55 protein-coding genes (2 of these 55 only partly in view) are annotated in these 56771 nt (G+C 66.1%); 30 read left to right on the top strand and 25 right to left on the bottom strand.

Features of this window, described 5'->3' with window-relative positions; translation table 11 throughout:
• From ACE37B_RS15245 to ACE37B_RS15230, 4 genes are all read left to right on the top strand, one after another.
• Positions 1-69, top strand: partial view of a nuclear transport factor 2 family protein gene (locus tag ACE37B_RS15245; RefSeq protein WP_409924180.1) — the final stretch only. The gene continues 834 nt to the left of window position 1, outside the view; 69 of the gene's 903 nt are visible here — the last part of the coding sequence; its start codon lies beyond the left edge, outside the window; the stop codon is at positions 67-69.
• 7 nt (positions 70-76) lie between these two features.
• Complete coding sequence (locus ACE37B_RS15240) at positions 77-940, top strand: SDR family oxidoreductase (RefSeq protein ID WP_409924179.1); 864 nt, start codon at positions 77-79, stop codon at positions 938-940.
• Positions 941-1030: 90 nt separating this feature from the next.
• Positions 1031-1534 carry a hypothetical protein gene (locus ACE37B_RS15235; protein ID WP_409924178.1) on the top strand — a complete coding sequence of 168 codons (504 nt, stop codon included), beginning with the start codon at positions 1031-1033 and terminating at the stop codon, positions 1532-1534.
• Positions 1535-1677: 143 nt separating this feature from the next.
• Positions 1678-2415 carry an MBL fold metallo-hydrolase gene (locus ACE37B_RS15230; protein ID WP_409924177.1) on the top strand — a complete coding sequence of 246 codons (738 nt, stop codon included), beginning with the start codon at positions 1678-1680 and terminating at the stop codon, positions 2413-2415.
• 210 nt (positions 2416-2625) lie between these two features.
• Here ACE37B_RS15230 and ACE37B_RS15225 read toward each other — a convergent pair whose 3' ends face one another.
• From ACE37B_RS15225 to ACE37B_RS15210, 4 genes are read right to left on the bottom strand one after another with little or no spacing between them, the layout of a single operon-like run.
• The gene (locus tag ACE37B_RS15225; RefSeq protein ID WP_409924176.1) at positions 2626-3822 is read right to left on the bottom strand and encodes a DUF418 domain-containing protein; all 1197 of its coding nucleotides are present in this window, start codon (positions 3820-3822) and stop codon (positions 2626-2628) included.
• Between the two features lie 34 nt (positions 3823-3856).
• Positions 3857-4663: an ABC transporter permease gene (locus tag ACE37B_RS15220; protein WP_409924175.1), complete on the bottom strand. Its 807-nt coding sequence runs from the start codon at positions 4661-4663 to the stop codon at positions 3857-3859.
• Complete coding sequence (locus ACE37B_RS15215; RefSeq protein ID WP_409924174.1) at positions 4660-5679, bottom strand: ABC transporter ATP-binding protein; 1020 nt, start codon at positions 5677-5679, stop codon at positions 4660-4662. Before ACE37B_RS15215 ends, ACE37B_RS15220 begins: the two co-directional genes overlap by 4 nt.
• Before the next feature lie 3 nt (positions 5680-5682).
• Positions 5683-5859, bottom strand: coding sequence for a hypothetical protein (locus tag ACE37B_RS15210; protein WP_409924173.1), 177 nt, complete (start codon positions 5857-5859; stop codon positions 5683-5685).
• A 99-nt stretch (positions 5860-5958) separates the two neighbouring features.
• On the opposite strand from ACE37B_RS15210, the gene ACE37B_RS15205 reads away from it, so the two are divergent.
• Together ACE37B_RS15205 and ACE37B_RS15200 are read left to right on the top strand one after the other, a co-directional pair.
• A complete protein-coding gene (locus tag ACE37B_RS15205) occupies positions 5959-7032 on the top strand; it encodes a sensor histidine kinase (protein ID WP_409924172.1) in 1074 nt (357 codons plus the stop codon).
• Entirely contained in the window at positions 7029-7661 is a 633-nt protein-coding gene (locus ACE37B_RS15200) for a response regulator transcription factor (RefSeq protein ID WP_409924171.1), read from the top strand. The genes ACE37B_RS15205 and ACE37B_RS15200 overlap by 4 nt, the downstream gene beginning before the upstream one ends.
• 168 nt (positions 7662-7829) lie before the next feature.
• Here ACE37B_RS15200 and ACE37B_RS15195 read toward each other — a convergent pair whose 3' ends face one another.
• Both ACE37B_RS15195 and ACE37B_RS15190 read right to left on the bottom strand, forming a co-directional pair.
• A complete protein-coding gene (locus tag ACE37B_RS15195) occupies positions 7830-8549 on the bottom strand; it encodes a hypothetical protein (protein WP_409924170.1) in 720 nt (239 codons plus the stop codon).
• Positions 8546-8827 carry a hypothetical protein gene (locus ACE37B_RS15190; RefSeq protein WP_409924169.1) on the bottom strand — a complete coding sequence of 94 codons (282 nt, stop codon included), beginning with the start codon at positions 8825-8827 and terminating at the stop codon, positions 8546-8548. Before ACE37B_RS15190 ends, ACE37B_RS15195 begins: the two co-directional genes overlap by 4 nt.
• Positions 8828-8943: 116 nt before the next feature.
• On the opposite strand from ACE37B_RS15190, the gene ACE37B_RS15185 reads away from it, so the two are divergent.
• Positions 8944-11112 (top strand): LuxR C-terminal-related transcriptional regulator, encoded by a 2169-nt coding sequence (locus ACE37B_RS15185; RefSeq protein ID WP_409924168.1) that lies wholly within the window; start codon positions 8944-8946, stop codon positions 11110-11112.
• A gap of 101 nt (positions 11113-11213) precedes the next feature.
• On the opposite strand, the gene ACE37B_RS15180 is transcribed toward ACE37B_RS15185, so the two are convergent.
• Both ACE37B_RS15180 and ACE37B_RS15175 read right to left on the bottom strand, forming a co-directional pair.
• Positions 11214-12293, bottom strand: a complete 1080-nt coding sequence (locus ACE37B_RS15180; RefSeq protein WP_409924167.1) for a serine hydrolase domain-containing protein — start codon at positions 12291-12293, stop codon at positions 11214-11216.
• Between the two features lie 257 nt (positions 12294-12550).
• Positions 12551-13957, bottom strand: coding sequence for a S41 family peptidase (locus tag ACE37B_RS15175; RefSeq protein ID WP_409924166.1), 1407 nt, complete (start codon positions 13955-13957; stop codon positions 12551-12553).
• 72 nt (positions 13958-14029) lie between these two features.
• Between ACE37B_RS15175 and ACE37B_RS15170 the strand changes: the two genes are divergently transcribed.
• From ACE37B_RS15170 to ACE37B_RS15150, 5 genes are all read left to right on the top strand, one after another.
• Positions 14030-14206, top strand: coding sequence for a hypothetical protein (locus ACE37B_RS15170; RefSeq protein WP_409924165.1), 177 nt, complete (start codon positions 14030-14032; stop codon positions 14204-14206).
• Positions 14207-14352: 146 nt separating this feature from the next.
• Entirely contained in the window at positions 14353-15135 is a 783-nt protein-coding gene (locus ACE37B_RS15165; protein WP_409924164.1) for an ABC transporter ATP-binding protein, read from the top strand.
• Positions 15136-15201: 66 nt separating this feature from the next.
• The gene (locus ACE37B_RS15160; protein WP_409924163.1) at positions 15202-17679 is read left to right on the top strand and encodes an ABC transporter permease; all 2478 of its coding nucleotides are present in this window, start codon (positions 15202-15204) and stop codon (positions 17677-17679) included.
• Between the two features lie 30 nt (positions 17680-17709).
• The gene (locus tag ACE37B_RS15155) at positions 17710-18657 is read left to right on the top strand and encodes an SDR family oxidoreductase (protein ID WP_409924162.1); all 948 of its coding nucleotides are present in this window, start codon (positions 17710-17712) and stop codon (positions 18655-18657) included.
• A 2-nt stretch (positions 18658-18659) separates the two neighbouring features.
• Positions 18660-19598 (top strand): alpha/beta hydrolase, encoded by a 939-nt coding sequence (locus tag ACE37B_RS15150; RefSeq protein WP_409924161.1) that lies wholly within the window; start codon positions 18660-18662, stop codon positions 19596-19598.
• 291 nt (positions 19599-19889) lie between these two features.
• Here ACE37B_RS15150 and ACE37B_RS15145 read toward each other — a convergent pair whose 3' ends face one another.
• Genes ACE37B_RS15145 through ACE37B_RS15125 form a run of 5 tightly spaced genes read right to left on the bottom strand, consistent with a single transcriptional unit; the run spans position 19890 to position 22557 of the window.
• A complete protein-coding gene (locus tag ACE37B_RS15145; protein WP_409924160.1) occupies positions 19890-20225 on the bottom strand; it encodes a 2TM domain-containing protein in 336 nt (111 codons plus the stop codon).
• On the bottom strand, positions 20222-21019 hold the full coding sequence (locus ACE37B_RS15140; RefSeq protein WP_409924159.1) for a DUF4386 domain-containing protein: 798 nt from the start codon (positions 21017-21019) through the stop codon (positions 20222-20224). Before ACE37B_RS15140 ends, ACE37B_RS15145 begins: the two co-directional genes overlap by 4 nt.
• Entirely contained in the window at positions 21016-21264 is a 249-nt protein-coding gene (locus ACE37B_RS15135) for a hypothetical protein (protein WP_409924158.1), read from the bottom strand. Before ACE37B_RS15135 ends, ACE37B_RS15140 begins: the two co-directional genes overlap by 4 nt.
• Positions 21254-22312, bottom strand: a complete 1059-nt coding sequence (locus tag ACE37B_RS15130; protein WP_409924157.1) for an NAD(P)-dependent alcohol dehydrogenase — start codon at positions 22310-22312, stop codon at positions 21254-21256. Before ACE37B_RS15130 ends, ACE37B_RS15135 begins: the two co-directional genes overlap by 11 nt.
• Positions 22309-22557, bottom strand: a complete 249-nt coding sequence (locus tag ACE37B_RS15125; protein WP_409924156.1) for a hypothetical protein — start codon at positions 22555-22557, stop codon at positions 22309-22311. The genes ACE37B_RS15130 and ACE37B_RS15125 overlap by 4 nt, the downstream gene beginning before the upstream one ends.
• Positions 22558-22617: 60 nt before the next feature.
• Between ACE37B_RS15125 and ACE37B_RS15120 the strand changes: the two genes are divergently transcribed.
• Together ACE37B_RS15120 and ACE37B_RS15115 are read left to right on the top strand one after the other, a co-directional pair.
• Positions 22618-22800: a hypothetical protein gene (locus ACE37B_RS15120; RefSeq protein WP_409924155.1), complete on the top strand. Its 183-nt coding sequence runs from the start codon at positions 22618-22620 to the stop codon at positions 22798-22800.
• 311 nt (positions 22801-23111) lie between these two features.
• Positions 23112-25331, top strand: a complete 2220-nt coding sequence (locus ACE37B_RS15115) for a LuxR C-terminal-related transcriptional regulator (RefSeq protein WP_409924154.1) — start codon at positions 23112-23114, stop codon at positions 25329-25331.
• 51 nt (positions 25332-25382) lie between these two features.
• Here ACE37B_RS15115 and ACE37B_RS15110 read toward each other — a convergent pair whose 3' ends face one another.
• Positions 25383-26363 carry a helix-turn-helix transcriptional regulator gene (locus tag ACE37B_RS15110; RefSeq protein WP_409924153.1) on the bottom strand — a complete coding sequence of 327 codons (981 nt, stop codon included), beginning with the start codon at positions 26361-26363 and terminating at the stop codon, positions 25383-25385.
• Between the two features lie 99 nt (positions 26364-26462).
• Between ACE37B_RS15110 and ACE37B_RS15105 the strand changes: the two genes are divergently transcribed.
• The 3 genes from ACE37B_RS15105 to ACE37B_RS15095 all read left to right on the top strand — a co-directional run bounded on the left by ACE37B_RS15105 (position 26463) and on the right by ACE37B_RS15095 (position 29704).
• A complete protein-coding gene (locus ACE37B_RS15105) occupies positions 26463-27404 on the top strand; it encodes an alpha/beta fold hydrolase (RefSeq protein ID WP_409924152.1) in 942 nt (313 codons plus the stop codon).
• Positions 27405-27750: 346 nt separating this feature from the next.
• On the top strand, positions 27751-28392 hold the full coding sequence (locus ACE37B_RS15100) for a TetR/AcrR family transcriptional regulator (RefSeq protein WP_409924151.1): 642 nt from the start codon (positions 27751-27753) through the stop codon (positions 28390-28392).
• A 10-nt stretch (positions 28393-28402) separates the two neighbouring features.
• Complete coding sequence (locus ACE37B_RS15095; protein WP_409924150.1) at positions 28403-29704, top strand: alpha/beta fold hydrolase; 1302 nt, start codon at positions 28403-28405, stop codon at positions 29702-29704.
• A 221-nt stretch (positions 29705-29925) separates the two neighbouring features.
• On the opposite strand, the gene ACE37B_RS15090 is transcribed toward ACE37B_RS15095, so the two are convergent.
• On the bottom strand, positions 29926-30582 hold the full coding sequence (locus ACE37B_RS15090) for a class I SAM-dependent methyltransferase (protein WP_409924149.1): 657 nt from the start codon (positions 30580-30582) through the stop codon (positions 29926-29928).
• Positions 30579-32810 carry an MMPL family transporter gene (locus tag ACE37B_RS15085; RefSeq protein WP_409924148.1) on the bottom strand — a complete coding sequence of 744 codons (2232 nt, stop codon included), beginning with the start codon at positions 32808-32810 and terminating at the stop codon, positions 30579-30581. The genes ACE37B_RS15090 and ACE37B_RS15085 overlap by 4 nt, the downstream gene beginning before the upstream one ends.
• 315 nt (positions 32811-33125) lie before the next feature.
• Here ACE37B_RS15085 and ACE37B_RS15080 point away from each other — a divergent pair, with 315 nt between their 5' ends.
• From ACE37B_RS15080 to ACE37B_RS15060, 5 genes are all read left to right on the top strand, one after another.
• Positions 33126-34115: an ATP-binding cassette domain-containing protein gene (locus ACE37B_RS15080; RefSeq protein ID WP_409924147.1), complete on the top strand. Its 990-nt coding sequence runs from the start codon at positions 33126-33128 to the stop codon at positions 34113-34115.
• Complete coding sequence (locus ACE37B_RS15075; protein ID WP_409924146.1) at positions 34112-34906, top strand: ABC transporter permease; 795 nt, start codon at positions 34112-34114, stop codon at positions 34904-34906. The genes ACE37B_RS15080 and ACE37B_RS15075 overlap by 4 nt, the downstream gene beginning before the upstream one ends.
• 467 nt (positions 34907-35373) lie before the next feature.
• Complete coding sequence (locus ACE37B_RS15070; RefSeq protein ID WP_409924145.1) at positions 35374-38775, top strand: AfsR/SARP family transcriptional regulator; 3402 nt, start codon at positions 35374-35376, stop codon at positions 38773-38775.
• A 65-nt stretch (positions 38776-38840) separates the two neighbouring features.
• Positions 38841-39881: an NAD(P)-dependent alcohol dehydrogenase gene (locus tag ACE37B_RS15065; protein ID WP_409924144.1), complete on the top strand. Its 1041-nt coding sequence runs from the start codon at positions 38841-38843 to the stop codon at positions 39879-39881.
• Positions 39882-40325: 444 nt separating this feature from the next.
• Positions 40326-40496, top strand: coding sequence for a hypothetical protein (locus ACE37B_RS15060; protein WP_409924143.1), 171 nt, complete (start codon positions 40326-40328; stop codon positions 40494-40496).
• A gap of 443 nt (positions 40497-40939) precedes the next feature.
• Here ACE37B_RS15060 and ACE37B_RS15055 read toward each other — a convergent pair whose 3' ends face one another.
• The 3 genes from ACE37B_RS15055 to ACE37B_RS15045 form a co-directional block, all read right to left on the bottom strand.
• Positions 40940-41410, bottom strand: a complete 471-nt coding sequence (locus ACE37B_RS15055) for a type II toxin-antitoxin system VapC family toxin (RefSeq protein WP_409924142.1) — start codon at positions 41408-41410, stop codon at positions 40940-40942.
• A 226-nt stretch (positions 41411-41636) separates the two neighbouring features.
• Positions 41637-41819: a hypothetical protein gene (locus ACE37B_RS15050; RefSeq protein ID WP_409924141.1), complete on the bottom strand. Its 183-nt coding sequence runs from the start codon at positions 41817-41819 to the stop codon at positions 41637-41639.
• Positions 41820-41883: 64 nt separating this feature from the next.
• Positions 41884-42042 carry a hypothetical protein gene (locus ACE37B_RS15045; protein ID WP_409924140.1) on the bottom strand — a complete coding sequence of 53 codons (159 nt, stop codon included), beginning with the start codon at positions 42040-42042 and terminating at the stop codon, positions 41884-41886.
• Positions 42043-42140: 98 nt separating this feature from the next.
• On the opposite strand from ACE37B_RS15045, the gene ACE37B_RS15040 reads away from it, so the two are divergent.
• The 3 genes from ACE37B_RS15040 (at position 42141) to ACE37B_RS15030 (ending at position 44294) form a co-directional block, all read left to right on the top strand.
• Positions 42141-42695: an RNA 2'-phosphotransferase gene (locus ACE37B_RS15040; protein WP_409924139.1), complete on the top strand. Its 555-nt coding sequence runs from the start codon at positions 42141-42143 to the stop codon at positions 42693-42695.
• 109 nt (positions 42696-42804) lie between these two features.
• Positions 42805-43308 (top strand): DUF6933 domain-containing protein, encoded by a 504-nt coding sequence (locus tag ACE37B_RS15035; protein ID WP_409924138.1) that lies wholly within the window; start codon positions 42805-42807, stop codon positions 43306-43308.
• A 44-nt stretch (positions 43309-43352) separates the two neighbouring features.
• Complete coding sequence (locus tag ACE37B_RS15030) at positions 43353-44294, top strand: nuclease-related domain-containing protein (RefSeq protein ID WP_409924137.1); 942 nt, start codon at positions 43353-43355, stop codon at positions 44292-44294.
• A gap of 8 nt (positions 44295-44302) precedes the next feature.
• Here ACE37B_RS15030 and ACE37B_RS15025 read toward each other — a convergent pair whose 3' ends face one another.
• A complete protein-coding gene (locus ACE37B_RS15025; protein WP_409924136.1) occupies positions 44303-45277 on the bottom strand; it encodes an exonuclease domain-containing protein in 975 nt (324 codons plus the stop codon).
• A gap of 95 nt (positions 45278-45372) precedes the next feature.
• Here ACE37B_RS15025 and ACE37B_RS15020 point away from each other — a divergent pair, with 95 nt between their 5' ends.
• Positions 45373-46110 carry a hypothetical protein gene (locus tag ACE37B_RS15020; protein WP_409924135.1) on the top strand — a complete coding sequence of 246 codons (738 nt, stop codon included), beginning with the start codon at positions 45373-45375 and terminating at the stop codon, positions 46108-46110.
• 41 nt (positions 46111-46151) lie between these two features.
• On the opposite strand, the gene ACE37B_RS15015 is transcribed toward ACE37B_RS15020, so the two are convergent.
• On the bottom strand, positions 46152-46664 hold the full coding sequence (locus tag ACE37B_RS15015) for a hypothetical protein (RefSeq protein WP_409924134.1): 513 nt from the start codon (positions 46662-46664) through the stop codon (positions 46152-46154).
• A 468-nt stretch (positions 46665-47132) separates the two neighbouring features.
• On the opposite strand from ACE37B_RS15015, the gene ACE37B_RS15010 reads away from it, so the two are divergent.
• Positions 47133-47327 (top strand): response regulator transcription factor, encoded by a 195-nt coding sequence (locus ACE37B_RS15010; RefSeq protein ID WP_409924133.1) that lies wholly within the window; start codon positions 47133-47135, stop codon positions 47325-47327.
• A gap of 12 nt (positions 47328-47339) precedes the next feature.
• Here the strand turns inward: ACE37B_RS15010 and ACE37B_RS15005 are convergent, their stop codons facing one another.
• Entirely contained in the window at positions 47340-47675 is a 336-nt protein-coding gene (locus ACE37B_RS15005) for a hypothetical protein (RefSeq protein ID WP_409924132.1), read from the bottom strand.
• Between the two features lie 248 nt (positions 47676-47923).
• On the opposite strand from ACE37B_RS15005, the gene ACE37B_RS15000 reads away from it, so the two are divergent.
• Positions 47924-52882: a BTAD domain-containing putative transcriptional regulator gene (locus ACE37B_RS15000; protein WP_409924131.1), complete on the top strand. Its 4959-nt coding sequence runs from the start codon at positions 47924-47926 to the stop codon at positions 52880-52882.
• 222 nt (positions 52883-53104) lie between these two features.
• On the opposite strand, the gene ACE37B_RS14995 is transcribed toward ACE37B_RS15000, so the two are convergent.
• The 3 genes from ACE37B_RS14995 to ACE37B_RS14985 all read right to left on the bottom strand — a co-directional run bounded on the left by ACE37B_RS14995 (position 53105) and on the right by ACE37B_RS14985 (position 54705).
• Positions 53105-53533 carry a helix-turn-helix domain-containing protein gene (locus tag ACE37B_RS14995; protein WP_409924130.1) on the bottom strand — a complete coding sequence of 143 codons (429 nt, stop codon included), beginning with the start codon at positions 53531-53533 and terminating at the stop codon, positions 53105-53107.
• A complete protein-coding gene (locus tag ACE37B_RS14990) occupies positions 53530-53940 on the bottom strand; it encodes a DUF6932 family protein (protein WP_409924129.1) in 411 nt (136 codons plus the stop codon). The genes ACE37B_RS14995 and ACE37B_RS14990 overlap by 4 nt, the downstream gene beginning before the upstream one ends.
• Positions 53941-54177: 237 nt before the next feature.
• Positions 54178-54705 carry a GNAT family N-acetyltransferase gene (locus ACE37B_RS14985; RefSeq protein WP_409924128.1) on the bottom strand — a complete coding sequence of 176 codons (528 nt, stop codon included), beginning with the start codon at positions 54703-54705 and terminating at the stop codon, positions 54178-54180.
• Positions 54706-55267: 562 nt separating this feature from the next.
• On the opposite strand from ACE37B_RS14985, the gene ACE37B_RS14980 reads away from it, so the two are divergent.
• Both ACE37B_RS14980 and ACE37B_RS14975 read left to right on the top strand, forming a co-directional pair.
• Entirely contained in the window at positions 55268-55627 is a 360-nt protein-coding gene (locus ACE37B_RS14980) for a hypothetical protein (protein WP_409924127.1), read from the top strand.
• Between the two features lie 696 nt (positions 55628-56323).
• Positions 56324-56771: the 5' end (the start) of a hypothetical protein gene (locus tag ACE37B_RS14975; protein ID WP_409924126.1), read on the top strand. Its footprint extends 620 nt past the window's final position; only the first 448 of its 1068 coding nucleotides appear in the window; the start codon lies at positions 56324-56326; its stop codon lies off the right edge, out of view.

The raw sequence follows: 56771 nt of genomic DNA, 5'->3' as shown, positions 1-56771 counted from the left end.
ATCGTCGAACACTGGGACGTGATCTCAGAGATCCCCGCCGAGATGGCCCACGACAACGGGAAGTTCTGAGGAACCCATGAACAACGTCATCATCACCGGAACCAGCAACGGATTCGGCCACCTGTCGGCCCTCGCATTCGCCGAAGCCGGGTACCGGGTCTGGGCCACGATGCGCAACGCCAACGGCTCGAACCGTGAACCCAAGGAGCTCCTCGAAGCGGCCCCCGGCGACATCCGCGTACTCGACATGGACGTGGCCGACGACGCGTCGGTCGAGGCTGCGGTCACCCAGGTGATCGACGTCGACAGCAAGGTCGACGTGCTGATCAACAACGCCGGAATCATGTACATCGGCCACACCGAGGCCTACAGCGTCGAGCAGGCTCACGAACAGATGAACGTCAACTACTACGGCGTCATCCGCACCACCCAGGCCGTGCTGCCCGCCATGCGGCGAGCCGGCGGCGGCCTCATCATCAACACTTCCTCGACTGCCGGTCGTGTCGCCTATCCGTACTTCGGCACGTACGGCGCAACGAAGTTCGCCGTGGAGGCCTACTCGCAGAGCCTGAGCTACGAGATGGCGCCTCACGGCATCGACATCGCGATTGTCGAGCCCGGACCGTTCCCGACGAACCTCATCAACTCGGTGCAACCGGAGGCCCGCCGGCACGTCCTCGACGACTACGGCCCACTCAAGGACGTACCCGCCGGCATGCTCGCCTACTTCACCGACTTCTTCACCACCGACGCGGCTCCCGACAACCAACTCGTCGTCGACGCCTACCTCGCACTCGTCGCCGCCGAGCCCGGCGACCGGCCGACACGAACACACGTCGGCATCGAGCACGGGGTCACCGAGATCAACCGTCTCACCCAACCGATCCAGGACAACATCGTCGACGAACTCGGCCTGACCGCCGTCCTGGCACGCCCATGATGAGCGATCCGAGCACCTTCACCCACCCCTCTCTCGACAAGGCCCCGGTTTCACATGAGTGACACGACCATTTCTACGATTGCGCTCCTGGTGTGCCTGGCCCCGGGGCTGTTGCACCTGGTCGAGGCGGCGTTCCCGATGCTGTCGCGCTGGATCGTGAACTACGTGCTCGTGCTGTTCGGGCCGGCACGGCCGACCAGAGCGGGATCGCTCACCAACGACGAACAACTCGAAATGCTCGACGCGGCGCTCGACGCCGCCCCCGAGGCGAAGAAGCGGGCAGGAGCCGACTACGTCTTCTTGCTGCTGTTCGAGCAACGCCAGGGCTCGCTCGCGTTCATCTCGGTGGTCGTCGGCGTGATCTACGGGCTGACGTTGACCCTGATCGAGCGCAACCCGCTGCACCTCGTGTTCGGCGTGATGTCGGTGCTGTTCATGCTCGTCAATGCCAACCACGCCGGCATCGGGTTCCTCGGCCACCACCCCAGGGTGTCGCGCAACGGACGCAACGTCGGGATCGTGTTCGCACCGTTCTGGGCGGTCGCTGCGGTGCTGAACCTGCTGGCGTTCTCGTCGTCGCTGCCATCGTCATGAACCGCTCGGCTCTCACCAGGAGTCGCGGCTGGCCCGTTCTCGCTCTGCCCTTCGTGTTGGCAGTCGGCCTCGCGTGTGCGAGCGACGACGATGCGGCAACGCCGCGATCCACGGAGGTCGACACCGTGGACGAGGATGCTGCGATGACGGCCGACGCGGTCGGCGACGTCACGATCCACTCTTTTCTGGGCCCGAGCCTCAACACCGGGACCTACGTGATCGAGTCGTCGGCGTCGGTCGTCGTCGTCGACACCGGGTATCGAAGCGGCGACCCGGAGACCTTCCGGGCCGCGGTCGATGCGCTCGACAAGCCGATCGCGACCGTGCTGATCACCCACGACCACCCCGACCACGTCGGCGGGCTCAACACCGCCTTCGCCGATGCGCCGGTGGCCACCACGGCGGCAGTCGCTGACCTGATCGACGCGGGGGACCGTGACATCGAGATCCTCGAAGGTCCGTTCATGATCGACGGAATCGAGTACGTCGCCGACGAATACCTCGACGTGGAGGCACGCGCCCAGATGGTCGTCACCCTGCCCGACCACGATGCGATCTTCACCGGCGATCTGGTCTTCAACGAGACCCATCTGTTCCTGACCCCACACCTCGACCGATGGATCTCCATCCTCGAAGAACTCCAACTCGACTCGCCCAGTCGTGTGTATCCCGGCCACGGACCACCGGACGACCCCAGCGTCTACGCGGCAACGATCGAGTACCTCCTGACCGCCCGAGCCGAGCTGGCCAGCGCATCGAGCGGCGAGGAATACACCGCCGCCATGATCGACGCGTACCCGGACTGGGAGGAACCGAGTCTCATCGAGTTCTACCCGAGAGCGCTGCTGTCCCAGCCGGCCCCGCCGACCACTGAGCGTTGATGGGTACTCACGTCGACGCTCTCCTTGGGCACGCCAGAGGACCTGCGGAGATTGGCCGGTCGAGACGTCCCAGATGATCGTGTCATGAGCTGAGCGTGTCTGGTCTGTTCATCGGCGGGTCGAGCGTGGGCGACCGATGAGGACCCGCCGGCAGACCGCACACAGTTCACACTCCAAGAGCACCAACGACGTGGTCGCACCCGGTCGTCCTCACTCGAGTTGACGAGGCGGCACGCGTCGGGCGGTGGCGCGTGGCCTGCGCAGCGGTTGCCAGGATCGGTAGGTGCCGCATCGCCACGCCCACTCGAAGGGGCCGTACCGGAATCGTTGCAGCCACCAGGTCGACCACCAGAGCTGCAGGGCCCAGACGGCGAGGATCCAGATGGCGATCATCGTGCGGGTGAGGCCGATGTCGTCGAGCAGCCACCCGAGCGTGGTCAGCCCGATGATGGTCTGGGTGACGTAGTTGGTGAGCGCCATGCGCCCGGCGTTGCGGAACCGCTCGAGGTGGCGGCTGCCGCTGCGATTCCAGAGGATGATGACGGCCAGGTAGCCGAGTGCCATCGGGATGGTGCCGAGCCCGGTGGGGACGGTGCCGGTGAGCGCGGTGTCGGCCGACCAGTCGGTGGCGATGTGGAGCACCGGGCCGGCTGCGGTGACGGCGCCGCCGATGCCGATGCCCCAGATGGCGAGGCGCCGGTAGTAGGCGGCGTTCCGTTCACCTTGGACGATGCCGAGCCGATACAGCGCAACACCGATGAGCATGAGACCGAGCGCCCGGCCTCCCGCGTTGAGCAGGAACCACGTCTCCACCGTCGACCCCATGGCGGCGGCGTCAGCGAACCAGAAGTCGCCGAACTCTGCAGGGTCGTCACCCACGGCGGACTGGAAGAACGGCGCGGTCACGGTGCCGACCAGGGCGAGCGCCACACCGACCGTGGCGAGGATCCGGGCGGGGAGCTTGCGCAGCAACAGCACGACGGGGGCGCACAGTGCGTAGAGCGTCAGGATGTCGCCGAACCAGAGTGCGGCGTGCGCGAGGCCGACGGCGAAGAGCAGCGCGAAGCGCCACAGGCTGAGCCACACGACGCGCCTGCCCTTGACGGCGGCGCGCTCGGCGAAGATCACGACGCCGACGCCGAAGAGCAGCGAGAACAGCGCCATCATCTTCTGGTCGATGACGACCATCGTGAGCACACCGACGACCCAGTCGAGCGGCTGCTCGACGCCGTCGGCGGACACGTTGAAATACGCCGCCCGGTCGAGCCCGAACGCCAGGGCGTTCATCGGCAGGATGCCGAGGATGGCGACTCCACGGATCAGGTCGAGTGACGTGATGCGTTCCGCCTTCACCACGGGACCTGATGCGGGGTTGGTCGTGGCGTCGGTGGTCGGTGGTGCTGTCATGGCGGTTCCCGTCGAAGTGTGATGGACGCGCCGGTCAGCGCTGCTGTTGGGGGTGCCAGCGGAATCCGCGCAGCGCCACGAAGGCGACGGCGGCGACGGTCCACGCCCCGAGGATGGCGAGGTTGCCGATGTCGAGGTCGATGCCGGAAGCGTCGGTGACGTACTGCGACTGGTAGCCGTTGGCGAGCGGTTCGAGGGGAAGGTACTGGGCGGCCGAGCGCACCGACTCGGGCAGGATGTCGGGTGCGAAGAACACGCCCGAGATCATGGCCAAGATGATGCCGACGCCGTTGGAGATCCCCTGTGCGCCGGACTGGGTGCGGGTGATCGACGTCGCCGCAAAAGCCAAGCAGGCGAAGGTGATCGTGCCGGCGAGCGTGTACACGACGATGCCGGCGATCGCACTCACCGGGGTGCTGACGCCGAACGCCACCGATCCGAGCACCGCGATCAGCACCACGCCGATCGTGGTGATCAACACGGCGATGGCGAAGCGGGCGGCGACGAATGCAGGTAGCGGTAGTGGTGTGCCGCGGAGACGTTTGAGCATGCCGCGTTCGCGGATGTCGACCACGTCGGGCAGGAGTGCGACGAACGCGGTGTAGATGACGGCGTAGGCCATGAACCCGCCGACGTAGAACGTGCGCAGGTCGGGGGATTCGCCGGCGCCGCGAACGTCGACGGGCGTGTCGCCGCCGATGGCGTCGGAGCCGAACAGTGCCGACGCTCCGAGGAAGAACACCACGGGCATGACGATGCCCAACGCGATGGCGGACCCGGCGCGCGCGGTGGCCAGCAGGTGGTAGCGGGTCTGGCTGACGAAGATCGTTGCTGCGCTCATTGCGGTGCTGCTTCCTGCTCGCTGGCGGTGCCGGGGTCGGCGGCGGTGGCGGAACGGGTGTCGTCGTCGGAGCTGCCGATGGAGAGGAACAGGTCCTCGAGCGAGCTGCGCTGCACCGTGAGGTCGTCGAGAGCGATCCGCCGGTCGTCAGCCCATGCGAGCAGCCGGTGCAGGTCTCGCTGGGGGTGGGCGCTGGAGAACGCCGCGTGCCTGCCGTCGACGCGCAGTTCGGTTTCGATCGATCCCGCCAACGCGACGACGTGATCCTCGATGTCCGTGCCGGTGCCAGTGCCGGCGCCGGTGGACAGTCGGAACGAGATGCTGGTCGCGGCACCGTGGCGTTCGAGGAGTTCGCCGAACGTGCCCTCCGCGGCGACGACGCCATCGTCGAGGATGACGAGGCGGTCGGCGAGGGTCTGGGCTTCGTCCATGTAGTGGGTGGTCAGCACGATCGTGACCCCCAGTTCCTTGAGGCCCTCGATCATCGTCCACGACGCGCGCCGAGCCGCAGGGTCGAGGCCGGTGGTCGGCTCGTCGAGGAACAACAGCTCGGGGTCGCCGACGAGGCCGAGTGCGACGTCCAGGCGCCGCTTCTCTCCGCCCGACAGGCCGCCGACCCGGGAGGACGCAAGCCGTCCGAGGTCGACGAGGTCGATCGTCTCATCGACCTCGCGGGGCCTCGGGTACAGGTCGGCGAACATGCGGACGGTCTCGGAGACGGTGAGCGTCGGGAAGACGTCCATGTCCTGGAGCACGATCCCGATGCGGGACCGCCACTCGCTGCTCGGGTCGGCCGGGTCGGTGCCGAGTACCGACACCGACCCGGCGTCGCGCGACAGATATCCCTCGAGGATCTCGATGGTCGTGGTCTTGCCGGCACCGTTGTGACCGAGCAGGCCGAAACACTCCCCGGCGGCGACGTCGAAGCTCACGCCACGGACGACCTCGCGGTCACCGTAGGACTTGCGCAGACCGCTGATGCTGATCGCCGGCGGCTCCCGGCTGTCGGTCGCCACTGCTCAACGCTTCGACGAGAAGCCGAACCCGAAGGCGGAGAAAACGCCGCCGAGCACGCCCATCATCCACCACATGCCGGTGCCGGCGCCGATGGCCGCTCCGGCCGCGACCCCGACCAAGCCGCTGAAGAACGGTGCCTGCCAGGCCGGTTTCGTCGTCTGATCGCTCTGGTTGCTCATGTGTACTTCCTCTCGCTGATCGCCGCGGACGTGTTCCGCAACGGATGTCCCCAGTGTCGAGGGAGTGCACCGACATGTCGTCTGCCCGGGAACTGATCGGTGTCATCTTCCGAGCCAGGCCGGATCATCTCCGCGACCGATGCGACGTGGTCTGGCGTCTGGGAGGATTGGGTGATGGACTCCGACCTCACGCTCGACGACGTGTCCGCCGACCAGCGGCAACGTCGGCGGGCACGGTGGTCGGTGGTCGCCGGGCTCGTCGTCTGGTCGGCGGGAATCGCACTGTGGGAGCTCACCTGGGCCGGAGGTCTCACGGCGAGCGTGCTCGGCGGGTTCGCGCTGACGTACGGGCTGAGTGCACTGGCCCAGGCCCCGGACGACGCCCACTCGCCCGGATGGGTGGTCGCCGTCCCGGTGGCGATCGCGCTGGTCCTCATCAGTCAGGGTGTCGGTCGGGAGGACTTCAGAGAACGCGTCGCGCTCGTCGGGCTCGGCGCACTCCTCATGGTGATCGCCTTCCTCCGGATTCTCGACGACCGGTTGGCGGTCGAACGCCAGCTCGCCGATGCCGCGCTCGCCGACGAGCGCCGCCGACTCGCCGGCGACGTGCACGACGTCGTCGGCCACACCCTGTCCGCGTCGATGCTGCACATGTCGGCGGCCCGCTTGTCGGTACGGTCGAACCCCGACGCAGCGATCGCGTCGTTGGAGCTCGCCGAGCAGCAGGGGCGCCGATCGATGGACGACATCCGCAGCGTCGTTCAACTGTTGCGCGACGATGGTGGCGCGAGTCCGCCGACACCGTCGGCCGGCGACCTGCCGGATCTGGTGGAGAGTCTTCGCGACGCTGGTGCCGACATCGCCGACAGCATCACGGGGTGTCTCACCGACGTTTCCGCCCCGACGGCGCTCACCCTGTACCGGGTGGTGCAGGAAGGGCTGACCAACGCGGTACGCCACGGCACCGGCACGATCGATCTGACGGTGCGAGTTGGTGCTGCCGACGTGGAGGTCGGGATCGCCAACGACCGACCCGTTCGCCGCGCGACCACGAAGCCCGGCAGCGGACTCGTCGTCATGCGCGAGCGTGTCCACTCGATCGGCGGAACGGTGGATGCCGGTGTGTCCAACGCTGATGGTCGGTGGACGGTGCGAGCGAGGATCCCGACATGATCCGCATCCTGCTGGTCGACGATCAGGAGGTGGTGCGAGCGGGCCTGCGGAGTCTGATCGCCACCGATGCCGGGCTCACCGTCGTGGGCGAGTGCGCCGACGGGGACGAGGTCGTCGAGCAGGTCGAGCGGAGCACCCCGGACGTCGTCGTGATGGACGTCCGAATGAAACGCGTCGACGGCGCCACCGCCACCGCCCACCTGCGTGCGATCGATGGACCGCCCGTGCTGGTGCTCACCACGTTCGACGACGACGACACGCTCGCCGCCGCACTCCGGGCGGGTGCAGCAGGGTTCGTGCTGAAGTCGGCGCCGGGTGAGGACATCCTGCGCGCCATCGCCGCCGTCGCTGCCGGTGACGCGTGGATCGATCCGCACGTGGCGGGCCGCGTGCTCGACGCGTTCCGGGACCAGACCCCCCGAGAGCCGATCGACCTCTCGGCTCTCACCGAGCGGGAGTTGGACGTGCTCAAGGTGATCGGACGCGGGCTCAACAACCGCGAAGCCGCCGCCGAGTTGTTCGTCAGCGAAGCCACGCTCAAGACCCATCTCAGTCGCGTCCTGACCAAGTTGGAGCTCCGCGACCGCAGCGCCGCCATCGTCTTCGCCCACGACAACCACATCCGGTAGATCTCTCGGCGTCGAAGATGCGCTCGCAGCGCCGTGATCGCTGCACCCCGGCAGGCAAGATTCCACCGTGGCTTCACCCCCGGGTGACGACATCGGCACCAGAGAAAACCGCTCGGACGTCGGGCTTCGTTGTCGACGGGCCCGAGTACGTGTTGGCGATCGTGCCGGTCACGATGCCGCCTCGGAGGTGTCGCGATCACGCAGGAGGGTGACACCCACGCCGACGAACCAGACGATCGATCCGAGTCCGAAGACCATCTCGATCGCTTCGAAATCGGGCACGACGGTGACCACCCCGGCCACCGCGGTGACGATACCGACGATGTTCAGCCAGCGAGGAAGCGCTGCGGCGAGCAGCCCAGCGATCGAGACGAGGAGGATCCAGATGCCACCGACGAGTTCGTTCCCGCCGCCAAGGCCGTTGGTGACCGTGTCGATCGCCGACCAGACGGTCACGGCCCGGTCGGGGTCGGACTCGGCGAGGTCGGCGACCGCCTCGATCCCGATGTTCGAGATCATGCCAGTGGCGAACATCAACGCCGCCCAGATCGCAGCGAACACCATCCCGGCGTTCGCCAACAGCGGGGCAGTCGTCGCAAGGCGTTGACGAAGCGCGAGTCCCATCGGCACGAGTGCTGCGCCGAACACGATGAAGATGCCGATGTACCAGGCGAGCAGCGACCCTTGATGGTCGACGAGGAAGTCGACCGATTCGACCGGCGTGGCATCGGGGTCGGTGTAGTCGGCGAACGTCGTGGCGAACATTGCGATGCCGTAGCCGAACGTGCCCGCGGCGAGGGCTGCTGCGGCCCCACCGATGCGTTGTAGCTGGGTGGCGGAGTGTCCTGGTGCAGACCTCGTCGTGGAAGAGCTGGCTTGGATGGTCATGGCTGGGTGCCTTTCTGCTGGTTGTGTTGTCTGGGTTCGGTGGTCGAAAGAAGGTGCGGGTCGACCGAGTCAGCGTCGAGCCGGCTCAGGCTCACGACTTCGGCGTTCATCGAGGTGAAGTGGGCAAGCAGCCCGTGAAGGTGTGACGGATCGCGGATCTCGCCGGTCAGTCGGGTGTCGCCGGCCGCGGTGGTGTCGATGACGAAGTCGTCGGTGACGGGCCGGAGGAGCCGTTCGGTCGCTCGACCCCGGATCTCGATCTGGTAGCGGTGGGACATGACGCCAGACTCGATGCTGTCGGGGTGAGGTCGCCTCGCTCGGTCGGCGAAGTCACCCGGGTGACCAGCTGGGTGGGGTTGTGGTCGTCTCGCGGCAGGTCACCTACTGTTGAGGCATGGCCGATGCTCGAGCGGCCGTGTCCGCGACCAAGGTGCTTCCACCGCGGCCACCTCACCGCTACCTCTCCCGTCATCGACTGATCGATGGCATCGAGGCGTCGGTCGCCGCAGGCCGGGGCTTCGTGCTGGTGAGCGCGCCAGCAGGTTCGGGGAAGTCGACGCTGATCAACGGATGGCTCGACGCGAACGATCGACCGAGCGGTTGGTTGCAGGTGGACGAGGGCGACGACGACCCGATCCGTTTCTGGAGCGGGGTCGCTTCGTCGCTCCAGACCCACGTGCCGGGGATCGGTGAGGCCATCGGGTCGGCGATCGGCGACGGCCTCGACGCCGTGGTCGCTGCGATGGTCAACACGTTGTCGAGCGTGGGTGGGGAGGTCGTGCTGGTGATCGACGACTACCACCTGATCAGCAACGACGACGTCCACGACAGCGTCGAACGGCTCGTCGCCCAGCGACCGGCGAACTGCATCGTCGTCGTGTCGACGCGTCTCGATCCGCCGTTCCGTCTCGGACGGTTACGTGTCCGAGACCAGATCACCGAGATCCGGGCGGCCGATCTCCGCTTCAACGTCGACGAGGCAGCGTGGTTGCTCGACGCCGACGTCGCAGGTCTCGGCAACGACGACGTCCGACGGCTCGCCGATCGAACGGAGGGCTGGGCTGCTGGGTTGGTCCTCGCTTCGCTGTCGATGCGCGGCGGAGATGACGCGGCCCAGTTCGTTGCGTCCTTCCATGGTGACGATCACCTGGTCGCCGACTACCTGAGCGACGAGTTCCTCGACTCGGTCGACAGAGCCGAGCGCCAGCGCCTGCTCGACGTGTCGGTGCTCGAGCGACTCTCCGGGCCGCTGATCGACGAGGTGTGTGGCACCGACGACGGCACCATTTGGCTCGACTCGCTCGCAGCCAGCAACCAACTGGTGATCGCCCTCGACCGAACCGGCACCTGGTACCGGTTCCACCACCTGCTCCGAGATCTTCTGCGCGTCGAACTCGTCCGTTCCTCACCGCAGCGGTCGGCCGAATTGCACGCCGCGGCCGGGCGGTGGCATGCAGAGTCGGGCGATCTGATGGCTGCGGTCGAGCACCTGATCGAAGCCGGGTGCATGGTCGAGGCCGCCGACATCGTGGCCGACAACGCGACGAAGCTGTTGAACGTCGGGCGGACCTACACCGTGACCCGGTACATCGAACGCCTCGGCGACCTCGTCGACGAGCACGAGGGCCTGGCGATCGTGCACGGATGGGTGTCGTTCGTGACCGGCCGCTTCGCCGAAGCCGAACGAGCGCTCGACGTCGCACGCCGACTCGACGTCGATGGCGTCGACACCGGACTGATCCAGTCGTTGACGGCGATGATCCATCTCGCGAAGGGCGACGTCGCAGCCGGACTCCGAGCCGTCGAGGAGCAGGCGCCCACGACCGAGCCGACGCACCCCATGGTGCTGGGAGGCGTGAGGGTGATGGGCGGCCGATTCGACGAGGCCCGACCGTTTCTCGCCCAGGCGAACGAGATGGCCGCAGGCAGGCCCGATCACTTCGTCGCCGCAGTCACGCCGGTGTTCGAAGCGGTCGCCGAGATCGAACAAGGTCGGGCGGGTGCGGCCCGCGACCTCGCCGAGGCGGCCCTCGCCTATGCCGAGGAGCACCGGATCTCCGAAGCGCCGCAACTCGCACTCGCACACAGCGTCATCGCTCGGACCGACGACGACGGCGCGTCAGCGGTGCCGGCGGCGCTGCGCGGCGTGCAACTCGCCCGGCGGTCCCCGGAGAACGTCATGTTGACCTATGCACTCGCGAGCGCTGCCGATGTCGCCTTCGACCACGCCGACACGAACGCCGAGCATCTGCTCGGCGAGGCGCGAGCGATCGTCGACCGGTGCGTCGACCCGGGCATCGCCGGTCGCTATCTCGCTCGCGTCGAGTCTCGACACGGCCTCGCCGAACGGGTGACGTCTGACGAATTCGTCGAGGAACTGAGCGACCGTGAACTCGCCGTCCTGCGGTACCTCCCGTCGCAGCTCTCCCAGCGTGAGATCGCGAGCGAGTTGTACGTCTCGCTCAACACCGTGAAGACGCACTGCAAGGCGATCTACCGCAAGCTCGGCGTCGACGGCCGCAAGCCCGCCGTCCAGGCCGCCCGCGACCACGGGCTCCTCTGATCGCCCGGCACGGCAGGGTCGGACCCCTCGTTGCCGTCGAGTCGTTTCTCCTCGGTCTCGGTCTCGGCAACGAGAGCGAGGAGAACGTCGGCCGGTCGGGGTCACCGCCTCTGAATGGCGGCGGCCACGCGCGGCAACAGGCGGAACGGGCGAGCCGGGTCGGCGAACTGGTTGAAGCTGCCGGCCACGTGGCATCCGAGGTCGGGGATGTGGAACAGGAACGACGCCGTGGTCCCCGAGTGGCCGAACATCTCGGGCACTCGGCGCCCGGTCAGCCAGCGCGGCAGCCGGTAGCGCATCACCCCGTGGCCGTACCCGATGGCGAAGTTCTGCACACGGTTCCAGTGCGGCGCGGCTCGGTCGCACCCACCGGCGAACAACTCGCCGTCGTGGAACGCTCGGCTGAAGCGCAACTGATCGTCGAGCGTCGACACGATGCCGCCCGCCCCACGCTCTGAGGCCAGCCCGTGCGGGATCGCGATCGCCCGGTCGCCGCTGCGGAGCACCAGCGGAGCGGGACGATCCACCCCGCCGGGGACGACGTACGTGCCGGCGAGACCGAGTGGCCCGACGATCCGTTCGTCGACGGCCTCGGCGTAGCCCTGGCCGGTGACGGCTTCGATGACCGCCGTCAGCAGCTGATAGTTCGTGTCGGAGTAGAGCGATCGCCGACCGCCCCGGTCACCGAGTGCGAACGCAGCGCCGGCCCGCTGCGCGACCTCGACGGTGTCCTGGATCGAGTACGCACGGTCCCTGCCGTTTGCGAGCTGATCCTCGATGCCGTCGTCGAAGTAGTCGGCCAGGCCCGAGGTCTGGTGCAGCAGATGATGCACCTCGAGGCGACCGGTCGCGTCCACGCCGTCGTACACATGGAGGCCAGCGAGGTCGAGATCGGGGAGGAGAGGAACCACGCGGTTGTCGAGGCGCAGCCGACCCTCGTCGACGAGCTGGAAGACCACTGCAGCGGTGAACATCTTGGTGATGCTCGCGATGACGTAGCCGGCGTCGGGCACCGCATCGCCCGCAGCGACGCGTGCGCTCGTCGAGCCGTCATCGGAGTCGACGCCGAGCAGGAGACCGTGGACGCGGCGACCCTGCACCGCACGATGGGCAAGTCGTTGCAGGTCTGCGGTGAGGAGATCGTGCGCGGCGACGAGGGTGGTGGCGTTTCGGTGGGACATGGCGGTTCCTTTCGGTTGGATGAGCGAGCACCACCTTCTCGGTCATCGGAGTGACTGCGGATCGCTCCCTCGTCGGTCTCACCCGGGTGACTCGCCGTCGACTCCGGGATCCGGCATGTCGTGATCAACCGCGGCGCACGGTGAGCGGGGTCTGTCCGGGCCAACGTTCGAAGGCCCGCTGGACGGCGCTCCGATCGGAGAACCCCGCGAGCAAGGTGACGCTGCTCCCTCCTGTCGCCCGGGACCGCGTGAGCCGGTCAGCGGAGGTGCTCGATCGCTGCGTCGACGGCGGCGTCGAAACGGGTCACGACGTCGACCGGGAGGCCCACTGCTTCGTACCCGCTGCCGCCGAGGCCGGTGTACACCTCCATCGACATCGTGAACTCGATGCCGTTCGGGAGTGTCCAGTCGATGGCGTCGGAGAACTCGCCGAACGACCGGTTCCCGATGACCGTGGCGTCGGCGACTTCGATCATCGCCAGCGTGAAGACCTCCGCGGCACTCGCCGTGATCGGCGAGGTGAGTACGACCACGTCGCCGTCGAAGTGAGCGACTCGCGGTTCCACGTCGATCGTCTGGACGAACGGGTCGGGTTGGGCGTGCGGCCACTTGCGGTACGCCGGCGTCGTCTCCTCGACGAAGTGGCCGGCGGCCAGCACGGCGAGGTCTTCATACCCGCCCTGGTTGAAGCGGACGTCGACGACGAGCCGGTCGACCCGGCCGCTCAGGTCGGAGATCGCCACCTCGAGCGCACCGGCGAAGACGTCCCGATCGGCGACCGGGTCGTCGTCGCCGCTCATGCCCTCGAAGCCGGCGATGAGCAGGTAGCCGACCGACTCATCGAGCGTTCCCCATCCGACCGATCCGGTGGGATCGCTCTGCAGTCCGTCGAGGCGGGCGAGCGTGGCGTCGAGCTCGGCCTGCATCGCCGCTCCGGCCTCCTCGACGGTGGTCAGCTCCGGCATGCCGAAGCCGTCGACGTCGGGGTCGATCGACAATTCGTCGAAGGTGGTGTGGCCGTCGCCCAGTTCGATCATGAACTCCGCGACCACGTGCTCGAACGCCGACGGGTCGGCCACGAGGGCTGTCCGGATCTCCCCGAACGCCGCCTCTCGGTCGATACCGCGCTCGGCGAAGTACGGATAGTGCGCGCCGAACACCTCGTCGAGCGCAGTCCCCGACTCGCCGGCGCCGCTGTCGCACTCCAGGGGGCCGGCAAGCGGGAGCAGCCGGTAGTCGGTGGTCGGCCCGACCAGGTCGAGCACGACCACACCGCCGTCGTCGCCGGCGTGATCGACCGGTAGCTCGTTGTCGACGTCGTCGCCGACGACACACGTCGACGCCGTGACGTGGTGCATCGTGAACTCGTCACCGTCCACGTGCAGCACGGTGCCGTACCCGGACATCTCGAACCAGCCGTCGGGCAGCGAGAGCGTCCCGTCGACGACCGGGTCGATCGGATCGCGCGACTCGCCGGCGTCGACCGAGACGGAGCCGGGCTCGGCGTCGACCGAGACGGATGCGTCCGCGGCGCTCGGATCGGCTCCGACGGTGATCTCGACGCCATCGGAGCCGCAGCCGCCGATGACGACGGCGGTAGCAGCGCTGATCGTCACGACGCGAACGATCGACGAGCGAGTGATGGGAAGGGGGTATCGATTCATGCCGCAACCGTCCCGGCCGACCGTGTGAACCGACATCGCTCCAACGCCCGACTCACCCGGGTGATGTCGCTGGTGACGGCAGTCAACGGGCTGGCGGAGGAAGCCAGGACCCACGCCCCGACGCATCCGCGCCGTTGGAACACCGTGCGGACGATCGCCAACGTCGGCGCCTTCTCCTTCGTCGCGGCAGCTGCTGCGGTGACCGAGCGAACCGACGGAACAGCCCGGCCGGCTCGTTCACCCGGGTGAGGTTCCCGCCGGCGGGAGGCGGCCTCACCCGGACCGCGCCGACGCTGGTGCCGAACCCGATCACACCCCATCGATCCATTCACCAACCCGCCCCACCAACCCACCCCACCAACCCACCCCACCAACCCACCAGCGAGGTATCCGACATGACCACCACACTCCCGCTCCCCGCCCCGCCGGCGCCGACGGACACGCCCGACCCGTCAGCAGTCGCTGCCGCCGCCCGCGATGCCGTGAAGACCTACGGCTCGGGTGACGCCGCCGTCCACGCGCTCGACGGCGTCAGCGTCGACTTCAGCCGCGGCCGGTTCACCGCCATCATGGGGCCGTCCGGCTCGGGCAAGTCGACGCTCATGCAGAACGTCGCCGGCCTCGACACGCTCACCTCGGGCTCGGTCTCGATCGGCGGTGTCGAGCTGTCGTCGCTCTCGGACCGACAGCTCACCCGACTCCGCCGCGACCGCATCGGCTTCATCTTCCAGTCGTTCAATCTGGTGCCGACGCTGACCGCGAAGGAGAACATCGAGCTGCCGCTCGATCTCGCCGGACGTCAGCCCGATCAGGCCTGGTTCGACGAGCTCGTCTCCACCGTCGACCTCGGCTCCCGGCTCGGGCACCGTCCGGCCGAGCTGTCCGGCGGCCAGCAGCAGCGCGTCGCTGTCGCGCGCGCCCTCGTGAGCCGACCCGAGATCGTGTTCGGTGACGAACCGACCGGCAACCTCGACAGCCGCGCCGGCGGTGAAGTGCTCGCATTCCTCCGTGACGCGGTCGATCGACTCGGCCAGACGGTCGTGATGGTGACGCACGACCCCGGGGCTGCGTCCTACGCCGACCGAATCGTCTTCCTCGCCGACGGTCGGATCGTCGACGAGATGACCGACCCGACGGCCGACCGCGTTCTCGACCGCATGAAGCGCTTCGGTCACTGAACCGGCTCGCGACGTTCCGCCCCGATCACCACGACTCACCGACCGGAGACCCACACCATGTTCCGCATGTCCGCACGCAACCTGCTCGCGAAGAAGCTGCGACTCTTCACCACTGCGCTCGCCATCGTCCTCGGCGTCGCGTTCACCACGGGGACGATGATCCTCACCGACACGATGATCGAGTCGCTCGATGGCGCGATCGCGGACGTCAACGACGGCGTCGACGTCGTCGTCCGCGGCCTTCCGGTCGGCGAGGACGAGGTTTTCACGCTTCGCGGCCCGGTCGATCTCGACCATGTCGACCGCATCCGTGCGATCGACGGCGTCGGCGCTGCCGAGCCGTACTGGGTCGGCTACACCCAAGTCATCGGCGTCGACGGCAAAGCCCTGAACATGACCCAGAGCGTCGGCCTGAACTGGATCGACGATGCCGAACTCTCGGCGTTCGAACTCGCCGACGGACGACCACCGGGCAACGACGGCGAGATCGTGCTCGGCGCGGAAGCAGCCGTGGAGGCAGGCGTGGAAGTCGGCGACTCGGTCGACCTCATCACGCTCGCCGGTCTCGAACGCTTCGTGATCTCGGGGCTCGCGTCGCTCGACGGCGTCCCGGGTGCCGCCAACTCGGCATTCACGTTCTTCACCGTCGATGCCGCCGAACAGCGTCTCGGCGATGTCGGCACCACGAATCAGATCCTCGTCCGCGGCGACTCGCTGACGCCCGACGAACTCGCGGGCCGCGTTGGACTCGCGCTCAGCGATGCAGACGTCGTCACCGGCGCCGAACGCATCGCAGAGGAGCAGGACGATCTCGGCTCGGCAATCGGCGTGTTCGAGACGATCCTGCTGGTGTTCGGCGCCATCGCACTGTTCGTCGGATCGTTCACGATCGCGAACACGTTCACGATCACGGTGGCCCAACGCACCAAGGAACTCGCACTGGTCCGGGCGATCGGCGCGAGCCGGCGTCAGGTGCTCGGCTCGGTGGTGATCGAGGCGGCGATGATCGGGCTCCTCGCTGCCGTTGGCGGCCTTGCCGCCGGTCTCGGCGTCGCTCGGGGCCTCATGTCGGTGTTCGCCCGCTTCGGCCTCGACTTCCCCGACGCCATCCTGGTCATCGAGCGCTCCACGATCGTCGCCGCCTTCGCGGTCGGTATCGGCGTGACCGTCGCCGCCGCCATCGTGCCTGCCCGGCGAGCATCGACCGTGTCGCCGATCGACGCGATGCGCGACGCGTCGATCGAGTCGACCGAGATCTCCCGCAAGCGCCTCGCGATCGGCGGCGTGCTCGCAGCGATCGGTACCTACGCGCTCGTGCGGGGCGTGGCCGTCGCCGAGGCGCCGCTCGTCGGGCTCGGCAGTGTGGCGATGTTCCATGCGGTCCTCGCACTCGGCCCGGTCCTCGTCCGGCCGACCACGCGCCTCCTGACCTTCCCGCTTCGTCGGCTCGGTTCGGCGGGCCGCCTCGCAGCTGCCAACGCCAGCCGCAATCCGCGCCGCAGTGCGTCGACCGCTGCCGCGCTCACGATCGGAGTCACCCTGGTGGCCGGTGCGTCGATGTTCGCCTCCACGGCCAGCGCATCGGTTCGCGGCGACCTCGCCGACGTGCTCGTCGCCGATGCCGTCGTCCGCCCGATCGGCTCCAATCCCGGCCTGCCCATGGACGTCGCCCTCCAGGCGGATGCGGTCGACGGTGTCGATGTGCTGCCGCTGCACCATGTGCGGGCGGAGGTCGACGGCTCGATGGAGTTCGTCGGCGGCATCGACCTGGTTGGATCCGAGCGGTTCGTCGACGTGTCGGTGATCGACGGCTCGATCAGCTCGGCGGCCGACTCGGCCGTGGTCGGCGACGATCTCGCCGAGACGCGGAACTGGACGACCGGCGAGCGGATCGCCGTCGTGTTCCCCGACGGAACGCGATCGAACTTCGTGGTCGCCGCCGTCATCGAGCAGACCAATGCACTCCCGGCGATGGTGCTGCCCTACGCCGCCGTCGCCCCGCACGGAATCGGGCTCGACCGAGCCGTCTTCCTGGCTGGCGATGCCGATGCTGTCGCGGCGACCGAGACGGCGCTCGCCGGCCAGCCGACCGCCATGGTGAGCACGGTCGACGACTTTGCCGAGTCCCTCGTCGGTGCGCTCGACACCGTGCTCAATCTGGTACTCGGCCTGCTCGGGCTGGCGGTGGTCATCGCCGTGCTCGGCATCGCCACCACGATCGGGTTGTCGGTACACGAGCGCACCCGCGAACTCGGCGTGCTCCGTGCGATCGGAATGGAGCGCCGACAGGTACGGCGTTCGATCCGACTCGAGGCGGTCGTGATCGCGCTGTTCGGCACCGTCCTCGGCCTGGTGATGGGGCTCGGCTTCACCGCTGCGGTCATCTCCACCCTCAGCGACGAGGGCTTCGGCTCGCCCACCGTCCCTGTCTCGACGCTGATCGCGATCGTGGTCGGCGCCATTGCTGCGGGCACCGTCGCCGCCGCCCTGCCTGCCCGCACCGCCGCCCGCCGGCCAGTGCTCGACGCCATCGCCATCGACTGAGCACCCACCACCGTCTTCGAAAGGAACAACATGAACTCTTCATCGACCGATCCCGACCAGCGCACCGTCGTCGTCTGCGGTGCCACCGGCTATCTCGGCGGCCACGTCGCTCGAGCCCTCCACGCCGACGGCTGGCGCGTGCGGGCCCTCGTCCGCGATCCATCCCGCCTCGGAGACACCGCCGAGTACTGCGACGAGGTGTTCGTCGGCCACCCGACCGACCCGACCACCATCGAGGGACTGTTCGACGGCGCCGACGCAGCGTTCTCGTCGATCGGCATCCGGTCGTTCCGGCGGAGCCCGAGCTTTCGTGACGTCGACGAGCTCGCCAACCTGCATCTCGTCGATGCGGCCGAGCGGGCAGGCGTCGACCGGTTCGTCTTCGTGTCGATTCTCCGTGGCGACGAGTTCCGCGATCGTTCGCCGCTGATCGACGCCCGTGAACGCGTGGTCGACCGCCTGCGGGTCGCCTCGATGTCGTCGACGATCATCAGGCCGACCGGATTCTTCAACGACATGGCCGCCTTCCGGCAGATGGCCGAGCGTGGACGGGTCTGGCTGATCGGCGACGACCAGACCCGGATCAACCCGATCCACGGTGCCGACCTCGCCGACGTCATCCGGCAGGCAGCCGCCTCCGACGACACGACCGATCGCAACGTCGGCGGACCCGACGTGCTCACCCAATCGGAGATCGCCAACCTGGCGTTCGACGCGGCCGACCGGCCGACGAGGGTGACCCGGGTCCCGAGCCGATTGGTCACCGCGATCGGTCGGTTGATCGGGCCGCTCAACCCCAACGCCGGAGCGAACCTGCGGATGTTCGCCGTGATGGGCGAAACCGACATGGTCGGCGAACCGGTCGGATCCCACCACCTCGCCGATGAGTACCGGCAGGCCCGTGGAGATGCGACGGTCGCAGCTGGCCCGCATCGGGGAGGTCATCGGCTCGGGCATCTCCCGGCGGGTCAGGAATAGCAATGCGGAACATCCACCTCTCCTTCAGCTCCGGGCCGGCGAACCTCGCGGGGACGCTGGTGACCGACGAACAGGCCGGCCCCGGTCCAGCCGTGCTGCTGCTCAGCGGATCGGGTCCGATCGATCGGGACTCGAACTCCGAGCAGCTCTCCATCGGCGTCATGGAGCAGGTCGCCGGCCACCTGGCGCTCCACGGTCTCGCGTCCTTTCGCTACGACAAGCGCGGCGTCGGCGAGAGCGGCGGAGACTTCATGTCGAGCGGTCTGCACGACAACATCGACGACGCTGCGGCGGCCATCGAGACGCTCAGAGCCAGGGCCGACGTCGATCCGGAGCGAATCATCGTGGTCGGGCACAGTGAAGGTGCCGTGATCGCCACCGAGTTGGCAGCGGCGGATCCGGGTTTGGCCGGTGTGGTGCTGCTGGCCGGGACGGCCACCCTGGGCGCCGATCTGCTGCGTTGGCAAGCGGTGCAGGTGAGCGCCTCGCAGGCTCGCCCGGTCCGGCTGCTCTCGCGCGTGCTCCGACGAGATGTCGTCCGCACCCAGTGCAAGCGGCTCGAACAGATCGAGGAATCCACCGGCGACACCGCTCGGATCCACCGGGTGGAGATGAACGTGAAGTGGTTGCGAGAGTTCATGGCCCACGACCCGGCGCCGTCGCTCGAATCGATCCGAGTTCCGGTCTTGGCCCTGACCGGCTCGAAGGACATCCAAGTCGATCCCGACGACGTGAGACGCATCGGCCAGCTGGTCCCCGCCGACTGCTCGGCTCGGATCGTCGACGGCCTGACCCACCTGCTGCGCACCGAAGCCGGCCCACCATCGCTACGGGCCTACGACGAGCAGGCGAAGCGCCCGGTCGACGCCGGGTTGCTCGCCACGGTGACCAGGTGGGCGCGACAACGGGCGACGCAGGCCTCCTCCGAGACGACATCGTGACCATGAGCCGGCACGCTGGCTCGCGCACGGCCTCGCTGCTCCGTCATCGTCGGCTCGGATCCGTTCCCAGCTCGGCCGGACGGCTGAATCCGTAGCGGACGAGCTCCAGGTCGAGGGCGAGTTCGAAGAGGCCACCCGGCAACGTGAACACGACGGCGAGTGACCGCTCCGTCAGCAGCTCGAGTAGCGCACCGATGCCGAGTGCGGCGTCGCCGACGCCCGGCCCCTCCCACGACCGAGCGTCTCAGAGGTCAGCGCCTGGAGGGCGTGGTGGATGATGGATCGCTGCCGTCATCTCGACAGCTCCTTGTCGATCTGTCGTTGTTCCCAGGTCGACGAAGATCGCGACGGTCGGTTGAGGAGGACGACGAGTCCGTGGACGGCGACTCCGAAGCCCCAGCTGATGAGTGCCCAGGCTGACCACCATGCCCTCCACTCGCCGGCGATGCCCGCTGCTGCGTTGGTGGCCAGATTCACGAGGACGATGATCATCATGCTTCCCGCGAAAACGCCGGTGTGGACGTAGAACGCTCGCAGCTGCTGCACGTACCGCCGTGCCGATTCGACGCGTTGATCCTCAGCGGGCCGATCAGCGGGCGGATGAGGGATTCGGTCGGGGTGTGTCATTGCGGGATGTCCTTTGTGTTGGGATGGTTCGCAAGCGCGACCGCTCGGGCCGACTGGCTGCGTCGGGCCCGGGTGAGGAGCCAGAGCCCGAACCATCCTTCGGCGACGACGGATGGCACGGCGACCATCACGAGGAAGGCGTCGGCGTGGTCGGCGTAGTCGGCGAGGACGGTGTGGGCCGTCGTGTCGACGAGGTACGCAGCGCCGGCCGCGATCATCAGGTGGCCGAGCCAGCGTGGTGTGTCGACCGATCGAGCGACGAGGAAGCCGAGCACGATCAGGTGGAGTCCGAATGCGGCGAGACCGATGAGCCAGGCGGAGTCGAAGAGCTGGAGTCCGATGAGTGCCTGGGCGTTGCGTTCGGCGGAGCTCATCACGTCGGCGACTGCGGCGGAGTCGTAGAGGGCGAGGGCCTGGAAGAAGAAGATCGCGGCGACGCCGAGGAACACGGTGTACACGAGTCGCGACCAGGCCGCGACGAGTGACAGGTCGCGGTGCTCGGTTCGGAACACGATGTGGAGCGCCCAGGCGACGACGATGTCGATGAGGAAGATGGCGAGGAACGCGACGAGGCCGATCCGGAACAGCGTCTCCGATTCGACGATGTTGGTCGCAGTGGCCTGGGCGTCGTCGGCGACGACCAAGCCTTCCTTGACGAAGAAGTTGGCGAAGATGGAGAGGCCGAAGAGTAGGACGTAGCCGATGCCGGCGATCAGGGCGGCTCGTCGAGGCGAGACTTCGGGGCTCGTCGGACTTGGGGGGCGGATGTCTGGCGCGAGGATGGTGGTCGTCATCGGTTGCTCCTTCGGAGTTGCGGATCGGAATTCGGGTCGAATCGAGCCTTCAGTGCGGTGAGCGGGCCGACGGTGGTCGCGATCCACAACGCGAGCGGCCACGCCAGCTGATCGGTGACGAAGATCACGACGGCCCAGGCAGCGCAAAGCCCGAGCCACAGCCACGGCAGCGCCTTCAGCAGATGGGTTCGGTGCCTCGCGCCGCCAGCGGTCCGTTCGTTCGGCGCTGGCTGTTCACTCGACACGGTCGCCTCCGTCCTTGCCGACGATGATGGCGGTCTTGCCGGTCGCCTCGCCGGCGTCGAGCCGCGCAATGGCATCGGCCGCGTCGGCGAGCCGGTAGCTGGCTCCTACCGCAGGCGTCACCGCCCCGGCGGCGATGTGGTCCGCGAGTCGCTCCATCGAGGAGTGGTGCTCGGTGCTGATGAACGTCGTGAGCCGCTGCGCCACGAATGGTGACAGCATCATGGCTCGGAGTTGGCGTCCGACGCCGCCGGTGATGCGGTTCGCGTCCTCGCCGCCGACGATGACGAGCGTGCCGGTGGAGGTCAGCACGCTGCGGAGGCGATAGATGCTGTTGCGACCGCCGATGTCGATGATGAGATCGAACGGCTCGTCGATCTCGGTGAAATCCTCGGTGGTGTAGTCGACGACGTGATCCGCGCCCAGCGAGCGCACGAAATCGATGTGTCGGGAGCTGGCGACCGCGGTGACCACCGTGCCGAGCGCCTTGGCCAGCTGGACTGCGAAGCTGCCGACACCGCCGGAGGCGCCGACGATCAGCACTCGCTGGCCAGGCTGAACGCCACCGACATCGGTCAGTGCCTGGAGCGCAGCGATGCCGGACACAGCGGAGACTGCGGCATGCTCGAAGGACAGCGTCGCCGGCTTGACGACGAGCTTGTCCTCTTTCGCCACGGCGAACTCGGCCAGCGAGCCGTTGGCGATGCCGAACACCTCGTCGCCCGGGGTGAATCGGGTGACGTCGGCTCCGACGGCCACGACTCGACCGGCGACGTCGAGGCCGGGGACGCCCTGCTTCGGCTTGGTGAGCCCGAAGCCGGCGAGGCGGACCAGGTACGGGGTGCCGGTCATGAGGTGGCAGGTGCCGCGGTCGACGCCTGCGGCGACGACCTCGATGAGGACCTCGTCGGGCTTCGGTGTGGGGCGGGCGACACGCTTGAGCTCGAGCACGTCGGCCGAGCCGTATCGGTCCTGGGTGATGGCGCGCATCTGCTCGTCGGCAGCTGCGGCGGGGCAGGTGGCGGTGACTTGTTCGTGAGTGGTGTTCATGATGTTCCTTTGCTCGTGGTGTCGTTGTGTGGTGGGTGTGCCGGGGTGATCGAGACGATCTCGAGGTTGACCGAGGTGAGGTGAGCCACGATCCCGTGCAGGTGGGCCGGGTCACCAACGATTCCGATGAGGCGCGTCGTGCCATCGGCAACGGCATCGATCGCGAAGTCGTCGACGAGCGGCCGCAGGAGCCGAACGCTGGGATGGCCTCGCAAGACGATCTCGTAGGTGGTTCGTCGGGACATGCCTCCACCCTGATTGCTTCAGGTGCCAGACGGCCTCATACACTTCGTCATCTCACCCGGGTGAGATCAGCCGCCGGCTCGTCCGGCCTGTCGGCCGACGACGAATTCGCGGCGACCAAGCTGGTTCCGTCGACGCTGCTGAAGCAACACGCCGCCGCGCGACGTGGCAACGATCGGCAGCGCGATCCGGCGACGATCAGAGTCGCGGTTGCGGTGAGCGGTCAGATTCCGCTGAGCGGCTGAACGGACCAGGTCGTCGTGGCGGCTCGCCGCGATGCGGTCAGCCACAAGGCAGGTATGCAAGGTCATGTCGATCTCCTCGATCTGAGTGGGTTCGGTGGATGCCGTTGGAGCTGCTGGACGCGCTGTGCGTGGCCCGCAGGAGACAGCGGCTGGGTCGACCTCGCATCGCGGTCGCATCTGCGGATCGTGTGACACGTCTCGACCTTGACGGCTTCGAGTACCAGATGGCTTCGTCGGATTCGTCTTCTCACCCGGGTGAGATCGCTGACCGGTCAGGAGCTGCGTTTCGCCGGCGACGTAGGGTCGACCCCATGGCCGGGCAGTTGGGCAGCGGATTGGCAGCGACGAAGTTGGTTCCACCGACGCTGCCTGACCGTCTGGTTCAGCGGTCGCGTCTGAGCGATCGGCTCGATGCCGGTCTGGCGGGCCGAACCCGGTTGGTGCTCGCCAGCGCCCCGGCCGGATCCGGCAAGTCGACGCTCCTCGCGTCGTGGCTGGCGGGGCGCCCTGAGTCCTCCGCCTGGTTGCAGGTCGAGGACGGCGACTCGGATCCGGCCCGGTACTGGACCTACCTGATCGCATCCATCGCCGAAGCGGTTCCAGCGATGGCCGGCTCGCTCGAACAGCTTGTGAACGGTTCGGACAGCAACGAGCAGATGCTCGTCACGGCCATGGTCAACCAGTTCACCGACCTCGCCGAGCCGTTGATCATCGTGGTTGACGACTACCACCTGATCGAGCATCGGTCGGTGCATCGCGGAATGGAACGCCTGATCGACTTCTGCCCGCCCGCGGTGACGATCGTCGTGTCGACCCGGGTCGATCCTCCGTTTCGGCTCGGACGACTCCGAGTCCGCGGTCAGGTGATCGAGATCCGGGGAGACGACTTCAGATTCGCGGCGGCCGAAGCCTCCGGCCTCCTCGCCCAGTACGAGGGACAGATCCTCGATCAGAGCGTCGTCGACCGGCTGTGTCGTCGGACGGAAGGGTGGGCGGCCGGCCTGGTGCTCGCGGGTTTGTCGTTGCACCGCTCCGCCGACCCCGAGCGATTCATCGAGACGTTTCAGGGCGACGATCAGCTCGTGGCCGACTACATGACCGACGAGTTCCTCGCCGGAGAGAGCGACGAGCAACGCCGGCGGCTGCTCGAAACGTCGGTGCTCGAACAGTTCAACGGCGCGCTCGTCGATGCCGTCACCGACAGCACCGGTGGCGCGTCGTGGCTGCTCGATACGGCGAAGAGCAACCAACTGCTGATCGGCCTCGACCGCACCGGCTCCTGGTATCGATACCACCATCTCCTTCGCGACATCCTCCGGCTCGAAGCCGAACAGGTGCTGACCCCTGAGCATCTCGACGAACTCCACGGGCGAGCCGCGGCCTGGTTCGAGACGGAAGGCGACACGCTGCGAGCGATCGGACACCGCCTCGCAGCGGCCGATCGAGACGCAGCGGTCCGACTGATGCGCGTGCTCGGACCGCAGTTGATCTCCGACGGGCAGATCGACACGCTCCGCAACCTGCTCGAGCGGATCGGCGAACCAGCCACGAACGACGCTGCGTGCGCGCTGACGTGGGGCTGGTGTGACTACATCGGCGGCAACTACCGACGAGCCCACGAGTGGGTCGAGACGACCCACCGCCTCGCATCGCCCGACTTCGATCGCACCATCACCGCGCCGCTGCGTCTGAACCTCGCCGTCGCTCACGGCGACGTCGGCACCGCGCTGGAACTCGCACGCGAGCTGTCGGCCACCGACCAGTTCGCCACGCACGGCCCGGAACTCGCTACCTCGGCCGGAGGCGTCTTCATGTGGGCCGGCCATGCCACCGAGGCACGAGCAGTGCTCGCGGTCGCTGTTCAGCGGTCAGTGGCCACCGACTTCCGAGCAAGCCACGTGCTGAGCTGCATCTATCTGGCGATCAACGACTTCGACGATCGCGCAGACACATCGGGGGGCCAACGTGTACTCGACACCGCCGACGAGTTGGGGATGAGCTCGTACTACCGGATGGCACCGGCCTACGCGCTCAGAGCGCGGAGCGCCGACGATGCCGTGTCGGCTCGGGCCGACGCCATGAAGGCGGTCGAGCTCGCGCGGCAGACTCCCGGCGATCTCGCCCTCGCCTACACCCTCACCATCTGCGGCGACACGCTCCTCGACGCAGGTGACGACTCCGGCCAAGGGCTGCTGACCGAGGCTCGTTCGATCATCGATCGCTGTCCCGACCCCGGAATCGCCGGCCGCTACCTCGCTCGCATCGAGGCGCGGCACGGTGTCGCCGACCGAAAACGACCGATACGCGGCGGCTCTGCCCGAGTCGCCGACGGCTTGGTCGAGCAACTGACCGAACGGGAGACCGCCGTGCTGCGCTACCTCCCGACCAAGCTGTCGCAACGCGACATCGCGTCCGAGTTGTACGTGTCGCTCAACACCGTGAAGACCCACTGCGCTGCGATCTACCGCAAACTCGGCGTCGGCGACCGCAAAGCCGCTGTCCAGGCCGCCCGCGACCTCGGCATTCTCTGACGCGAGATCCACCGCACCTGCAACAGATCGGGGCCCCTTTCGCGGCTGCGGTCAGCGTTTGGCTGCGGGTGGACGGTTCGGGAGCCGCTGGGTGAGCAGCGTCACGGCGTCGGCGACATCGTCGGGCGCGATCGCGGCGATGGGCGCGTTGAGCGCGACGCGGACGATCGACAGGGTGAGGTGGTCGACGTCTTCTGCGTTGATGCCGATGACGCACGAGTCGGTTGCGGTGTCGACGACGTGGTGGTCGACCCATGACAGCACGGGTTCGAGCTGGGCGTAGGCAGCCTCGACGGTGACCAGGGCCTGGACGTTGCGGGGTATCGATGCGATCGACGCGGTCAGGAAGGCGCCGGCATCGCCGCCCGGGATCTCGCGGTCGGCGAAGCGGCCGCCGGCAAGTTTGGTGTCGCTCAGCCGGTCGACTCGGAAGGTCCGCCAATCGTTGCGGCGAAGGTCGAAGGCGAGGAGATACCAGCGTCGTTCGGCGGTGACGAGTTGATGCGGTTCGACGAGTCGTCGGCTGCGGTCGCCGTCTCGTCGTCGGTAGTCGAAGCGGACTTCCTCGCGGTCGCGACACGCTGCGGCGAGCACGCTGAGTGCGTCGGGGTCGACATCGGTGTCGGGGCCCGTCCAGCGCAGTTCGACGACGGCGGAGTGCAGTGCTGAGACTCGGCGCCTGAGTCGGTCGGGAAGGAGGTGCTCGATCTTCGCCATGGCGCGTAGCGAGGTGTCTTCGATGCCGCCGATGGCCGCACTGGCGGCCGAACGCAACCCCAGGGCGACCGCGACGGCTTCGTCGTCATCGAGGACGAGCGGTGGCAGATGTGCGCCGACAGCGAGTCGGTATCCCCCGTCGGTCCCCGTCGTCGCGTCGACGGGATAGCCGAGGGTGCGGAGCCTGTCCACGTCGCGGCGCACCGTCCGTTCCGTGACCTCGAGGCGCTCGGCGAGTTCCGCAGCACGCCACAACCGATGCGTCTGCAGCAGCGACAGCAGGTGCAGCGCCCGGCCGGTCGGATCGTTCGTCACCGTCTCAGATTGTCACGCGTTGCGGACAGATGCTGTCCGCAGTGGTTCGTACGGTGATTCGACATCACCAAGAACCCCCACCAGAAGGAGCAAACCATCATGTTCAACCCCACCGACTTTCCCGAGCCAACGATCATCCCGGTCGATGGCATCGAACTCGAAGTCTTCGAAATGGGCCGCGACAACACCACGCCCATCGTGCTCTGCCACGGTTGGCCCGAGCACGCCTTCTCGTGGCGTCACCAGATGCCCGCTCTCGCCGCAGCGGGCTATCACGTCATCGTCCCCAACCAGCGGGGCTACGGCAACTCGTCCCGACCGGTCGACGTCACCGACTACGACATCGCCCACTTGACCGGCGACCTCGTCGCGCTGCTCGACCACTTCGGATACGACAACGCCACGTTCGTCGGCCACGACTGGGGCGCGAACGTCGTCTGGGGTATGGCGCTCCTGCACCCGGACCGGGTCGACGCAGTGATCAACCTCGCCTTGCCGTACCAGGAGCGCGGCGAGCAGCCCTGGATCGAGATGATGGAACAGGTCTTCGGTCACGACTTCTACTTCGTCCACTTCAACCGCCAGCCAGGCGTCGCCGACGCCGTGCTGGACGACAACACGTTCCGGTTCCTTCGCAACCTGTACCGCAAGAACCAGCCGCTCGTCGCTCCCGCTCCGGGCATGATGATGATCAACATCGCACAGGCCGAATCGCCATCGGGCGAGCCGATCATGAGCGACACCGAACTGGCCGTGTTCGTCTCGGCATTCGAAACATCAGGATTCGCCAGCAGCATCAACTGGTACCGAAACCTGGACCGCAACTGGCACCTGTTGGCCGAGGTGGATCCGATCGTCCGAATGCCCGCGCTCATGATCCGCGGCGAGCGCGACCCGATCCCGAAGTTCGAACGGCTGTCGGAGTTCGTACCCGACGTGGACGAGGTCGACCTCGACTGCGGCCACTGGATCCAGCAGGAACGACCGGACGACACCACCCGCGTGATCCTGAACTGGCTGAAGCAGCGGGCCAACGCCTAGTTCGAACGACCGGGCCGGGGGCGGGTCGCCGGACCAGACCGGAAGCCCGTTCGTCCACAGCGTGGCAAGTCGCTTCGCGCGGAGACGCTCGACCAGTTCGACTGCGACGACGAGCCAGCTTCGCGCCGACGACCCGAAGGTCTGCCAGCAACCACTGGAATCGCCCCGGCTCGTCTCGCGAGAGCTCAGCGTGTGGGACTCCGGCAGTACAGCACGAGGCGAGGCCACACTGATCGGAGCGACGACCCACCCGCCGGCGGTCACCGCTGCAACAGACCTCGCACGCACCTGGTCGAGCGCGGGTCCGCGAACGAGGCAAACATGAACTGTAGTACAGTTACATATCATGGTTGATGCATCGCCGTCCGCACCCCGTATCCGGCCACCGAAACAGGAGCGAAGCCGCAAAGCGTTCTCAGCGGCGCTCGACGCGTTCGAGGAGCTACTCCGGCAGCGATCGGTTCACGACGTGAGCATGCAGGAGGTCGCGGACCGAGCCGGGTTGTCGCTGACGTCGGTCTATGCACGTTTCGATGGCAAGGCAGCGCTCGTTCTCGGTCTCCACGAGCGAGTCATCGCCGACGGCACAGCGCTCGCCGATCTCGCCGATGCCGACGAATCGCTGGCCGACCTGACACTGCACGACCTCGTCTCCAGGATCGTCCACTCGGTCGGAGCCTTCACCGAATCGAACGAGCACGTCTTCCGAGCAGTCCTCGCCACCGCCGATCGAGAAGCGACCGACCGCATCGCCGACTTCGTCCGCAGTTCCTCCGAGCGGGTCGCAGCGTTGCTTCGAGACCGCATCGACGGAGATCGCGACACCGTCGAACGCGACCTCGACTTCGCCTGGCGATCCGTCATCGCCATGTTGCAGCAGCGCTGGATGCTCGACGGCGCCGACCCAGCCCGCTTTCCGCTCGAGACGACCGAACTCCGCGACCGCCTCACCGCCCAGTTCCTCGACACCGTCTCCACCCCTCACTGAAAGACATCGCATGACCGCCAACACCAGGTTCATCGGCCTCGGGATTCTCGCCTCCCTGACTGCGTTGGTCGCGCGTTTGCGGCGGTCGAGATCTGGGAGCGATCGCTTCTTCAAGGACCAGCACTTCCACTACGAGACGCTGAGAGTCGTGGCGCACACACCGTATGGCGGCGCAGAGATCGGCGAGGTGTTCTCGATCGTCGGCAAGATCCGCGAGGGCAACACCGAGGACTGGTATCGCGAATGGTACGCGATGGCCAAGTTCGTGGAACAGAAGGCCGACGACATCGACGACCCGCGCGGCAAGGGCCTCGCACTGATGCGGGCTCAGAACTACTACCGAAATTCCGAGTTCTATCTCTCGCCGACCGATCCGAGGCGCGACGACACGTTTGCGAACAGCGCACGGACCTATCGCGATTCCCTGAACCAGCTCGGCGTCGAATTCCACGAGTTCCCGGTCCCCTACGACGGCGCACAGTTGAACGCGATCTACTACCCGTCTCGAGCCGACGGCGCCGACGACAGACCGCTGCTGATCGCTCACGGCGGGTACGACTCGACGCTGGAGGAGTTGTACTTCTGGTTCGTCGCACCCGCCTTGGAGCGCGGGTATTCGATTCTGACGTTCTCCGGGCCTGGTCAAGACTCGGTGATCCGCCAGCACGGCATTCCGTTCACACACGAGTGGGAACGGCCCACGACTGCCGTCATCGACGCGCACCTCTCCCACCACGACCAACCTGAACGGTTCGTTCTGCTGGGACTCAGCCTCGGCGGACTGCTCGCCCCGAGAGCTGCAGCGTTCGAAAAGCGCATCGACGGTGTTGTCGCCATCGACGCGATGTACAGCTTCCAGGACACTCTGTTCACCAGCATGCCCGCTCCGGCACGGCCCATTGTGCGGTGGCTCTACGACAACGATCACGCCAGAGCCTTGAACCTCGTCGTGAAACTCAAGGCGCGGGTCGACGTCGGCGCCGCGTGGGGCGTGAGCAACGGCCAGTGGGTGATGAACTTCCAAGGCCACGGAGAGATCTTCAACGCGTTCGAGCCCTATCACCTCGAAGGCATTGCGGAGTTGATCCAATCCGACGTTCTTCTCCTCTGGGGCGAAGACGACCACTTCGTCGACGACGATCAACTCACTCGAATGCAAGCGGGCCTCGAGAACGCTCGCAGCGTGACGACCAAGTCCTACAGCGCATACGAGGGCGGAAAGGAGCACGCTCAGACCGGCATCCTGACAAGTGTTCACGCCGACATCTTCGACTGGATACATCAACGCTTTCTCCAAACAGAAAGCTCCTGAAGGTGTTGGTCGTTCGCTACCCAAGGGGCAGTCCCAGATCCTCCGAGGGTGGTTTCTGATCGCGCAGTACGCGCAGAATGCCGGACCCGGACGGGTCGCAGGTGACCGCTGTTTCGAAGATGGAGCACCGCAGTCAGGCGGCACTGCACTGCGGATTGGTGGGTTCTCCCGGGGCTTCGGTCTCCGTCAGTTTCTCGCGTTGGCCAAGCTCTGGTCGGGTGTCACCGGCTGCGAATCTCCGCGATCGTGATGAGTCCTCGACAGCTCACACCGAGAAAGCTGGGCGAAGACTCGTGCAGGATGACCGGATCGATCGGGTTCGAATGGAGGAACCGGCGTAGGCGCCAAGCGTGCAACCGTCCCATGATCGTGTCGCTGGCCGTGAGGGCCAGGATCAGTACTCGACCTTGCGGTGCGAGGGCATTGGTTGCGGCTGCGATGAGAGCTGCCGGGTCGGGATGATGCGACAGCACCCATGTGATGACGATGAGGTCGTGCTCGCCCTCGGTGCCCAAGGTCTCGATCGCATCGCCGCACACGAACCGGGCACGACTGTACGGGTGGTTCATTGCCGCGCGCTGCAGCATTCGCTCCGACGTGTCGACGCCGACGTAGTTCTCGATGTCAATGCCGGTAGCGGCCAGCCGTTGCAGGTTGCGGCCTGTGCCGCACCCGACGTCGAGAACGCGCAGCGGGCGCTTCGGGAGCGAACGCAGCCGATGTTCGAACGAGGCGAGCGCGTCGCGGCACGTCAGCCGTTCCCACAGCTGGGCACCGAGGTCGTATCGGTCGACGAACCGCGATGCGTACAGGTCGTGGACTCGGTGAGGGTCGGGCGGCTCAACCGGACGGCGCTGCTGGTGAGCAAGAAGCGTCACACCAGGACCTCGTCGCGTGACTCCCGGGCAGTTGCCACTGATTCCATTTCCGGTGTCGGGAGTCCGGATTCGCCTTCGATGTCGATCTTCGGGAGGAGTCGGTCGAGCCAGGCCGGGAGCCACCAGTTCGCGTCGCCCATGAGCTTCATCGTCGCGGGGACGAGGACCATTCGGACGATGGTGGCGTCGACGAAGATGGCGGTGGCCAGGCCGAGGCCCATCATCTTGATGATGGGGTCGTCGCCGAGGACGAAGCCGAGGAACACCGAGATCATGATGAGTGCGGCTGAGGTGATGACCCGTGCGGTGCTGGCGATGCCGTGGATGACGGAGGTCTCGTTGTCGCCGGTGATGAGGTACTCCTCGCGGACTCTCGAGAGGAGGAAGACTTCGTAGTCCATGGAGAGTCCGAAGAGGATGGCGAACATGAACATGGGGATGAACGCGAGGATCGGCACGGTGGATTCGAGGCCGATGAGATCCTTTCCCCATCCCCATTGGAAGACCATGACCAACACGCCGTAGGCGGCGCCGATGGAGAGCAGGTTCAGCAGGGCGGCCTTGAGGGGCACGAGGATCGAGCGGAACACGAGCATCAACAACAGGAACGACAAGAGAATCACGGCGGCGAGGAAGGCCGGGAGTCGTTCGGTGACGCGGCCGCCGATGTCGGCGAGGGTGGCGGTCTCTCCGCCGATGTGGGCAACCGCAGCACTGTCGTCGAGGACTGAAGGCAACGCCACGGTTCGTAGTCGTTCGATGGTGTCGAGTGTTGCGTCGTCTTGGGGTGCGGTGGTCGGAAAGGCGATCAGTGTCGCGACGCCGGATTCGGCGTTCACGGTCGCTGGCTCGACGGCTGCAACGCCGAGGTCGGAGGCGATTGCCGAGCGCAGTGGTTCGACGACGTCGGGATCCTGTGAGATGTCGATGGCGACGATGAGTGGTCCGTTGATGCCGGGACCGAATCCGTCGGCGACGAGGTCGTAGGCGACGCGTTCGGTGCGTGACGTGGGGAGTGAGCCGGCGTCGGGGAATCCGAGGCGGAGCGACAACACCGGAGCGGTGAGCGCGAGGAGTAGCGCGGTGACGCCGATCGCGTATGTCCAGGCGTGCTTGGACACATGGGTTCCCCATCGTTGCCAGCCGATCCCGATCTCCGAGCCATCGGTTGGCTGGGCGCCGTTTTCTGGGTATCGGGGTGCGAGGCGGCGCAATCCTCGTCGGTTGATGTGGTGCCCGGCGATGCCGAGGAACGCCGGAAGCAGGGTGATGGAGGCGACCACCATGATCAGCACGGTGACCGAGGTGGCGACCCCCGCAGCGGTCATGAACGGAACACCGGCGACGGCGAGTCCGAGAATGGCGATGACGACGGTGCCGCCGGCGAAGATCACTGCTTGGCCGGCGGTGGCGACTGCTCGGCCGGCCGATTCCTCGATGGTCATTCCTCGAGCGAGGTGCTCGCGGTGTCGGGTGACGAGGAACAGTGCGTAGTCGATGCCGACCCCGAGCCCGACCATGCTGGCGATCTGCGGCGCGAAGCTCGGGATCTCGATGACGTAGGTGATCAGTGACATCGAGCTGACGCCGAGCGCAAGACCGAACAGTGCCAATCCGATCGGGAGGCCCATGGCGATGATCGATCCGAACGCGAACAGCAGGATGAAGACTGCGGCGATCAGGCCGACCATTTCACCGGTGCCGGTCGGTGATTCTTCGAAGGCGAGAAACAGGTCGCCGTTCAACTCGACCTGCAACGGAGAACCGACCGGAAGGTCGGCTGCGAGTTGTTTGAGGTTGTCGAGGTCGCCGGAGTCGAGTTCGTCGATCACCTCATACTGAACACGGATGAGAGCCACCCGTCCGTCGGGTGACACCGAACCACTCGCGGTCGGGTCACTGGCATCGATCACGTTCGGGAGCTCGGCTGCAGCTGTGTGAACGTCGATGAGTGCGGCCTGGGCCTCAGCGGACGAGCCGAACGTCGAGCCGTCGCGTGGCGTGAGGACGATCTGGGCTGTTGGTCCTGCTGAATCGGAGCCTGTCGAGGTCAGTAGATCGAGCGCATCCGCCGAGTCGAGACCAGGTGCTCCGAATGAGTCGTCGAGGTCGCGACCGAACGACACGGACGCCCCGACGACGACGAGCGCGACGACGAACCATGCCCCGATCACCGTCCATGGGCGGCGGGCTGCGAATCGTCCCAATGTGTACAGGGCATGTGACATGGCGGTTCCTCTTCTCGAAACTGGAGACCTCGGCGGCGAACCATCCGGCTCTTCTGGTCGAGTTCGAGGTTGACGACGACGGGTCGAGCCGCAGCCGAGGAGTGGACGGGTGGTGGTCGTGTCGTCGGGCCTCGACTCGACCCGAGCGCAACCGACGTGCCCCTCGACCGATTCATCGACGCGAACGCCGGTCGAGGAGCAGTGGAAGCGTCACCACGTCGACCCCACCCGACCTCGACCAGGGTCCGGACCAGGCTCCACCCGCGCCCTGCACTGTTCATCCGGACAACAGATCCCACCGAACGGAGCACCCGAATGAGCGCAATCATCCACGTCCGAGGACTCATGAAGTCCTACGGAGCACTGAGAGCGGTCGACGACCTCGACCTCACCGTGCAGCAAGGCACGGTCCTCGGCCTCTTGGGCCCGAACGGATCGGGCAAGACCACCACCGTCTCCATCCTCGCCACCCTGCAGCAAGCAGACGCAGGTACGGCGACGATTGCGGGCGCCGACCTCACGACATCACCCCAAGATGTCAGGCGCCAGATCGGCCTGTCCGGTCAGTTCGCCGCCGTCGACGAGTACCTCACCGGCTTCGAGAACCTCGAGATGATCGGCCGCCTCTACCGGCTGGGCCGACGACCCGCGGCTGAGCGGGCACGCGAACTGCTGGAACGACTCGATCTCACCGATGCGGCCGATCGACCCGCCACGACCTACTCGGGTGGCATGCGACGACGCTTGGACCTCGCAGGTGCGATCGTCGGCAACGCACCGGTGATCTTCTTGGACGAGCCGACCACAGGCCTCGACCCCCAGAGCCGCAACACCATGTGGGCACTCGTGAAGGAACTCGTCGCCGACGGGACCACCGTGCTGCTGACCACCCAGTATCTCGAAGAAGCAGACCAACTCGCCACCGACATCGTCGTCATCGACGACGGCCGCGAGATTGCCCACGGATCACCCGACGAACTCAAGGCGATGGTCGGAGGCGAACGAATCGAGCTGCTTCTCGACACCGAGAGCGACGCCACCACTGCGCTCGCCGTCCTGGGCTTGGTCGCAGTCGGCCCGCCTCGATGCGAGGGCCGCGCACTGAGCGCTCCCGTCGATGGTGGTGCTGCGAGCCTGGCACTCGTCCTGCAGGCACTCGACGCGCACGGAGTTGGCGTCTCAGATGTCGGACTGCACCGACCCTCGCTCGACGACGTTTTCCTCTCGCTCACCGGCGAGACACCCCCGGCCCCATCAGCCGAGACCAACCAAACCACCCACGTCGATCTGCAGGAGGTCTCATGATGGCGACCATCAGCAACACGTTCGCCGACGGGATGACGGTCGCCCGCCGGAACGTCATCAAGATCCAACGAGTCCCCACGATCCTCGTTGCCGCCCTCGTCCAACCACTGATGATGATCGTGATCTTCGGCTACGTCTTCGGCGGTGCCATCGACATTCCCGGCGACTCCTACCGCGAGTTCCTCATCGGAGGCGTGTTTGCCGTGACGCTGACGTTCGGCTCATCCTTCACCGCCGCCGGACTTGCCGACGACATGCAGAAGGGGATCATGGACCGGTTCCGATCACTCCCCATGTCCAGATCGGCCGTCGTCGTCGGACGCACTGCAAGTGACCTCGTCCTCACGACCATCTCCCTCGTCGCGATGGGAATCGCGGGACTCGCTGTTGGCTGGCGTGTCCCCAATGGCATCGATGGCGCCCTCGCAGGTTTCGCCCTGCTGTTGCTCTACGCCTACGCGCTCTCCTGGGTCATGGCCTACGTCGGCCAAGTCGTTCCCAGCGTCGACACGGTCAACAACGCGTCGCTCGTGGTTCTCTTCCCGCTGACCTTTGCGGCCAACACGCTCGTGCCGAGCGAAACGATGCCCGGCTGGCTGCGAACCCTCGCCGAGTGGAACCCGGTCTCGGCCGTCACCCAAGCCGCACGAGAACTCTTCGGCAACATCCCGGCCGGAACACCCGAGCCAACCGCATGGTCGCTCCAGAACCCCATCTTCTACACCCTCGCCTGCGTCGCAGCGATCCTGACCGTGTTCGTCCCGCTCGCCGTTCGACGCTTCGGCACGTAACTCACCATGTAGGTCGAAACATCACGCCTGAACCAACAGACCAAGCCCCTCATGAGACGCCGAACGCAATTCACCCTGATCACCGGCAAGATTCGAACCGCGGGTCGCTTCTCAAGAGCGCGAACGTCCACTACCTCGGCGTCCATTTCCCCAGCACCGTCGGCTTCCTCGCATGGGCGTGACGCAACCACCGCTCCGAGTTCGCACGAGTCCGCAATGCGCTCATCGCGACGACCAGCGCCGGTCTCGTGATCCACGTGCTCTCTCCCCCCAGCTGTCCAAGTCGGCGTTCGCTGAGGGACTTGGGGCTTGGTGTCGGTGGACTCGATGAGAGTCCGGCCAGCCGCACCACCACGGCGATGCAAGACTTCAGGTAGGCCCTCCACCGCTTCTCCACCGGCGCTCGACCCACGCCGGACACAGTCGTCTACGTGTACAAATCCCGAAGTGAGTGCGACGATGACGAGATGATCGATGCGTCCGCACCCACTGCGCAGTGGCGTATCTCGCTGCTTGGTGGCGTGCGGATCACCGACGCGTCCGGCGCACAGGTCGATCCGGGCCCCGCGAAGTGTCAGGAGCTGCTGGCGGCGCTTGCCCTGGAGCCGCAAGTGGCGATCACGGTCGGGCGGCTCGTCGGGTTGCTGTGGGGAGAGAGCCCGCCGAGAACGGCCGAAAAGACATTGCAGACCTACGTGGCGCGTCTACGCAAGGCGATTGGTTCGGAGGCGATCGTTCGCACCGGTTCCGCGTATCGACTCGACGTCGACCCAGCGTCGATCGACACGTTCCGGTTCCGGAGTGCGTTGAAGCGTGGCGACATCGAAGTGGCGCTTCAGGAATGGGCGGGCGAACCGCTCGCCGGTGTCGACGCCGATGGTCTTCGACCACTCTTCGACGGCCTGGTCGAGGAGTGGTTGGACGCCGTCGAGGCCGCCCTGGAACAGGCCGTAGAAGCCGATCCGGGAGCGGCGACGGGTCGGCTGACCGAACTCGTCGCCGCGCATCCGTTCCGCGAGGGGCTCTGGGCCCTCTTGATGACCGCGCTGTACCGAACGGGTCGACAGGCCGAGGCGCTCGGTGCGTATCGACGGGCACGCGCGGCACTCGTCGACGAACTCGGTGTCGAGCCCGGCCCACGACTTCGTGAACTCGAACAACTCATCCTCGGCCAGGATGAACAACTCGTCGCAGGTGTCGAACCCCGCCACGGTCGACGCGCCGACGGCCCGGTTCCGACCGGCACCATCACGTTCGGTTTCGTGGAACTCGACGATGCCGCCGCGTTGTGGTCGGAGCATCCCGACCACGCTGCCGACGTCATCTCGACCTTCGAGGAAATCGCCAAAACGGTCGCTGGCGACCACCGGGGTCTGGTGTTCGCCGGAGGCGCTGAGACGATCGGCGTCGCTTTCGATCGCGCTGCCGATGCAGCCGGCTGGTCGATCGCCCTGCACCGCTCGCTCTCCGCCCATGAGTGGCCCGACAGAGCGCCGATCGACGTTCGCGTCGGACTGCATACGGGCGACGCGGACGAACGCAACGGCTCCTACTACGGACCAGCCGTCACGATGGCGAAACGCGTCGCCGCTCTCGGTCACCCCGGACAGACGATCGCAACGTCGGTCGCGGCAACGCTGTGCGGGCTCACGGAGCAGAGTGAACTGGGCACATTCGCGCTCGAAGGCGTGCGAGCCGAACATTCGCTCCATCAGATCGGGTCGGGTTCCTTCCCCCCGCTACGAATCGCGACGCAGCGACACGATGAACTGCCACGACCAGCGAATCGACTGATCGGCCGCGACGGCCTGGTTTCCACCGTCTCCGCCGCGCTGGCCGATGCCCCGATCGTCACGCTCGTCGGCCCCGGTGGAATCGGCAAGACCAGGCTCGCGCTCGAGGTCGCACGACGTGACCGCAACGTGTCGCTCGACGGCGTGTGGTTCGTCAGCCTCGCGGAAGTCGCTGAGTCGAAAGACGTCGCACGAGCGCTCGCCGACGCCCTCGGCGTACACGAGTCGTCCGAACAGTCCGTCCTCGACGCAATCGTTGGGGCTCTACGAAACCGAACGGGCCTCATCATCCTCGACAACTGCGAGCACGTCGTCGACGGGACCAACCAGCTGCTCCTCACGCTGGTCGAACGTTGCCCACATCTCACCGTGCTCGCCACGTCGCGAGAGGGCCTCGGCGTGCCGGCCGAACAGCTGATCGTGGTTGGTCCACTCGACATCTGCGACGCCAGCGTCGAGTTGTTCGTTCAACGTGCACTCGTCAGCGATCACACATTCGACGGCGAGCTGCACCGCAACACGATCAATGCCGTCTGTCGCCGGCTCGACGGTGTGCCACTGGCGATCGAACTCGCCGCCGCCCGCGTCAGAAGTCTCACTCCTGCGGACCTCCTTGCCCGGCTCGACGACAGCTTCAGTCTCCTGACCGGACCTCGCCGCGGCACGATCGAGCGGCACCGGACGCTACGGGCCACGATTCAATGGTCCTACGACCTCCTATCGGAGCAGGAACAACGACTGTTCCGCCGTCTCGCCGTCTTCTCCGGACCCTTCGACCTCATCGCCGCCGAACGAGTCGTCCCCGATGAGCACTTGCCGGCCGCCGACGTCACCGCACTGATTGGAGACCTCGTCGATCAGTCGATGTGCACAGTCGAGTCCGGGACCGCTGGCCGCCGATTCCGACTCCTCGAACCAATGCGACAGTTCGCGCTCGACGAACTCGCGCTCGATGAGTCCGACCGCGACCTGCGGCGACGCCACGCCGATCATGTTTGCGACCAGATCGTTCGCATCCGACGTCTTCTCGCTGGGCCCCGTGAGATCGATGGCGTCGCCGAACTCACCGAGATCTGGCCCAACCTCCGCAGCGCCGTCGACTGGGCCATCGATCGGAACGATCTCAGCCTGGCGACCGACCTCGTCGGGCCGATCGTCTCCCAAGGCTTCCTGAGGCGCGGGCTGGGCGAGCTTCGCGACTGGATCGAACGGATCATGGAGATCGCCGGTCCCGACGACGAAGATGCCATCGCCGACGGCTTGCTCTGGACGGCCACCTTCTACCTCATGACCGAAAGCCGTTCAGATTTTGATCGCCTCATCGACCGGTTCGGCGAACCGGACCTCATCCTCGCGAGGTTCGCTCGGCTTGTCATGGACCGTGACGAATTCGCCGTCGTCGTCGCAGCCCCCGAGGCGATCGCCGAGGCACGGCGCCGAGGAGACACTCTGCTGGCCCACCTTCTCGAGGTCTTCGTTGCCGGCAACCTGATCAGCTCCGGCCGACTCGATGAAGCCGAGTCCTATGCGAACGGCGTCGTGCAACGCGTCGAGGGCACCATGCCGCCGACGTTCCTCAACTGGCTGCAGTACATCATCGCGACCGTCCGAGCGATTCGCGGTGATGCTGCCGGCGCCGACGCCATCTACGACCGAATCGCCTCCATGCCGTTGCCTCCGCGGACGAACTCACCCAACGAAACCCTTGCCGCCCGGCGAGCGTTCCGAACCGGTGACCACCAGAGCGCCTACGCCATTCTGGCCAACTACATCGACGAACTGCTCGTCGTCGGCAACCTCAGCGGGGCCGGGGTCGTGGGCTTGGAGTTCGTGAACATGATGGTCGGCACCGAGCAACTCGCTGAAGCGGCATTCATGCTGGGCTACTACGAGAGCAACGGCGTCCTCGACGTCGACGGCGACGGCTTCAAGGTGCTCCTCGTCGAGCCAGGCATGCTCGTCGATGCCGATCCACGAGCATCACAGCTCCGTTCCGAGGCTGCAGCTCGGCAGCTCACGCCACGCGATGCCCTCGAGTACATGGCCGACACGCTCGACCGACTCACGAAGGTGTAGGGGTTCCACCGGCGCTCGGGTCGTCCACCGACAACGCTCGACCCGATTCGGTGACCGTGGTCGACATGACACGAACAACGAACCCCACCACCATGACCGCAGTCGTGCAGAGCGCCTACGGGCTCGATGCGATCGAGGTCGACGAGCGCCCGGTTCCATCGCCTGGGCCGGGACAACTACGGATCAAGGTCGCTGCGAGCACTGTCAACCCAATGGACCTGCACCTTGCCACCGCAACGCCAGGCATCGTGCGATTCGTCGAGGGCTTCCGGCGCCCAAAGCACGAGATCCTTGGCCGCGAAGCATGCGGCGTGGTCGACCAACTCGGGCCTGGCGTCACTGACTTCGAGATCGGCCAGACCGTGTTCGGCTGGATGACCGGCGCATTCGCCGACTACGCCATTGCCGACGCCGACCATGTGTGGCTCGCGCCGACAGAGATGACCGAGTTCGAGTGCGCCGCGCTGCCGATCGCCGGCGCCGCTGCCCTGCAGGCAATCGAAATCGGCGATGTCGCAGGCAAGCGAGTCGTCGTCAACGGCGCATCTGGAGGAGTCGGCCACTACGCCGTGCAGATCGCCAAAGCGAGAGGAGCACGGTGGGTTGCTGGAGTGTGTTCCTGCAAGAACGCGGATTTCGTGCGCGGTCTCGGCGCCGACCAGGTCATCGACTACGACTCCGAGGACTTCGCCTCCGAGCGCTGGGATGTGATCCTCGACTGCATCGGGAACCGGACCGACGCAGAGATCCGGCAGGCACTCGTCGACGACGGCCGATGGGTGGTGATCGGCGACTCCGACATGGACGGAGTATTCGGCCCGCTTCCTCGCCTGGTGGCACGGCTCGCGCGCTGGCGATTCGGGTCGCAGTCGTGTCATTGGTTCGTCCAAGGCGAGGACGTGCGGTACCTCAAGGAACTCGCAACACTCGTCGGCGAAGGCGGAGTCCGCTCACAATTGACCGAGACCATCAGCAGGGCTGATGTCCGAGCGGGCTACGACCGAATCGAGAGCGGTCGCACCGTCGGCAAGCTCGCGGTCGATGTCGCAGCGGCACGTCGAGTCGATCCGATCGAAGCGAGCGGCCAAACCAGAGTCCCCTCGTGAACACCGCAACGACAAGCAAAGAGTCCGCGGGCGGTCCGAACGAGCGCATCGACCGGTTGGAGACAAGGGCGTTGCTGTGCGCCCTGTGGATGTCCACCGAGCAGCCCGGCATGGTCGTGTGGGTCAGCACCGCCGGCCTCTATCCGCTCGACCATCTCATCGAGATCATCGAGAACACGGTCCCTCTCGACGCGGCCGGCTTCGTCGCGTTCGGCGCCGATTCGTCGAACTATCGACGCAAGGCGAGCGACATCAGCTCAGCATTCACTGGCACGAATACGTTCTCGCAACCGCCCCACGGCGACGTTGCGGGAGACTGTCCGTGGTCGTACCGATTGCGATCGGACTCGGATGTATGGTCTGGCTCGACTCCGGCGACGCCGGCACTCTCACGTGGGACGACATCCAGCAGCGGTTCGCTGACCGCCGCGCCCAGCGCGGCACGTGAGCCTTCGCGTCGAGTTCCACGACCTCGTCGACCTCGATCTCTTGAATGCCTGGAACTGGTACGAGGACCAAGAGGACGGTCTCGACGACCGCTTCCTTGGCTCGATCAACGCAACCGTCGTTCGGGTGTCGCAATGGCACCAACGCGGGGCGGCCCGTCCTTCGTGACGACCACGATGAGATCATCGAGCGGACGGTCCCAGCCGACGGCTTCCCATACGCCATTCGCTACCGGATCCTGGGTGCTCAACTTCTGATCATGGCGGTACTACACCAGAGCCGCCACCCCAACCTCGGTGCGGTCCGCCAGCCCTGACGCCTCCCGGGAGGCACGTAGCGCTCTCCGTCCGCCGAACCCTTGGACCTTCGGGTTATGAGTCGCAGAAAGTCACTGTCAGTTGATGACGGGCCGTGACGTTTTGTTGCGTCTAGCTGGGGTTTTGCCGCTTCTTGATGACGGGTCGTTCCTGTGGATTACGGGCCGTGACGACTGGTCCGTTAGAAGAATCGTTAGAAGTTTGGAGCTGCCGCCGAACCTCCGCGCACGGCGCCCATAGTTAAATCGAAGCGTGCCGAAGGTTTGACGGGCCCCGTGCAAGTTGAACCCTGGCTCAATCCCTCGCCCCAGAGTCGTCGGGCGAGAATCGCTCGACAGGGACACTCAAGACCGGCGCATTGGCGAGGCGTCCGTCAGCGGTCGCCAGAATCGCGTTGCCGTCGTGTTCGTTCATCAGCTGCTCGGTCGCTGCGACGTACATCGCGTCGTACGGCGTGATGTTGTTGCGCATCTCCCAGACACGAACAAGCATCGGCTGAGTGAGTTCGATCCGTTGGAACGGCCAGCTGGCCATGCTTCGGATTGCCCGGTCGCAGTGTTCCTCGGTGAGCACCGGATCGCTGCCAGCGCGGAGCAGCTTGTTCCTCAACGCCGCGGCCACTTCCAGCTTCGTCAGAGTTCGCATGACATACGCACGATCGTCGCCGACGAGCTCGGTGAGCCGCTCTCGGTAGCGACGCCCGATGTCGCCTTGGACGTCGACGAGCGTTCCAGCGAGCAACGGTGCGTCGACGACGACGTGCACGTCAGGCGTCTGGTCGTTCGCGGTCCGAACGCACAGCAGCAACGAGGTCGCGATGGTCGTCGGCCGTCAAGCTCGGCCCATCTTCAGATTCGATCTCCGCGAAGAACTCCGCCAAGGACTTCTCCGGGGCGTCAATGGGACCGGCAGGCGAGGACATTCCTCAATACTGCCCCATGGGGGTCGCAGAGTTCGCGAACGAGGAGGGAATGACGCTGCGAGCTGGTGCTCAGCGGCCGTCGAATTCGGAGAGCTCGACTCGCAGGTCTTCAGCTTTCGACCGAACGGCATCGAGTTCGAGTTGCTCAAGTTTCGTCCGCTTGCCCGGCCGCGACTCGATGTTGCTGGCCGCTTCGTCGAAGCGGGCGAGGTGTGCCTTGGTCGAGCTGTACTGGGCTTCGTTGGTGATCACGATCGGTCTTCCTTCGCAACGTCGATGCCGAGGTTGCTCGCTTGGTTCATCAACGGCCGATCGGTCATGCACCTTCGAGGATGCCAAAGAACTTGTCCTCATCAGCACTGGTGAGATCACCGATGAGCAGCTCGTCGAGGTTGCCCATTGGATTGCAGCGTTCGATGATCTGCTCAAGAGTCAGCTCGGCCGGAGCCGACTTGGTCTCGCCGTTGCCTGACACAGCCACCTCCTCGGAGAGCCTCAATCGTACGTCGTCGACCAAGCGGTGCCAGCGGAACTGACGACCCGAGTTTCGCGCTCGACTGCAACACTGTCGTGATGAGCAGAGCTGTCGTGAGCAACGACAACGCTGTTCGAATCAGCATGCGCCTGTCGTACGTCCTGCGTCATCGACCGGACACCGCGGGCATTGAACTGGATGCGAACGGTTGGGTCGACGTCGAGTCGCTCGTGGCCGCACTCAGCGCCAACGGAGATGCGGTACTACTCGACGAGATCGAGCACGTCGTCGCCACGTCGGAGAAGCAGCGCTTCGAGTTGGTGGACGGACGAATCCGTGCGGCACAAGGTCACTCGGTATCAGTCGACCTCGACCTCACGCCACTCGCTCCTCCCGACGTTCTGTTTCACGGAACGGTCGAGCGATTCCTGCCACTGATCGCCGAGCAGGGACTCAGATCGATGGAGCGCAGCCACGTCCACCTCTCCGCCGATGAGACGACTGCGACAAAGGTGGGGCAGCGACGCGGCGTTCCCGTCATTCTCCAGCTGCGAGCGCTTCAGATGAACCAGGACGGCCATGACTTCTTTCGCGCCGCGAACGGCGTATGGCTCACCGTCAAGGTTCCGCCGAACTTCCTGGTGTTTCCGTAGCGATGTCGCTCAGAAAAGAGACAACCGTTTCATTTGCGAGCAATGAATCCTCGCACGGTGTCGCCGTGTCGCTTGCTCGCCTTGGTCTGTCTCGCAGGAGGACCCGACCGTGCTGACCGTCCACGCCACGAAGAAGCTTGCGCAACGCCTCGGCGGATTCACGAAGAACGCGCCGTCGGCCGACGGCGTGCCGCTGGCCCCTTGGTACGCGACTGCGATCTTCTGGCGACCGCAGGTCGCGCTCTTCGTCGACGAGTACACGCTGCTGCCAGCGCTGCTCCCGCTTGCGCCGGCATCGACTCTCCTTGCTCGATTCCCTCACACGCTGGCGGAGACGCTGGCTGCTCACGATGCGCCTGCCGAGTTCATTGCGAGCGCGCTTGATCGAACCAGCGACGATGCGGTCTGTGTTCCCACGGAGAGCCGCAGCACGCTCGGAGTGGTCAACGAACTCGTACGCCACGCTGGCTACGCGCTGGACGATGCCGGCGGCGACATCGATCTCGTTGGCCTCGCGGTGTGGCTCTCCAACACACCGATGAGTCCGCTGTACAAGCGGCGCATCAGTCCCGACCGGGAGCTCACTGCGCTCATCGAGAAGTCCAGTTCCTGACCATCGACCTTCATGTCGTAGCACGTTCGTGCCGATGTCTGACCATGAGTCAGCTCATCGAGACGCGTTGGACCCGCTACGGGAACGACCGCGTGTACGTCCGAAACCAAGCTGGCGACGAGATCGGCCACATCGACCTCAAGGAGCACAAGGTCGTAGCCAAGACGCCGGGCTACGAGTCGAGCCTCGAAGAATGCTTACGCCGGTGGACCTCGGAATCTCAGAGCAAAACGCCTCACGAATCGCCCACCGAGGTCACGGAGGGCGTCGCCCCATCTGAACTCCCACCATCAGCACCGGCTCTCACGTCGCCAAGCCTGCACCCCTACCCGACCCCTCAGCCAATCCCGGCTCCGACGGACCTCGCAGACAACGTGGCCGGCGCCGCCGCATGGGCGGAGCGGGAGCGCGTCAACAGCCTGGCTCCCGCGCTCAACCTGGTCGCCAGGGTCCTCGGCGTGAAGACCGACGAGCGATCCTGGCGCGTTGGGGCGAAGGGCGAGGAGAAGATCGCTCGGGAACTCGCAAAACTTGGCCCCGGTTGGCACTGCCTCCACGCCATCGAAGTGGGTGATCGAGGCAGCGACATCGACCACGTCGGGATCGGTCCACCCGGCGTGATCACCATCAACACAAAACGCCATCCGCGCGGCAAGGCGTGGATAGGCGAACGGATGGTCATGATCAACGGCCAGAAGACGGACTACCTCCGCAACTCACGCTTCGAAGCCGAGCGAGCTGCCAAGTTGTTGTCCGCCGCATGTGGCAGATCGATCGAGGTGCGGGCTGCGATCGCGTTCGTCGACCTCGACGACTTCAACGTCAAGCAGATGCCGTCGGATGTCCACGTGACGACTCGACGCCGGCTGCTTGGGTGGCTTCGCGACCTGCCCCGCGTGGTGTCAGACGAACAGGTCGAGGAAATCTTCGCCGTCGCTCGGGTCAGCAGCACTTGGTCTGCTTCGCCCAAGGCCTTCGCCAGTTGAACCGACAGTCAGCTGTGTAGCAGAGCCAGAAAGTCGCGCTCCGCAATGATCTCGATCTCGTGGCCTTCGTCGCTGAGCTGGGCAGCTCGCTTCATCTTGCCGGTCCGCATTCCATCGGCAAATTGGACGAAGTCGGCGTCGCCAATGACCAGCGTGTCCACTTTGGTCGACACGTTGTCCTTGAAATCTGCCCCAAAGGCGGTGATGCGTTCGGCCGCTTCTCTGCGCACCATCGAATACATCGCTCCGGTGAAGCAGAGCGTGCGTCCGAATAGTGGGTGGTCCGGGTTCGCGTCCTCTGCGGCTTCGAGATTTCGGAGGCCGGGCAGGGCGTTGCTGTTGAGACCGATGAATGAGGAGGGGTCGAGTGTGCCGAACATGAAGTCCAGCCGCTGGCACATGTCGCTCAGACTCGTTGCCTCTGAATCTCGGATTGCAGCCAGGACGACGCCTGCACACGCTGCCGCATCCGAACCTGCCTCGTGGTGGTCGAGAGCCAGGCCCAGTTCGCCACTGAGATAGGCGAGTCCGTAGGACGGATACGCCTTCCATGCCCGCTTCGCAAGTCTCCATGAACACATCGCCTCGGCATCGATGCCCAGCAATTCGTACCGCGCCACTGACTGCCGAAGCACTCCAAGGTCGAAAGTCGCGACGTGTGCCGCCACGACTTGGCCGCTCAGCAGAACCGAGAGTTGCGGCCACAGCTCCGCAAACGTTGGCGCATCGGCAACGTCGTCGGGGCCGATGCCGTTGACCGCCATGTTGTAGCCGTCAAAGAATGTCTCCGGATTGATCAGCGCCGAGCCATGTTCAACGACGACGCCAGCACGCACGACTGCGACGCCCACGGAGCAGGCGCTTGCACGTGAGGAGTTCGCTGTTTCGAAGTCGATCGCGACGAAGTCAGCCCCTTCTGCCGAACGAGGGAGTCCACCTGTCGTCGAACGCCGACGCTCCAGTCCTATATCAAGGCCCGCCATTGGCGCTGACATTAGTTCGATCCCGCGGCCTGCGCCTTCGAACAGGAGCCCCATCGCCGTGTGCGGAACGACGCACAGTCCGCAATGATCTGTAGATGAGCGGTGCTACGGATGAGCGAAACGACGTGCTGGCGCAAATCGGTGCCGAACTCTCTGACAAGTTCCGCCCCTTTCAAGCCGGCGCTATCCCAGACGAGTCGTGGACTCTCCACAAGGCGGTGCGCGAGGTCTTTCAGACCAACTCACCGTGGGGGTTGATCGCCTACGAGAACCATGAGGAGCTTCGTTCTGAAATCGGGGCCGCCTACGCAGCGCTCGACCAGGCTCTTGGCGAAATGGGCGGCTCCGGCCGCGCTGAGCCATGGAGCCTGGACAAGGACCGCAAGACCGACGAGATGGTGGAACTCTGCGAGCGAGCATCGATTCTCGCCGGTCCCGAGTCGCCGCGACCGACGGTTGGCCTGCAACGTGAACCGATCAGTGGCCTACGAGGTGTCGGCAAGTACCGAGGAGCGATTTGTGCCGTGATCGCCGAAGTCGCCACCGCTCGTGGCGTCAGCTTTGAGGAGGTTGTCGACGAAGTCACGGAACTCGGCTCAATCACTGACGCGGCACTGCTCGATCATCTCGAGCGCTTGCCACGAACCGCCCCCGATGCGGATGCAGCGTCGGCCGCTGCGGTGACATCAATGTGGTCGGGAAAGTGGCTCGGCTCGCGCGGCAACCTGATGAGCGACTATTTCCTCAAGGTGCAGACCTTGTCGGGCGCCTGGCGTGATCTTGAGGCTCTCGACACCACCCTCGAAAAGATCGATATCAGGCTCAAAGCCTGACGACAGATTCGATCGCACAACTCTTTGCCGGAGGACCGGCATCACCGGCCCGGCGGCTGCACTGTCGGCAGCTTTCGCCGGGTCAGCCGCTCTGGCGGTTCAGGTGCTTGCTGCCATCTGTCTCCAACGGGCTCGTAGCCGAATATCTCGGCGCGGTACCGCTCCGTGTCCTCCATCTCGTCCCACGACTTGGTGGGTCGGTTCGGGTCTCCGCCCCCTTCGGGGATGTAGTCGGCGGGTCCGCGTCCCGCCCACTTGGCGAGAACGAGGTCTGTGTCGTTCAGCTCGCTCCACTCGTTGGTCGGCCGGCAGGGCGGGGCAGGGGGCGGGACATTGCTGGGGTCAGTCGATCGGCCCACCCATCCGTCGACAGCTTGTCGCGTGGTATCGAAGCTGAGGCGCTTGTTCCGCTGCTCCACGATCTCGGCTTCGGTCTCCGACGCCTGCTTCAACTTAGCTTGGCGGGCGAGGGCGGGTCGGTCGATCCAGTCCGTGGCAATCGAGTGGGCAACGACGTCGAGGGCACGCCACGAGCCGTCCTCGAGCGCACGCATGTGATCCTCGTGGATCCGGAGTCGGACGTCGATGTTCGGCTGCGATCGTTGGCCGGTGTGTCGAAGCGTCGGTTCGAGGAGAAGAACGTCTCGCCGATCGAGTCCACTCCGGCCCAGACCTCACCCCAGCTCGGGCTGGCGATGAAATTCATCAGCGCCCGCACTTCGGGCCGGTCGGTCAGTGAGGTCGCTCGGAGGATCCCCACGTGGACGGGTGCCGGATCACCGGCGACGAGGGGCGGCAGCATGAAATAGTCGACGTCCTCGCCGAGCAGGCCCGACCGTTGATCCTCGGGCGGGCCGAGGATGTCGATGAGACCGGACAACCCGTGGACGAACCAGCACGGAGGTCCGATGGGATCGGGCAACGGATTTCCGAGCCGCCGGCACCTCGATCGATCCACACGTCGCCGGCCGGCTCCTCGCCGCCTCCCGCGACCACGCCCTCGCGAACGCGCCGACGTGTCGATGCTGACCGACCGGGAACTCGACGTCCTTCGTCCGGTCGGGCGAGGCTTCTCCAACCGGGAGGTCGCCGCGGAGCTCTTCGTCAGCGACACCACTGTCAAGACTCACCTGAGCAGGGTGCTCACCAAACTCGACCGTCGCGACCGCAACGCCGCCATCGTCTTCGCTCACGACAACCGCATCCTGTCGTCGTGAGCTGACGGCGTGTCACACGGCACGCAGGTGGCGGCCGAACACCACGCTGTCGCTGTACGGGAAGTCGAGGGAGTGGTGCTGCACGATCGGTGCTTCGACCGGCGGCGTTTCGACCGAGGTCGGAGCCGCCACGGCGAGGGCCCCCACAGCAAGCGCGGTGGACAACCCGAGCGAAGCGGCCGACACGAAGCGGCGACGCCTGGTGGAGAACATCGACAATGCAATGCGGCGGCGTGTCGAGACGGTACCGATGCCAGCCGCCAACTCTCGCTGAGCAGCCGAACGGATCAGGTCGTCGTGGTGGTTCGCAGCGATGCGATCGGCCAGATGGTGGGTATAGGTGTTCATGTCGATCTCCTCGATCTGTTCTGGGTTTCGTGAACGACCTGAACACTGCGGACTCGGGGTTGCACGCCGATTGCACGATGACCTCCTCCACCTGGAACGCGGCAGAGAATTGCGGCGAACAACCGGCGTGATCCCTGTGGACTACGCTTGTGCGCTGGGGCGGAGCGGCAGAGACGGTCGTGCAACCGAGACGCAACCCTGGCTCAGGAGGCTTGCGACATGACCGCATCCGACGACAGGAACTCAGCGTGCTGACCGTGAACGTGCTGGGTCCGATCCGGGCCGACATCGACGGTCGAGCGGTCGTCTTGAAGGGCGCTCACCAGCGGCGGCTGCTCGGCATGCTGGCTGCTGCCGACGGACGAGTGGTGTCGACCGACCGCCTGGTGGATCAACTCTGGGTCGATGCGCCACCCGATGCTGCGACCAAGACGTTTCGAACGTACGTCGCACGGCTGCGACGCAACCTCGAGTCGTCCGGCGCACCCGATGGAGCACATCTCGTCGTGACCGAGGCGCCGGGCTACCGGTTGAGTGGCGACGTTGCGACCGACGCCAGGGTGTTCGCAGATGCCGTGGAGCGAGCGAGCGGCCGCCTTGCGGCCGGTGAACCGGCTGCCGCCTGGGTCGTCCTGAACGAAGCGCTCGCAATGTGGTCGGGCGACGCGTTCGACGAGTTCGCTGGCGAGGAGTGGGCCTCGGCGTCAGCCATCCGCCTCGACGAGTTGCGACTCGTGGCTCGTGAACTCCGTGCCCGAGCCCAGGTGGAAGCGGGGCGCCACACCGAAGCGATCGCCGAGATCGAGTCGTTCGTCGCCGAACATCCGCTGCGAGAAGCGGCACGGCGTCAGTTGATGATCGCTCTGTATCGGAGCGGCCGTCAGGCGGAAGCACTGCGCGCCGGGCGCGACTACGCGCGGTTCCTCGCCGATGAGACCGGTCTGGAACCTTCGGGCGCGATCACCGAGGTCGAGTCGATGATCATCGCGGAGGACCCACGCCTGGATGGCAGCCCTCACGGGCGACCGCTGCGGGGTTACCTTCTACGCGAACCGATCGCCGAGGCGGGGCAGAGCACGATCCATCATGCGGTCCAGCCCTCGATCGATCGCGACGTGATGATCACGGTGATCTCGCCGGATCTCGCCGACGACCAGGCGTTCGTGCGTCGGTTCGAGGGCCGAGCTCAAGCCGTTGCGGCACTCGAACACCCCGGCATCGCTCCCGTGTACGACTACTGGCGCGAACCAGGCGGCGCCTACCTCGTGACCCGCCACTACGCGGGCGGCACGCTCGGTGCGCGCCGCCGCACTACCTCATTCACCGCCGCCGAAGCATGGGACACGGTCACCAGGGTCATCGACGCACTCTGGGCCGCACACCAGCGCGGAGTCGCACACGGCGACGTCGGACTCGACACGATCTGGTTCGATGATCGGGGGAGCGCCGTGGTCGGCGGATTCGATCTCGTCACGACTGACATCTCACCTCAGCGAGACCTGGCCGACCTGGCCGACCTCGTCGACGACCTGATCGCCACAACCAGCGCCGACGCAATGTCCTCCTCGACGCTGTCGCATCACCGTCAGCTCATCGCCCTCGCCGAACGGCTCCGACACCGTGGCGAGAGCGCCGTGTCGGTGATGGCCGATCTGTTGCTCGACGACGGTACCGGCTCAGGCGGGACGAGCAGCGTGGCGACTTCGGTCGGCCCCAACCCGTTTCGAGGACTGGCCGCATTCACCGAGGCCGATGCCGATCTGTTCTTCGGGCGCGCCGAGATCGTCGACGAACTGGCCGAGACGATTCGTCACCGCAGCGTCGCCGCGCTGGTCGGTCCGTCCGGCTCGGGCAAGTCGTCGGTGGTTCGAGCCGGGCTCCTGCCCCGGTATCGAGCGGCCGGCGCCCTCGTCGCGACGATGGTCCCGGGTGTTTACCCACTCGAGGAACTCGAGATCGCGCTCACTCGCATCGCTGCGACGCCGCTCACCGGGTTCGCCGCCGAACTGGGGAGCGACGACGCTCGGTTGGCAACCGCGCTCCGATCGATCACCCGTGATCCCGACAGCATGCTGGTGCTCGCCATCGACCAGTTCGAAGAACTGTTCACGCTGTCCGACCATGCGCAACGCGACCGGCTACTGACCGCAATCGGCGATGCGTTGGATCACCCGGCGATCGACTTGCGTGTCGTCATCACATGTCGGGCCGACTTCATCGGTCGCGTGTTGGATCATCCGACGGCCGGCCCCCTCCTTCGCAACCGAACGGTGCTCTTGACCCCGCTCTCGATCGAAGACCTACATGATGCGATCATCGGCCCAGCCGAACACGTCGGCATGGCGGTCGAGCCCGGATTGGTCGCACAGATTGTCGGTGATGCTGCCGGTTCACCGGGCTCGCTGCCGATGGTCCAGTACGTCATGACCGAGGTCTTCGAGGCCGGCGCCGACGACGGGGTGATGACGCTCGCCGACTATCGCCGGCTCGGCGGCGTGACCGGCGGGCTTGCGCAGCGCGCTGAAGAGACCGTCAGCGCACTCTCACCTGCAGACCAGGACGCCACCCGTCGGCTGTTCAACCGCCTCGTCACGGTCAGCACGCCGTCGACACCGATGCGTCGGCGCGCTCGACGTTCCGAGATCGCCACCATCCCGAACGACGTCGTCGACGCGTTCGGTCGGGCACGACTCCTCGCCTTCGACCGCGACCCGACGACCCGCGACCCGACGGTGGAGGTGAGTCATGAAGCCCTGCTTCGCGAGTGGCCACGCCTTGCGGGCTGGATATCGGAGGAAGCCGACGGTCTCCGTCTGCTCGACGACCTCGCCGCCGCGGCGAACGCCTGGTCGGAAGCAAACGACGACGCCAGCCTGCTCTACCGAGGGAACCGTCTCGCCGCTGCAGCACAGTGGAGCGCCGGACACCCGGGCCAACTCTCCGATACCGAGTCGCGATTCCTCGCCGCCTCGACCGCCGCCCACGAGGCTGACATTGCACGCGAGCGTTCGCGCCTGACCCGCCTTCGCGCGCTCGTCACCTCCTTGGCAGTGCTGCTCGTCGTGGCCCTCGGTGCGACGGGTCTCGCGCTCTCAGCCAGCCAGCGCGCCGACGATCGCGCCGCCGAAGCCGACGAGGCGCGAGCCGAGTCCGATGCCACCCGGCAAGCGGCGGAAGTCGCAGCGGTCGCCAGCACGGCCCGGGTGCTGTCCGGTAGCGACCCGATCACTGCCATGCTCCTCGCGGTCGAAGCGAGCGCTCGGAGCACCCCCGATTCACCCGACGTGGCCGCAGGATTGTTGGAGTCGCTCTCGGCGGACCCTCGGGCCACACAACTGCTCGCACCACGCCCTTCCACGGGCCTCGTGCTCCAGCCCGCGAGTGGGCCTTACTACACGTACGTGTCTGACGACGCCAGCGTGGACGTCGTCGATGTGGAGGCTGGCACCACCCGCTCGGTACAACTCGACACGGCGCCCGGGGCTGCAACGACTGACCCTCGGGGCGAGTTCCTGTATGCCGTCGACGACGACCGGCTCCTGCTCTACGACATCGACACCGGCGACCTGCTCGCCGACCAGCCGGCGCGTGACTTCTTTGTGACGGCGCCGGGCCCGACCGCTGACGGCATCGGCGACCTCGCCGCCGCCTACCCCGACGGCCGGCTGGTGGTGCATTCACTCCCCGACTTCGAGGTCCGGTCATCGGTCGACATCGGACCAGGTGTCTTCGCCATCGCGCGATCCGGCGATGGCACCATCGCAGCGCTGCTCGACGACTCCGGCTCGCTCATCATCACGCCGGTCGACGGGTCGAGCGAACCACAGCGTTTCCCTCGTCCGGCGCAGACCGACGTCGTCGCTGTCGACGAGACCGGGACGCTCCTCGCGCTATCGGATCGCAGCGGACCGACCTACGTGATCGACCTCACGGCCGGCGAACCCGAACCGTTGATCATCGAGGCGAGTGTGAACACCAGCCTCGTGTTCAGCCCGAGCGGACGATCGATCGCCGTCGGCACGGCTGATGGCATCGAGATCTTCGACACCACCACGGGTGAACCGCTCACCGAGCCGATCGAGTTCGCTACCGGTGTCACGCTGCAGTACACAGGCGAACGCACGCTGCGTGCATTCGCCTCCAGCTTGGGCGTCATCGCACTCGACCTCGACGCGCCAAGCCGAGTCGTTGCGCAGATCCCGATTCCCGACTGGGGTGTCGCCGGCTTCGTCGCTCCCGACGCAAGCGGTGCCGTCAGCATCGTGGCGGTCGAAGACGGGTCGATGCGAGAGCAATGGTTCGCCACTCCGACCGCGCCGGGCGGCGCCGACCCCATCGACATCGGACCGTCACTCCCCACACGCGACAGCCGACCCATCGGCGATGGCCGCTTCATCACCGCCGACATCGAGGCCCTCACCTACGTGGAATCGAACGGTCGTGAGACGATCCAGACGATCGACCTGTCCGAACTGGTCGCACCCGGCATGCAGAGCTTCATCGCTCCGCGGGTCGGGAAGACGAGCGACATCCTCGTCCTCGCCGAAGGCGGCGAAGCAGTTCGCCGGAGTCAAGTGGTCGTGATCGACCGCATCGCCGGTGAGGCCGATGTCCGGGTCGATGCGACCGGCATCACTGTTGCCGAGTTCGCCGACCGCAACGAAGGTGTGATCGCGGTGGGTGACATCAACGGCGACGTCCGCTGGATCAACCCAGGAAGCGGCGAACAACCCGACACCGTGACGGTTGGTGCGTCCATCGGCGCGATCGCCGCAATGCCCGACGGATCGCGAACCGCCATCGGTGACTGGTCGGGCACGATCACCGTCGTCGACGCCGACCGCTCACCGATTGCCGAACTGGACAACGATGCGCCCTTCCCCATCCGCATGGCCTTCGTGGCCGATGGTGCCCGACTGATCGTCCAGTCCGAGGACGGCTCGATCGTGCTCTGGGACGTCGACTCCGCCACCCGGATCGGAACACTTCACCGCACCGCTGGTCTCCGCGGCGCATTCGAAGTGGCCGCCGACGGCCGCACCGTGCTCGTCGCCGACGACCGAGGCCTGCTCGAGATCTCGATCGATCCAGACAACTGGGTGACGCTCGCCTGTCGTTCCGTCGACCGAAGCCTGACCGAGGCAGAACTCCAGTCGGTCGTGCCTGGTGTGGAGATGATCGACGACCCTTGCGCCGCTGAAGGCTGACGCCCCTCGAGCTCACGACACAGTCTTCGGCAGCCTGATGCATGGCCGGTACACCGAGAGGCTACGCCCGGCAATGGTCGCATCCCGAAACCGGACGACTGGTCCGTTCGAAGAACCGCGAGAAGTTCCGGGCTTCGTCCGACCCTCCACGCATGACACCATCGATGAACCGAATCGCACCGACGGTTTGTCGGACCCGTCTCAAGTTGAACCCACGAGCGATCAGGCAGATGTGGTCAGTTCTCCACGCTGGGCGATGACGACGCCGAGAGTGTCGGCGATGTCGCAGAGCCGGGCAAGGCTCGTCGATCGATAGTCGTTGGCCTCGTAGCGCTGGATCTGTTGCTCAGCCACGCCAAGCTTCTCGGCGAGTTGACGCTGAGTCCAGCCGCGTGCGATTCGCGCCCGCACGAGCACGGTCGCCAGCTCCTCGAGGGAGCCTGCCTCGAACGTCGAGAGCGCGCCAGCTCGCAGCTGCTCGAAGTCGGCCAACTCGGTGCGCAAGTCGTCGGCTTGCGATCGCACGGCGTCGAGTTCCAGTTGATCGAGCTTGGTCCGCTTGCCAGGCCGCGACTCGATATTGGCCGCGGCCTCGTCGAAGCGGTCCAGGTGCGCCTTGGTGGCGCGGTACTGCACTTCGTTGGTGATCATGATGCGTCTCCCTTCGAGAGATTGATGACAACGATTCCCTTGCGACTCGTGTCGCGTTCGTTCCGAAAGAACTCCGAGAACGACAGGCCGGACTGGGTCTCGACGACGTTCGGGAACAGCTCCCCAACGAAGCGTGACTTCTGTGCTGAGCGGTGATCGGACAGGTCGAGCAGCACCGGGTCGAGAGCGCCGAGATCGACTCCGTCGGTGTCCCAGCAGGCGTCGAAATCGCCGGGCTCGTCCTTTGCCGTGACGAAGCTTCCGTTCAACCAAACGCGCCGACAACCCGCATCAGCGAGCCACTCGATTGCGGCGGCAAGACCATCGAGTTGCCGTCGGCGGCGCTCCGTCCAGCCGAACCGCTCGACCACTTCGTCCCACGACGCAACGTGCTCGCCCGCTGCCAAGACCGAACACAGGAATCACACCACAACAATATCATTGTGTAGCGGAGAAAGGGCCTGGCAACGGACCGAGCGCAGTTGAGATGAGATGGTGATGAGTTCGATTGGGTCTGCTGCGCGAGAATCGGCGAAGCCGTTCCGGTGAAGCGGCTCGTTCGGCAGCGCCTCATCAGGCATCGGAGTGCGTGATCGGACACCGTTCGGGATCGGCACGGCCGCGAGCGCCGGTCCGTGAGTTCGTCATGGCAGGCTGCGCTCCATGAACCGCCAGTCGTGGTGCAGCTCACTCGGTACTTCGGCACCGTCGTAGATGGGTCGATCCCGGAACCCCTCGGCTTCGTAGAGCCGGTGCGCTGACGTCATGAATGGACCGGAGTCGAGCCGCATGCTCGCATACCCGAACGATGCCGCGTCGGCGATCAGACGCCGCACGATGACGGCTCCCAGCCCGCCGCCGCGTTGGTCCGGGCGTACGAAGACCCGCTTCATCTCTGATGCCCCATCGCCGGTGCGGCGCACGCCGCCCATGCCGACGACCGAGCCGTCGCGACGCACGAGGTAGAAGACACCCTCGGGCGGCTCCGCTGAGCACAGCTTGTCGAGCGTGGCGGCCACGTAGTCGGCGATCGGCTGCCCCAACAATGCCGGCAAGTCGACCCCGAAGGCCTCTTGGATGTTCGTGTCCAACCAGGCGAGGTAGGCGACGTTGAGCTCGGTCAGCACTGTCCGGTCGCGGCGGGCGTCAGCAGGTTCGAATGTGATCGCCACCGGCGCCCCTCTCTGTCTGGAACGTCGAACCCTATGCGACATGGCGCACGCGAGGTCCACCGTTGTCGGAACCGCTCGGAGCGTCGCCTCGAGTCGGAGGATCACACGGGGTGACGCATGAACCTTCGAGGGTTGGGCTCCATCGGGATCGATGTCTCGGACCTCGATCCCTGACGCTCGTAGTCGGAGCTCCTGGGAACCCAGGTGATCTCCCACGACGACGGAATCGCAATGAAGGTCCACGACCGACCCTTCCGCGTGATCGTCCGACCCACCGACGCTGCAGACGGTCTGGCGTTCGCCGGCTGGGAACTCCCCGACGCCACCGCGCTCGAGTTATGTTCCACCGAACTCGAAGCGGCCGGGCTCACCATCGTTCGGGGCTCAACAGGCGAGCGCGAGCAGCGTCGGGTTCGGGGAACCAGCGGTCGAGGATGGCGAGGCATCGCCGACAGGTGGGTGTTCGGTCTTCGTCGGTGTCCGCACCAGTCGACGCGATTCCGGCCATCGTGTTCCATCGGATTCCGCACAGGGTCTTTGGTGTCCAGCGCCGGTCGGTCAGGTGCGTGAACCTGTCGTTGGTCGGCGAGTTCGGCCGCGTGCGGGATGGGACGGCTGGGTTCGTGTCGTCGGTGCCAGCCTCGTTGCGTTCGCGCTCACCGTCATCGCGTTGTCGCGCTCGAACGTGCAGAGTCTGCGCCGGTGGGTGCCGGCAGTCAGCTTGGCCGACGGCGGCTGGGTCGCCGCGTCGATCGCGACGATCATCGCCGGCTGGTACTCGAGCAGCGGTGCAGCCATCATCGGAATCATCGCGGTCATCGTCGGAACGTTCGCCATCGCCCAGATGCGACTCTTGCGAGCCCCTTCCGCACCCGTCACGCCGCCAGCAGATCTCACTGCTCCGCGAGAGCGCCTTCGATGAGCACGGATCACGCCCGAGCGATAATCCTGGGGCAAGAAGCACGCCAACGCGCCGCATCGCCGGCGAAGTCGCACGCCCTCTGACCGACGGAGGCCACTCGATAATCGCGCAGTTCGAGGGCAGTCCCGAACCTCTCGTGCAATCGGTGAGCCTCATTCCCCTTCATGCCTGGCGCAACGGCCCCCGAAGCCGGCACAACATCCTCGGCGGCCCGCCAGGCGTGATGACCGGACAGGCGTCCGCCTGCGAAACAAGCCCGCCGGCGGATCCAACGCTCTGTGCTCTGACCTTCCGGGTCGAACCCGAAGGTCAACTCTGTTGTACGGATGTTGTACGAGCAGGCGAGTTTGGAACGTCAGAGGCCCTTCCCGATCTCCCGAGAAGGGCCTCTGAACTGGTGTTCTTCGTTCGTGGCGGGGGCAGGATTCGAACCTGAGACCTTCGGGTTATGAGCTGGCTCGGGGTGGTGTCGGACTGTGACGGGTTGTGTTAGTTCGTGCCCTCTAGCACGGGTTTCGCGGACTCGGAATGATGGACTGTGACAGCTGATATCGGCCCGTGACGACCAAATGGTTAGAAGAATGGTTAGAAGTCGTGCGTGACACGACAACTTGCCTGATTCAGGCAAGTTGACGATCTGAGCAAATAAGTTCAGACTGGAACTCGATCCCTCCTCACGATTCAAACGATTCTCACATGGCCCGCAAACCGACTCCGAAGGTGATTCAGAAGCTGCTCGCCAGCGCCGGCGGCGAGATCGCGGACCGGCTCCCGTCGAGCTGGCAAGTGTCGGTGGCATCGCGGACGGCTGACGGCGGGATCATCCGCTTCGTCTCCCCTGCCGGTGACCGTTTCGAGGTGCAAGCGTTCGTCCGAAGACGGATGGATCCTCGGGCAGCCGCGGCGCTTCCGGACTTCGACGAGCCGACCGTCGTGATCTCCGATTGGCTCAGCCCTCGCACGAGGACGATCCTCGGCGATCGCGCACAGAGCTACGCCGACTCCACCGGAAACCTGTCCATCTCTCTCAATGAACCGCTGGTCGTCGTCCAAGCTGACGGGGCTCCGCGCGACCCAGCCCCGCGTTCCAAGACGCTGAGCAGTCTCCGCGGCCCGCGAGCCTGGGCGCTCCAACGCACCCTGG

The organism is Ilumatobacter sp. (assembly GCF_046290335.1).
GTDB lineage: Bacteria > Actinomycetota > Acidimicrobiia > Acidimicrobiales > Ilumatobacteraceae > Ilumatobacter_A.
The sequence above is the reverse complement of the archived record's forward strand: the minus strand, read 5'-3'. Positions and strand labels throughout refer to the sequence as shown.

What these genes read in the sequence shown, in the direction of transcription:
- ACE37B_RS15240 (WP_409924179.1), top strand. Translation starts at nt 77, where the DNA reads ATGAACAACGTCATCATCACCGGAACCAGCAACGGATTCGGCCACCTG.
- ACE37B_RS15230 (WP_409924177.1), top strand. Translation starts at nt 1,678, where the DNA reads ATGACGGCCGACGCGGTCGGCGACGTCACGATCCACTCTTTTCTGGGC.
- ACE37B_RS15225 (WP_409924176.1), bottom strand. Translation starts at nt 3,822, where the DNA reads ATGACAGCACCACCGACCACCGACGCCACGACCAACCCCGCATCAGGT.
- ACE37B_RS15220 (WP_409924175.1), bottom strand. Translation starts at nt 4,663, where the DNA reads ATGAGCGCAGCAACGATCTTCGTCAGCCAGACCCGCTACCACCTGCTG.
- ACE37B_RS15210 (WP_409924173.1), bottom strand. Translation starts at nt 5,859, where the DNA reads ATGAGCAACCAGAGCGATCAGACGACGAAACCGGCCTGGCAGGCACCG.
- ACE37B_RS15200 (WP_409924171.1), top strand. Translation starts at nt 7,029, where the DNA reads ATGATCCGCATCCTGCTGGTCGACGATCAGGAGGTGGTGCGAGCGGGC.
- ACE37B_RS15195 (WP_409924170.1), bottom strand. Translation starts at nt 8,549, where the DNA reads ATGACCATCCAAGCCAGCTCTTCCACGACGAGGTCTGCACCAGGACAC.
- ACE37B_RS15190 (WP_409924169.1), bottom strand. Translation starts at nt 8,827, where the DNA reads ATGTCCCACCGCTACCAGATCGAGATCCGGGGTCGAGCGACCGAACGG.
- ACE37B_RS15185 (WP_409924168.1), top strand. Translation starts at nt 8,944, where the DNA reads ATGGCCGATGCTCGAGCGGCCGTGTCCGCGACCAAGGTGCTTCCACCG.
- ACE37B_RS15180 (WP_409924167.1), bottom strand. Translation starts at nt 12,293, where the DNA reads ATGTCCCACCGAAACGCCACCACCCTCGTCGCCGCGCACGATCTCCTC.
- ACE37B_RS15175 (WP_409924166.1), bottom strand. Translation starts at nt 13,957, where the DNA reads ATGAATCGATACCCCCTTCCCATCACTCGCTCGTCGATCGTTCGCGTC.
- ACE37B_RS15165 (WP_409924164.1), top strand. Translation starts at nt 14,353, where the DNA reads ATGACCACCACACTCCCGCTCCCCGCCCCGCCGGCGCCGACGGACACG.
- ACE37B_RS15160 (WP_409924163.1), top strand. Translation starts at nt 15,202, where the DNA reads ATGTCCGCACGCAACCTGCTCGCGAAGAAGCTGCGACTCTTCACCACT.
- ACE37B_RS15155 (WP_409924162.1), top strand. Translation starts at nt 17,710, where the DNA reads ATGAACTCTTCATCGACCGATCCCGACCAGCGCACCGTCGTCGTCTGC.
- ACE37B_RS15150 (WP_409924161.1), top strand. Translation starts at nt 18,660, where the DNA reads ATGCGGAACATCCACCTCTCCTTCAGCTCCGGGCCGGCGAACCTCGCG.
- ACE37B_RS15145 (WP_409924160.1), bottom strand. Translation starts at nt 20,225, where the DNA reads ATGACACACCCCGACCGAATCCCTCATCCGCCCGCTGATCGGCCCGCT.
- ACE37B_RS15140 (WP_409924159.1), bottom strand. Translation starts at nt 21,019, where the DNA reads ATGACGACCACCATCCTCGCGCCAGACATCCGCCCCCCAAGTCCGACG.
- ACE37B_RS15130 (WP_409924157.1), bottom strand. Translation starts at nt 22,312, where the DNA reads ATGAACACCACTCACGAACAAGTCACCGCCACCTGCCCCGCCGCAGCT.
- ACE37B_RS15125 (WP_409924156.1), bottom strand. Translation starts at nt 22,557, where the DNA reads ATGTCCCGACGAACCACCTACGAGATCGTCTTGCGAGGCCATCCCAGC.
- ACE37B_RS15115 (WP_409924154.1), top strand. Translation starts at nt 23,112, where the DNA reads ATGGCCGGGCAGTTGGGCAGCGGATTGGCAGCGACGAAGTTGGTTCCA.
- ACE37B_RS15105 (WP_409924152.1), top strand. Translation starts at nt 26,463, where the DNA reads ATGTTCAACCCCACCGACTTTCCCGAGCCAACGATCATCCCGGTCGAT.
- ACE37B_RS15100 (WP_409924151.1), top strand. Translation starts at nt 27,751, where the DNA reads ATGGTTGATGCATCGCCGTCCGCACCCCGTATCCGGCCACCGAAACAG.
- ACE37B_RS15095 (WP_409924150.1), top strand. Translation starts at nt 28,403, where the DNA reads ATGACCGCCAACACCAGGTTCATCGGCCTCGGGATTCTCGCCTCCCTG.
- ACE37B_RS15085 (WP_409924148.1), bottom strand. Translation starts at nt 32,810, where the DNA reads ATGTCACATGCCCTGTACACATTGGGACGATTCGCAGCCCGCCGCCCA.
- ACE37B_RS15080 (WP_409924147.1), top strand. Translation starts at nt 33,126, where the DNA reads ATGAGCGCAATCATCCACGTCCGAGGACTCATGAAGTCCTACGGAGCA.
- ACE37B_RS15075 (WP_409924146.1), top strand. Translation starts at nt 34,112, where the DNA reads ATGATGGCGACCATCAGCAACACGTTCGCCGACGGGATGACGGTCGCC.
- ACE37B_RS15070 (WP_409924145.1), top strand. Translation starts at nt 35,374, where the DNA reads ATGATCGATGCGTCCGCACCCACTGCGCAGTGGCGTATCTCGCTGCTT.
- ACE37B_RS15065 (WP_409924144.1), top strand. Translation starts at nt 38,841, where the DNA reads ATGACACGAACAACGAACCCCACCACCATGACCGCAGTCGTGCAGAGC.
- ACE37B_RS15040 (WP_409924139.1), top strand. Translation starts at nt 42,141, where the DNA reads ATGAGCAGAGCTGTCGTGAGCAACGACAACGCTGTTCGAATCAGCATG.
- ACE37B_RS15030 (WP_409924137.1), top strand. Translation starts at nt 43,353, where the DNA reads ATGAGTCAGCTCATCGAGACGCGTTGGACCCGCTACGGGAACGACCGC.
- ACE37B_RS15025 (WP_409924136.1), bottom strand. Translation starts at nt 45,277, where the DNA reads ATGGCGGGCCTTGATATAGGACTGGAGCGTCGGCGTTCGACGACAGGT.
- ACE37B_RS15020 (WP_409924135.1), top strand. Translation starts at nt 45,373, where the DNA reads ATGAGCGGTGCTACGGATGAGCGAAACGACGTGCTGGCGCAAATCGGT.
- ACE37B_RS15015 (WP_409924134.1), bottom strand. Translation starts at nt 46,664, where the DNA reads ATGCGTGCGCTCGAGGACGGCTCGTGGCGTGCCCTCGACGTCGTTGCC.
- ACE37B_RS15010 (WP_409924133.1), top strand. Translation starts at nt 47,133, where the DNA reads ATGCTGACCGACCGGGAACTCGACGTCCTTCGTCCGGTCGGGCGAGGC.
- ACE37B_RS15005 (WP_409924132.1), bottom strand. Translation starts at nt 47,675, where the DNA reads ATGAACACCTATACCCACCATCTGGCCGATCGCATCGCTGCGAACCAC.
- ACE37B_RS14995 (WP_409924130.1), bottom strand. Translation starts at nt 53,533, where the DNA reads ATGATCACCAACGAAGTGCAGTACCGCGCCACCAAGGCGCACCTGGAC.